Consider the following 57,009-nt stretch of genomic DNA (forward strand, 5'->3'; position numbering starts at 1 on the left):
ATGCCGTTCGGTTCGGGGACGAACTGCCCGCAGATGTGCCTACCTCAACACAGGAGCGCGCTTACACTTCGCCAATCTGGTATACTCCAGAAGGCTGAGATGTCCGGCAACCGATGTTGCCCAGGACCAATGTCCGTTGGCAAATGGGCTAGCGATACCAGACGAACGCCTGGGCGATCACCTGGAATGAACGTCATTGCCAGCTTGCGAAGACCTCGCGGGCCAGTTCGCTTTCCGGGCGCAGGTTTTCAATTCCCTCATAGGGAACGCCTTTGCCGAGTGGCAGGTGCGGGTATTTTGCGATCATTTTCTGATGGCGCTTGACCATGTCCTGAAAGGACGCACCAGACCAAAGCGAGCCTCCAATGTCCGGCATCTCTTCCCGTGGGTCGCGCAGGAGATTGAAGACCGGTGCTGCCGCGCCGGGAACACCGGGCGGTGGCATGTGCATCTTGAATTCCTGCTTCACAACAGAGCGAAGAACCGGGCCCTCGTAGATGTAGACATAATCCCTGCGCGAGTTTCCTTCTCCCTCCAGGAACAACGCAGTTTGATCGATGCCGTCAATAATGCGGTCGCGCGGAATGAAGGCGCTGGCGCCACCAATTCTGGCCAAGGTGGTGAAAAGGTCTGATACGTGCACGATATCGCCCGCATAACTGCCTTCCTCAATCGCACCGGGCCAGCGGACAAAGGCGTCGACCCGAACGCCGCCCTCCAGATGTTCGGCTTTTCCGCCGCGATAGATCAATTGCTGCATTCCTGAATTCGGAGAGTATTGTTTGAAAATCCCATTGTCGGCCATGAAGACGATCAGGGTGTTTTCAGCGATACCGAGTTCATCCACCTTGGCGATCACCTCGCCAAACCAATCATCGATGACCTCCATCTTGTCGGCCATGAATCCGCCGTTTCTGGTCCGTTGTTGGTCTGAGTAGACAAAGTTCAGGGGATACAGCGGCCAGTATTGCAGGAAGAACGGCGCATCCTGGCCAGCCAATCGTTCCAGTTGTTCAAGTATTTGCTGCTGGTAGCGTTCGTTCATCCGCTCGTAATGTGCCTGGGTCCATTCCTCGCCGGCCTCGATGTCGACCTCACGCGCCAATCCACCCGCCTCGGCCTCCAGACCGGTCACCAGACCGTACGGCTTGAAACGCTCATCGATCGCAAACTGATTGGACTGCCCCGAGGAATGGAAGCCCAGCATATTGTTGGCCACCATAGCCTCGCGTGTCATCAAACTGAGTTGCACTTGCTGGTGGACGGGAAAGAAGGCGACATCAAATCCCTGATTATGAGGGAAGGATTGCTCGATATCGCCCTGATGCCATTTCCCGACATGTGCGGTATTGTAACCAGCTTGTTTGAGCACCTCGGGGAGCGTCACTTCCTCGGACGAAAGGCCTTCTCCGACAAGAGCAACCTTCACCTCTTCCTGACCGGCACGCACGGGGTGACGTCCGGTCAGGAAAGCTGTGCGCGTGGGTGTGCATGAAGGCTCGGTGTACATTCGCATCAAAGAAAGGCTTTCTTCAGCGAATTGGTTGATGTTGGGCGTGTCGAAACCCGCAACATAATTCATGGCCCGATTGCCCATTAGGCCAAAGCTCACATCGTCTATCAGGACGTAGAGGATGTTAGGAGGTGCATCGCCGTTTGCCTCGCGCAACTCCTCGAGGCGGGCGTCGATCTCAACGTCCTGCGCGTCCCACTGCTCGCCAAATTGGGCACGCAGATATGCGAACTCACCATCGTGGACTATCCGGTTGTCTTGCGCACTTACGCTACCCGCAGCTAACACGAACGCTACGACTTTTACTCCCACTGACATCAGAACTCACTCCTCCAGATCGTTTTGCCGCCGTACCGCCTGATCACACAAGTAATTTTCATTTGTGTCAAAGGGGGCCAAGACCACGGCAGTTGTTGCTTCGAAGTGGCTGCAATGTAGAACGTAAATGGAATGCTTTTGGTTTGCGGCGGCCATCAATCAAAAAAGTGTGGAAACCGCAAGTTGCAGGCACAGCAGCCTTTCATTTCCAAAGATGTGTTTTCCGCTATTGTCACAAACTTTGGGGCTCGGTTACTGGATGCAATCCACATCGCAGCTTTACGGGATTTCCTTCCGACCAGCATCAGCAGGATTTCATGTACACTGGACTTTCAAGGGCCCGACCGTAGATTTGTGACATTCTTCGAAAGAGGTACCCGCGTGTTGGTCAGGACCGGTTCACTCGTTTTCGCGGCATTGAGTTTGCTTTGTTTCGGCGCTGCGTCTTCTGTCGCTGATGTTGTGCATCATTGGGTCCAGCTTGGGCCCGATGACGAAGTTGTTGTACGCGCAACCTCTACATCGCCTGACTGCCCTATTTTGCAAATCGACGGCCATTCTGTCGCCATGAAAAAAAGGGCGCTGCCAGTTAGCCAGTTCCCGGAAACCGTTTGCGAGCATCGCGCGCCAAAAAGGGCGCAACAGATAATGCTTGAGGGAAACGCGCTGCCAATTCTAAATCCAAGCGTCCTGCGGATTGTCGTGATTGGAGATACCGGCTGCCGCATTCGGGGCGGCAGCGCTCAGGCCTGCAATGACCCGGTTGCCTGGCCATTGGAATCGATTGCGGCAGAAATTGCATCCAGATCACCGGATCTGATCATCCACGTTGGCGATTACCTGTACCGATCAAGCGATTGCCCAGACCCGGAAAAGTGCGGTGGTTCCCCTTTTGGTGACAATTTCCGGGCCTGGTCTGCAGATTGGTTGGACCCGGCCGAAACCCTTTTCGCTCTTGCCCCCTTCATATTTGTCAGAGGCAATCACGAAAGTTGCGGACGCGGCGACAAAGGGTGGTTCCGGTATTTTGCACCTGGTTTCGTTCCGGATGATTGTCCGGCTGTGACTGAACCCTGGGTAGCCTCTGTCGACGGGTTTGATCTGATCGCATTCGACTCGTCCACCGGTCCCGCACCACAAAGCAGCCCCGATCTGTTGCCCGAATATGGTCGAATGGCCGGGGATTTGTTTGCAAACATCAGTGGCGAAACCTGGTTTCTCACTCATCGCCCACTTTGGGTAAACATGTGTGCCTTCGGTGAACTGATCGATGGCGACGACACGCAGCGCGCGGCATTTGGCGAGGCCATGCCAGAAACATTGAACCTTGTCCTGTCTGGCCATATTCACGCGTTTCAGGCAATCGATTTGGCAGATGGGCCGGTGCAGGGGATAAGCGGCAACGGCGGGACACAGCTGGATCCAATGCCAACAGGGGCTTTGACCAATGTTGAAGTCGCCGGAAGCCTGGCAAGTCTTGTGGTCAACAACAGTGATTTCGGCTTCCTGATGTTGACCAGAGAGGTTGGAGACAGTTGGTCGATGGAGGCGATTGACGCAAAAGGAAACGCACTAAATCGATGCCGCCTGAGCAACCGGACGCTTTCCTGCGAGTGACATATAGTCCGGTAATGTCACCGTTCATTTGTTCAGGTGTCCGTCGAGCGTCCGCTCAAGTACCGACAGCGGGTCCAAATTTACAAAAAGCCAAGGTCTGGTTTGCGGACGAAACCGATGGTTCGTTCTGGCGTTCCGCCGTTGTATGATAACTAAAGTCAAAACAGGGTGGTAACGGCAATGGAAAAGAGCGACGAACTGCGAAAAATCCAAACCCAGGGAGTTCACCATATCACGCTTGTCGGAGCGGATCGGCAAACCTCGATCGACTTTTGGGAAGGTGTGTTGGGTATGCCGTTTGTATTCGATCAACCGAACCTCGACAATCCGAATGAGGGGCATCTTTACTTCGATCCCGGTGACGGTCGATTGATTACCGTCTTCACAAATGAGGACCGCAAGCGTGACCCAACCATTGTTCCCGAAGACACCGGGTCACTGCACCACCTTGCCCTGAATGTAAGCCAAGCGACATTCTGGCAGGTTCCGGCCAGGCTTGATGCGCGCGGCGTCGCGCATACCGGTCCTGTCGATCGCGGATTCATGGATTCGATTTACTTTCGTGATCCGCTCGGGCTGCGGATCGAATTGGCCTCGTACCGATTTGAGCCACCCGAAGGCTGCCGACACGCCGACGTTATGATAGAAGCGCACCGCATCCGGGTGGCTCGCGGAGATCACCATATCGATAAGGAACATCTCGCTGACGCCATTGAGCTTCTGGTGCGAAGGGATCAGCAGAGCCTGTCCGCGGACCGCTCAGTCAGAAATCCTTACTCCTGATCGGCGTAAAGAACTATGCGAGAGCGCTTGGCTCATATTGACCGTGTTCCAACAGACTTAGGTGGGTAAGCTGAAACAATGGAAGTCTTGATACGAATGGCATCGACTGAGGCCGAATTCGAACAAGTCCGCGACTTGTGCCAACAGTGGTTGGACTGGCATTGGAAAAACTACCCAACCGACTGGCCAACCAAAGGAAACCCGATGGACCCGGCCCGGTTTCAGGCAATACTGGACGATCTCCCCTCTCTACATGCCAGACCACATGGCGGCATTCTTCTCGCGTTGCTCGATGATCAACCGGTTGGATGCGTGATGTACAACGAGGCGCGTCCCGGAGTTGCCGAGTTTAACCGCATGTTCGTGAACGACAATGGTCGTGGCTTTGGATTTGGTCGCCAGCTCTTGGATCACATGTTCGAGCAATTGATCGAAGACGGTTATCAACGTGTGCGTTTTTCGTCGGCGAAGTTTCTCACACACGCCCGGTCAATGTATGAAGCTGCAGGCTTTGTGGACGCACCACATCCCGACGAATTTCCCAACGAATGGCAGCCGTATGTCTATTTCATGGAACGTCCTCTGACGAGCTAGTCTATTAGTTTTTTAGAACAGAAGGGCCGTGGTACCTTAACACCCACCAAATCTCGCGACCGAGATGGATGCTTGGTTGATTGCTGCTCGATATCAGGATGCCGCTTCACAGGATCGACTGACCGACCGATTTCCATTCATTGAAGTATTTTTAAACGGTCCATCGGCAGGGGTTTTGGGGCCGTTGGGGGCGTGATCTAAGAGAGGATCTGGCGCATCTTTTTGGTTTGACTACTCGGCGGTTCAGAACGCGTAGCGCACGCCGAATTCGGTATAGTTCTGATTTAGGACCAGATCGGCCTTCCGACTTTTTCCAAGAACCAGTTCGGCGTTGGGCAGGTCGTTCCCGGTTGCGCGTTGCAGTGCCGTTACCGGGTCGAGGCCGTGTTTGATCCACCGTTGTTGCAGTCTGCTTTCGAGTTCTTCCAATGTCGGGCTGACAAAAACCGTCAGGGCAAAGACATCCGCCAATGCATTCCAGGGATCACTGTCCATCAGAAGGTAGTTCCCCTCAACGACGACAATCGGAGTTTCTGGATGAACGGCAATCGCGTTTGCAATCGCCAGATCCATCTGCCTGTCGAATTTTGGGTGAAAGACCTCATGCTGCGCGGACTGCAAGTCCTTGATCGCCTTGCAAAATCCAACCGCATCGAAGGTTTCCGAGGCCCCTTTTTTTGCCAGTAGTCCCCGTGCTTCAAGGACGCGGTTGTCCAGATGATAACCGTCCATGGGCACCAGCGTTGCGTGTGGAACCCCCGAGCCCTGATCAGTATTGAGCGATTGAACGACGGCCTCCGCCAGGGTCGATTTTCCGGATGCAGGGGGGCCGGCGATTGCGACAATCATCCGGACACCGGCCTGCCGTCGGGCGGCGATCAGGTCGCAAACGTGTTTTACGTCCTGCTCGATCACGCGGCGTCCTCTTTCGGGGGTTCCTTGGCGCCGGTCATGAAAGCCACGGCGTCGGACATCGTGTAGTCCTTGGGATCGATTGTGCAAAGCCGTTTGCCCAACCTGTGTACGTGAATACGATCGGCGACTTCGAAGACATGGGGCATGTTGTGGCTGATTAGGATGATCGGAATGCCCCGCGCCCGAACATCCTGGATGAGTTCAAGCACCTTGCGGCTTTCTTTCACGCCCAGTGCGGCTGTTGGCTCGTCCATGATGATGAACTTGGTCGCAAACGCAGCGGCACGGGCAACGGCCACGCCCTGGCGCTGGCCTCCGGACAGGGTTTCGATTGCCTGATTGATCGATTGAACGGTCATCAAACCAAGCTCGGTCAGTTTGTCACGCGCGAACTTCTCCATGGCTGGCCGGTCGAGCTGACGCAGGTATTTTCCCATGAAGCCCTGTTTGCGGATCTCGCGGCCCATGAACATGTTATCCGCAATCGAAAGGGCAGGGGACATCGCAAGTTGTTGGTAGACGATCTCGATCCCCATGTTCCTCGCATCAATCGGAGAGGTGAAGTTGACCTTCTTCCCCTCTATCAGGATATCGCCCTCATCCGGGATCGTTGCGCCGCAGATTGCCTTGACGATGGATGATTTGCCCGCGCCGTTATCCCCGATGACCGCCAGGATTTCGCCCTGACGCAGCTCAAAATCGGAATGGTCGATGGCGGTTACGTGGCCATAGCGTTTTACGATCCCGCGGCCCTGGACGACTGGAGTTGTGTCTGACATCAGCCCGATACCTTTCTGATCCATTGGTCAACCGCGACCGCCGCGATGATGAGAAGTCCGATAAGCAGGAAGGTCCACTGCGCGTCCGCGCCCAGTAGCCTGAGGCCAAGCGTGAAGACGCCGACGATCAGGGCACCAAACAGGGACCCCAGAATTGAACCGCGCCCCCCAAACAGCGAGATACCCCCGATCACAACCGCGGTGATGCTTTCGATGTTGGCCAATTGCCCGGATGTCGGCGAGACCGATCCGATGCGCCCGATCAGAGCCCAGCCAGCGAATGCACAGATCAGACCGGACAACATGTAGACCGACATCAAAGTTCTGTGGACATTGACCCCTGATAGTTCTGCGGCTTCTGGATCGTCCCCCACTGCGTAGACATGTCGGCCCCAGGCCGTGTGTTTGAGCGCGTAGGCCAACACAAAGATCAGCACGAGCATGAATATGACGCCAACGGTGAAGGTTGCTCCACCGATGCTGAACTTGGTGCCGAAGAACTGAAGGAAGGGGGCGTTTGCCTCGATGTCCTGACTGCGAATGGTTTCGTTCGCGGAATACAGGAAATTTGTGGCCAGAACGATCTGCCACATTCCAAGCGTGACGATGAAGGGGGGAAGCTTGACGCGACTGACAAGCCAGCCATTGAGCGCTCCGATCATGGTTCCGGCGGCCAGTCCGCACATAACGGCAATTGGCACCGGAATGCCGTATCGGAAGGAAAACTGCCCCATGATGACAGAAGAAAACACCATGATCGCGCCAACGCTCAGATCGATGCCAGCGGTCAGAATGACCAGGCTTTGCGCTGCGGCCACGATGCCGACGATCTGCACCTGCTGAAGGATCAGGGTCATCGCGAAGGGCGAAAAGAACTTTGAGCCCAAAAGCAGTCCGAAAATCAAAATCGCACCGACCAGGACGATTAGCGGCACAAAGGACGGGTTAACATGCAGAAGATGCTGCAACTTCCCCAGAACGCCGTGGCGATGATCCTCAAAAGTCGCAACAGTTTCTGTTTTGCTGGCTGCGGATTCAAATCCCTGGGCGCTTTGGTTTGCTTCGGACATATCTCCCCCTTTTCGTGGGCGTCATGCCGCCCACGAGATTAGTGTACAGGAAGTTTCGGTTTGCTGGCGAAAGGAATGATGAGGCGCTTCGGCGCGCCTCATCCAACAGGCCTGCGCTTAGCCCCAGCAGAGCTCCAAGCCTTCAGCGACCGAAATCGATTCCACACCATCAACGGGCTGATCGGTAATCAGCGCAACGCCGGTATCGTAGAAGTCTTTACCGGGTGTGTTTTCTGGCTTCACGCCCTCGTCGGCCCATTTCTTCACGGCCTCAACACCAAGCGACGCCATCAGCAAGGGGTATTGCTGGCTTGTGGCACCAATCACTCCGGCCTCAACGTTTTGTACGCCGGGGCAGCCGCCATCGACCGAAACGATCAACACGTCGTTTTCACGCCCGATGGATTTCAGAGCCTCATAGGCACCCGCCGCCGCCGGTTCATTGATCGTGTGAACCACGTTGATCGTTGAATCCTTGGCCAGAAGGTTTTCCATGGCACGGCGTCCACCTTCTTCGTTTCCGTCGGTCACGTCGCTGCCGACCAGCCGTGCGTCTGTTTCATCGCCGATAACATTTGGATCCGCCAATTCCACTCCGAACCCGTCGAGGAAGCCCTGATTGCGCAGAACGTCCACGGTCGGCTGGCTGACATTCAGATCAAGCGTCGCGATTTTGGCGTCCGCTGCTGCATCACCCATTTTGGCCTTCGCCCATTGCCCGATCAGCAGGCCTGCCTTGTAGTTATCTGTCGCAAATGTCGCGTCCGCCGAGTCAATCGGGCTGAGCGGCGTATCCAATGCGATCACAAGAACACCAGCGTCCCGAGCCTGCTGAACCGCGGGGACAATCGAACTTGTGTCAGACGCTGTCAGCAGAATTCCCTTGGCGCCATCGAGGATGCAGGTTTCAATCGCCTGGACCTGAGTTTCGTGGTCGCCGTCGATTTTGCCGGCAAAAGCCTTCAGGGTCATGCCAAGCTCTTCCGCCTTCGCGGTCGCACCCTCCTTCATTTTTACAAAAAATGGATTGGTATCAGTCTTGGTGATCAGGCAGACGGTCTCACCGGCCGCTTGCGCAGATGCGGCAGCCAGTGTGAGTGCAGTCGCCGATACGGCAAGCTTGAGTAAATTTCTCATGTTGTCCTCCCATAAAATCATCGTCGTCCCGCATGGCGCACCAGCGAGACCTACCTCCATCCTCCAATGCAGGTCGTATTCAACAAACCGCGATTCGAGCCTCGATGTCAATAAGTAAATAAAGTTTATTTATTAATTCGATCAGATATCTTTTCATAAGAAAACAAGGTGGTTATGTTCGGGATTATGGAGAAAGAAGCACTTAAAATGCTGACCGGCGGGGTAAGTCAAAGCGGTGTTCGCGATCATAACGAACGCCTGATTTTGACGGTTTTACAACGTCATGGACCGGCAGCGGGTGCGGATGTTGCCCGGTTGACCGGCCTTTCTCCTCAGACCGTTTCAATCATCCTTCGCAAACTTGAAAAGGATGAGATTCTCAAACGTGGAACCCCTTTACGTGGGAAAGTTGGCAAGCCTTCGGTCCCGATGGAGTTGAACCCGGAAGGCATCCTTTCGGTCGGCATGAAGATTGGGCGGCGCAGTGCAGACCTGCTTTTGATCGACTTTACAGGCAAGCCGCGCCGCCAGCTTTCCACCACTTATGACTACCCGCTGCCAGAAGCCGTATTCGGGTTTCTGGAGGCTGGCCTGGAAACGCTTTTGGTGCATGAGCCCCGGAAACTGCGGGACCGCGTTTGCGGGATTGGAATTGGCACCCCGTTCGAGCTTTGGAAGTGGCATGACCTGACGGGGCTGGCGGCCAAACAGTTCCGGTCCTGGAAGAACGTAAACTTCTTTACCGAGGTGGCCAGGTTCAGCAGTTTGCCTGTTTTTGTCGTCAACGATGCGACAGCAGCGTGTCACGCCGAACATCTCTACGGTCGCGGCGCGGAATACCGCGACTATTTCTACTTTTTCATCGGCTCGATGATCGGCGGCGGGGTCGCTTTGAATGGCACGGTGTTCGAGGGCAACCAGGGCAACGCCGGGGCCCTGGGCGCGATGCGCACCACCGGCCCCCTGGGCGAAAGCCAGCAGTTGATCGACACCGCCTCGCTGTTTTTGCTTGAGGACAGGCTGGTCGAAGCGGGTGTCGATCCGGGCATTCTCTGGAAGAAGCCGCAGGATTGGAGCAGCATTTCCCGGTATGTTGAGCCGTGGATTGGCACGACAGCTCAGGAATTGGCCAAAGCCGCGCTCTCGATCTGTGCTGTCATTGATTTCGAGGCAATCTTCATAGATGGGGCATTCCCGCCGGAGGTCAGGGAAGAACTGGTTTCAAGGGTGCGTCGCTATCTGGCCAACCAGGACAAGCGGGGGCTGATCCCGCCGGTCGTTGAAAGTGCAGCGGTCGGGGAAAACGCGCGCGGCATTGGCGCGGCGAGCAGTCCGATCTTTCGCCAGTTTCTGTTGAACACAAATGCGGGGCTTTCCGGAATGTAGCGGAAGCGCATTACAGGCATATTGGATCAGAAGCCCGCAAAACCCATTCGAAACAAAATTCCCCCGAGCATCTGCACCCGGGGGAATTTCAGTTTTGTATCTTTGACCTGTCAGATCGGCTGATCGGCCAATCTCAATGGACGAAAGCCTAAATGTCGAACTTGACGCCCTGCGCCAGCGGCAGTTCGGCCGAGTAGTTCACGGTGTTGGTCTGGCGGCGCATGTATGCCTTCCAGGCATCCGAGCCACTTTCGCGCCCGCCGCCGGTTTCTTTTTCACCGCCAAACGCGCCACCGATCTCGGCGCCGGACGGTCCGATGTTGACATTGGCGATGCCACAATCCGATCCTGCCGCAGTCAGGAATTGCTCGGCCTCGCGCATGTTCAGGGTGAACACGCAGGATGACAGGCCCTGCGGCACATCATTCTGAATGTCCAGCGCTTCGGCAAAGTCGTCATATCCCATGACATAAAGGATCGGCGCAAAGGTTTCGGTCTTCACCACCGCGCTTTGACCGGGCATTTCGACGATAGCGGGCTCCATGTAGACGCCGGCCGGCACGTTTTCGGTCACCCGGTTGCCGCCAAAGACAGTTCCACCCTCGGCTTTTGCGGCCTCCAGCGCTACGGTCATGGCCGCGCCCGAGGCTTCATCTACCAGCGGGCCGACCAGGGTGCCTTCAGCCAGCGGATTGCCGATGGGCAGACCGGCATAGGCCTTCTTCAGACGGCTCACCAGTTCCTCGCGGATCGAGTTGTGCGCGATCAGGCGACGCAGGGTGGTGCAGCGCTGACCGGCGGTGCCAACAGCCGAGAACACGATGGCACGAACCGCCATTTCCAGATCGGCCGAAGGGCCAACGATCATTGCGTTGTTTCCGCCCAGCTCCAGAATGCACTTGCCGAAACGTTGCGCCACGATGGGGGCCACCGCGCGGCCCATGCGGGTCGAACCTGTGGCCGAGATCACCGGAACATCCTCGCTGGCCACCAGCGCTTCACCCAGCGCGGCGCCCCCGATCAGGGTTTGCAGCAGGCCGTCAGGCGCATCGCCGAACCGGGCCAGCGCGCGCTCAAAAATCTTCTGGCAGGCCATGGCGGTCAACGGCGTCTTCTCGGACGGCTTCCAGATCACCGGATCGCCACAGACCAGGGCCAGCGCCGCGTTCCAGGACCAGACCGCGACCGGGAAGTTGAAGGCCGAGATCACGCCGACCGGACCTGCCGGATGCCATGTCTCCATCATCCGGTGACCGGGGCGTTCCGAGGCGATGGTCAGACCGTAAAGCTGACGCGACAGACCGACAGCGAAGTCGCAGATATCGATCATCTCCTGCACTTCGCCCAGACCTTCCGAGGTGATCTTGCCAGCTTCCCAGCTGACCAGAGCGCCCAGATCATCCTTGGCGGCCCGCAGCTCCTCGCCCAGCAGGCGGATAAGCTCGCCGCGGCGCGGTGCAGGAACAACACGCCAGGCTTTGAATGCCGATTGCGCGCGGGCAAAAACAGCGTCCATCTCCGCAACCGGTGGCTCGTGTATTTGGGCCAGCAGGCTGCCATCGATCGGAGACGTCACCTTGAGCGTGCCGCCGTTCAGTTCGGCCTCGGTCAGATCCAAATTCGCAAGCGTGGTTTGGGCTGTCATCACAATGTCTTTCATATCTCAGGCTGCCTTGTTCTGTTTGGTGACGTCACCAGCGCGATAAAGCTGGCCGAATTCGGTGTTGAGGAAGTCATCAAGTTTGACCTGTTCCTGCCGGACAAACCCCTTCGCGGACAGTGCGCCGATGCGCATCAGGTCGACTACGCCCAGAACACCTGCGGCGGTGGTGACCTGAATGGCGCTCCAGACCTGTCCGTTGATGGTGCGGGCAAAGGACTTGTTGATCAGAGACTTCTCGCGCAGCACCCCGTCAATCCTGCCCTTGGCGGTGCAGTAAACCAGAACGACGTCCTGGTCGGTGCGGGGCAATGCGGCCTCGAAAATCTCTTTCAGCAGATCGCGGCGGCGTTCCAGCCCCAGATCGTTCAGGAGCAGTTTCAGAATGTCGCAATGGCCCGGATAGCGGATCGAGCGATAGGACACGGCCCGCGCCTTGCCTTCCAGCGTTTCCGGCAAAGTGCCCAAGCCACCGGAAGTGTTGAAGCACTCGTATTCCACGCCGTCATGGCCCAGAACCTCGTAATCTTCCAGCGGTGCAGTCTTGACCAGCTTGCCGTTCACGATGGCATCGCACGGGTTGCAGTATTCGTTGATCAGCCCGTCGGTTGACCAGGTCAGATTGTATTTCAGCGCATTCGTCGGATACAGCGGCAATGCACCCACCCGCATATGCAGGCTATCGATCTCGTCAAACTCTGCCGCCAGCGAAGCGCCGGCAATCCCGACAAAGCCGGGTGCCAGGCCGCACTGCGGCATGAACGCCGTCTGGCTGCCCTCGGCAAGCTCGCGCACTGCCTGGGTTGCGGCGACATCTTCGGTCAGGTCGAAATAATGCGCGCCCGCAGCCTTGGCTGCCTTGGCAATGGTCGGGGTCAGAAAGAACGGTGCTGCCGAAATGACGGCATCAAATCCCGTTAGCTCTTTGGCCATGCCGTCCGCGTCAGTGGCGTCGATCTGTTTGGTGCCAACGCCTATTTTCGCGATATCGCCCAAGGCTTTCAGGTCATGATCCGCAACGGTAACACTGTAATTCGGCGACCCTTTCAAAAGCGTCGCGATCATCTGCCCGATCTTGCCGGCCCCGATGACACAAATATTCCAGGGCATCAGTTTCTCCATAAAAACTGTCTTGCGTGGAAAATGGCTGAAAGGGGTTACGCTTCATAGGGGCCAATCTGACGAATCGCACCCAGAAGCCGTCAAAATGACGGAATTTTTGTCAGTTCGGTAGGTCGATTGCAAAGCACCGTGGCACGTAACGAGGGTTGCAAATTGGCATGACGTTGAAATCACGAACGGCTCAAACAGCCGAAGGCCTTCTGGGCGCGGTGACAAGACGCCGGGCACCCGTCTCTTTTTCCGAAGACTTCATGATTTGGCGACCGTTCGCGGTGTATCAGGGGCGATCCGGGGGCGTGGCGCAGTTGCTTTCGATCGCGCCCTCCAGCTCGAGCCGCAATTGAAAGCAATGAGACCAAAATTTCCAGCGAAATTCTGTGAGCTGGACTACGCCGCGCCCGAAAACTCGGCCCACTTCTGACGAAGTGTCGCCGTCAGGCCGGTTGGCTGAGGTTCAGCCTGCTCCGAAAACTCTTCAGCCGAAGCCAGCACCGGAAACTCGGAACGTACTGTTTGAAGCGACGGAGTGCTTTGCGAGAGTTCCTCACACATGACCGCGGCAATTGCGGCCTCCAATTCGGCCTCGTCCAATTCCTGTGCCGGGGACTCCATCGTCCTTAGACGCAGATACGGGTAATACGGCCTTTCATATTCGTCATGCATTGTAACACCAAACCGTTAACTCAGACATTCGCAGATCAATGCGTCACACTTGAATCCAACACATCGCCTGAAATCTTGTTCTGCCAGGAATGCGTCACACTCGCCCCACATGCGGCGGCATTGCAGCTTAAATGTGGCAAAACATTGTCAATCGGACAAGCCTGCAGCGGCAACGGACGGCAAAAAACCGTTCAAACTGACCAGCTTAGCAAACAAAGGAGTGGGTTTTGACCGGACTGTTTCCCGTTGCTCCATTATGGGAACGTTTTCTACCCATAAACGCGACGGTCAGTTCCGATACTCAATCGGTGTCACGCCACCGATTCACGATGGGATACCGGCGATCCAACCAGAAGGCGCGTTTGGTCAGCCTTGTTCCCGGCGCAGACTGAAACCGCTTGTACTCGCTGATGTAGATCAGATGTTCGACCCGACGGGCCTCGGCCTCGTCAAAACCTGCCGCCACGCAATCGGCGATCGAGCCGTCCTGGTCGACCAGGATCTCCAGGATGGCATCCAGAACCGGATAGTCGGGCAGGCTGTCACTGTCTTTTTGGTCCTCGCGCAGTTCAGCGGTTGGGGGCTTGTCGATAACTGATGGGCGGATGACCTCACCCGCCGGTCCCATCATCCAGTCGCGATGATTGGCATTGCGCCAGCGGCAGGTCTCGAACACGCGGGTCTTGTACAGATCCTTGATCGGATTGTAACCGCCGTTCATGTCGCCATAAATGGTGGCATATCCCACCGCGACCTCGGATTTGTTGCCGGTTGTCAGCAGCATCTCGCCAAACTTGTTGGAAATTGCCATCAGCAGAAGTCCACGCAGGCGGGATTGAACATTCTCTTCGGTCAGGTCTTCGTTTCGACCTTCAAACAACGGGGCGAGCGAATTGGTGACAGCGGCGCGGCTTTCCGAGATCGGAACAAAATCGTAGTGCACGCCTAACGCCCTTGCGACGGCCTCGGCGTCGTCCAGCGAGGCCTGGCTGGTATATTCCGACGGCAACATCACGCAGCGCACGTTTTCCGACCCGAGCGCATCCACCGCTATTGCCGCCACCAGAGCGGAATCGATGCCGCCTGACAGACCAAGCAGGGCTTTGCCGAACCCGGTTTTCCCCATGTAATCGCACAAGGACTGAACCATTGCGCGATAATCCTGTTCCCATTCATCCGGTTGCGGCACGATTTCTGCCGGTGCAATGCGCCAGCCATCTTCGCTACGTTCCAGATCAATATGTGTGATCGCTTCATCAAACACGGGCATCCGGAACGCCAGCTCTCCACCCGGATTCAGGCCGAATGTTCCGCCGTCAAAAACCTGGTCGTCCTGACCGCCCACCATGTTGAGGTAGATCAGCGGCAGTCCGGTTTCGATAACGCGCGCCACCATGTGGTTCAGGCGTATGTCGTATTTGTCGCGGAAATACGGTGATCCGTTGGGGATCAGCAGAAACTCGGCGCCGGTTTCTGCCAGCGTTTCGGTTACATCCTCGTGCCAGCTGTCTTCGCAAATCGGGCTGCCGATGCGGGTGTTGCCCACCGAATAGGGGCCACCCAGCGGTCCGGCGTCATAAAGGCGGACTTCGTCGAAAACCGTTTCATTGGGCAGGTGATGTTTCAGGACTTTGCTGGAAATCCGCCCACCCTTGAGGATCAAATAGGCGTTGAACAGTTTGCCATCCTCAACCCACGGGCCGCCAATTGCCAGCGCCGGCCCATCGGCGCAGCGTTCAGCAAGCGAATCGACCGCAGCCATGGCCGCTTGGTGAAACACCGGCTTCAGGATCAGATCCTGCGTGTTGTACCCGGTGATGAACATTTCGGGCAACGCCACCAGATCGGCCTTGGCATCGCGCCCCTGTGCCCAGGCGGCAAGGGCTTTGTCAGCATTGCCGTCGATATCCCCGACAACGGGGTTGAGTTGCGCCAGAGTGATGCGGAAACGGTCGGCCATACTGCCCTCTTGCCCTCGACTGTCCTATTGCCATTTACCAGATCGCACCGTGAGGAAAAGACAAATGCGGCAAAAGCCGTTGCCCTGCCCTGAGTGGTGCCTTAGTTTTGCGCAACAGAACGCATTCAAAGCATGACCGGCCAGGCGTGAAAACCCATGAACTTGTTTCGCATATCTATAGCCGTTTCACTTTTGGCCCTGACGGCGGTCAACGTGGCCGCGCAGGGTGACGAAGTTATCATCGCCGATGACGAGGTTGGCGGCGTCTACGAGGGCACGTTTGAAAACGGGCTACGTCATGGGACCGGCACGTATCGCCTGCCGGACGGTTTCGAGTATTCCGGTGAATGGTTCGAAGGCGAGATCAAGGGCAAGGGCATCGCGCGCTACGCCAATGGCTCGGTCTATGAAGGGATGTTTGCAAAAGGCCAGCCCGAGGGGCGCGGCAAGATCGTTTTTGCCGATGGCGGCAGCTACGAAGGCGATTGGGCCGGCGGATCCATCAACGGGACAGGTATCGCCGAATACGCAAACGGAATGCGGTATGAAGGCGAGTTCAAGGATGACCGCCATCACGGCAAGGGCATGATCAAGGATCCTGCCGGCTATGTCTATGACGGTGATTGGGTCGACGGCGTGAAGCAGGGCAAAGGCCGGATAACTTACGCCGAAGGCGGCGTCTATGAAGGCGATATCGAAAACGGGCTGCGTCATGGCCAGGGTACGCTGACGCTTTCTGACGGGATGATCTACACGGGGGACTGGTCACAGGATCTGATCACCGGCAAGGGCCGTCTCACCCAGGCCAACGGCGATGTCTACGAAGGGGACATGGTCGAAGGTCGGCGCGAAGGAAAAGGCAAGGCGACCTACAAGAATGGCGCGACATATGAAGGCGACTATGTGGATGATCGCCGCCACGGCAAAGGCCGGTTTCTCGGCGCGGACGGGTTCGACTATAACGGCGAGTGGTCCGAAGGCCAGATTGAGGGATTTGGTGAGTTGATCTATCCGGATGGATCAACCTATGTCGGGGACTTTCAGGCTGACCTGCCGCACGGCAAGGGTATGAACACTTTTGCGGACGGTACGATCTACGAAGGCGACTGGATCGCCGGTGTGTTCGAAGGCAACGGCAAGGCGACCTATCCCAGCGGTGTCGTCTACAACGGACAATTCAAGAATGCCCGCAGCCATGGCCAGGGCGTTCTGACATTTGCCAACGGCTACAGATACGAGGGCGAATGGGTTGACGGCGAACGGCACGGCAAGGGCAAGGCCAGTTTCGCCGACGGCACCGTTTACGAGGGTGATTTCCGGAACGGTGAGCGCCACGGCGAAGGAACGATCACAGCGCCAAACGGGTTCAGCTACACGGGCGGCTGGATTGACGGCAAGATCAGTGGTGATGGTATTGCCACCTACGCAACCGGCGACGTTTATGAAGGCAGCTTTGTTGACAACAAACGGCAAGGCAACGGCACCATGAAATATGCCAACGGGCTGGAAGAAACCGGTGTCTGGGAAAATGGTGCGCTGGCGGAAAAGGCTGACGAATCCCAGGACGCCACAGATGCGGATGAACCTCCGCAGGAAAACGCTGAGGAACCGGCCGCTTCGGATGGGTGACCCTTACCTACCAGGGTATCCGCTCGCCGGCCCAGTCAAAAAAGCCGCCGCTATCCGCAGGCATTAATCCTTCGATGACGGACAGCAGATTGCGGGCAGCTTCATCCGGTTCGACTGCCGGGTGCCGCCCCAGATATTTCCGCGTAAACTCGGTTTTGACCGTACCGGGGTGCAGCGCCACGTAAATCGCCTGTTTATGCGTGCGTTCCAGTTCAATTGCAGCGGTGCGCGTGATCTGATTGACCGCTGCCTTTGCGGCGCGGTAGCTGATCCATCCCCCAAGCCGGTTGTCCCCGATGGAACCGACGCGCGCGGAAAGGATGGCAAAAACCGAACGCCGATCCCGAGGCAGCAACCGATTTGCGTGGCTAAGCACAAGGGCTGGCCCAACCGCGTTCAACGCGAACTGGTCCATCATCGCCGTTGAAGACAGCGACCGGATGGTCTTTTCCGGCCCGTGGCCATCGATCTCAAGCGCGCCAGTGGCGACCAGAACCAGATCAAACGGGCCCTGAAGCTTGTCCAGCGCGGAGTGAACCGCGTCGGGTTTCGTCATGTCAAATCCATCGGCCGAGCGGGACAACCCGGTCACGCTGACCTGTTGCAGGTCCAGCTGCCTGCAAATGGCGCGTCCAATTCCTCCGCTTGAGCCGATGATCAATGCTGATTTCATGTGCGCCAACCTAGAAGGATACCCGTCTGAATCAATGCCCGGCTGAAAAGGCCGGGTCCGGTCAGAGGATCGCAAATTGGTTCTTTTCATTCCTTGCGGGCTCTGTATAACCTCACAGTCATGATCAACCGCGCAGATATCCCTTATGCCGACACCGCTTTTTGCGGTGCGTCGCTGCGTGGCCTACTGATCCTAATCCGCCTCTGAGCGTGCCATTCGGCGCGCCCGCTCAGAGGAGGACGCCCGCGCGCCGTAGGCTTTAGGACAGAAGAAGAAAGAGAATCCCATGACCAACGTGACCGACCAAGACCGCGTCTTGATCTTTGACACCACTTTGCGCGACGGCGAGCAAAGCCCCGGCGCCACCATGACCCATGACGAAAAGCTTGAGATCGCCGAGCTGCTGGACGACATGGGCGTCGACATCATCGAGGCCGGTTTCCCAATCGCCTCTGAGGGTGACTTCAAAGCGGTTTCCGAAATCGCCCAACGTTCAAAAAACAGTCGCATCTGCGGTCTGGCCCGCGCAAATTTCGCGGATATCGACCGCTGCTGGGAGGCGATCAAACACGCCGAACAGAACCGCATTCATACATTCATCGGCACCTCTCCGCTGCATCGCGCCATTCCGAACCTCACGCAGGACGAAATGGCGGAAAAGATCCATGAAACGGTCAGCCATGCCCGCAACCTGTGCGAGAATGTGCAGTGGTCGCCAATGGACGCGACCCGGACGGAATGGGATTACCTGTGCCGCGTTATCGAGATCGCGATCAAGGCAGGCGCGACCACGATCAACATACCCGACACTGTCGGTTATACGGCACCACTGGAATCCGCCGATCTGATCAAGCGCCTGATCGAAACCGTTCCCGGCGCAGATGAAGTCGTGTTCGCGACCCACTGTCACAACGACCTGGGGATGGCGACCGCGAACTCTCTGGCGGCCGTGATCGGCGGGGCGCGTCAGATCGAGTGCACCATCAACGGCCTTGGCGAACGTGCGGGCAATACCGCGCTGGAAGAAGTTGTGATGGCCATGCGGACCCGCAATGACATCATGCCGTTCCGCACCGGGATCGACACCACCAAGATCATGCATATCTCGCGCCGGGTCGCCACAGTGTCGGGCTTCAACGTGCAGTTCAACAAGGCCATTGTCGGCAAGAACGCCTTTGCCCATGAAAGCGGTATCCATCAGGACGGGATGCTGAAAAACCGCGACAATTTTGAGATCATGCGCCCCGAGGATGTGGGATTGTCCGGCACTTCGCTGCCCTTGGGCAAGCACTCGGGCCGCGCGGCATTGCGGGACAAGCTGAACACGCTGGGCTATGAGGTCGGTGACAACCAGCTCAAGGACATCTTTGTTCGGTTCAAGGATCTGGCTGACCGCAAGAAAGAGGTCTTTGACGACGACATCATCGCGCTGATGACGCTGGACGATGACGAAGCTAACGATTTTCTGCAACTGGTGTCGATGAAAGTCACCTGCGGCACCGGAGGTCAGGCAGAATCGACGGTTGAGCTTGAGGTTGACGGAAAGGATGTCATCGCCACGGAATACGGTGACGGCCCGGTTGATGCGACGTTCAGGGCAATCCGCGCGATTTTCCCGAACGAGGCTCATCTGCAGCTCTATCAGGTGCATGCCGTCACCGAAGGGACGGACGCCCAGGCCACAGTATCGGTGCGGCTGGAAGAGGATGGCATGATTGCAACCGGCCAGTCGGCGAATACCGACACTGTTGTGGCCTCGGCCAAGGCTTATATCCATGCTCTCAACCGTCTGGTCGTGCGCCGTGCAAAAGCCGGGCCCGGGGCGGACACGCGTGAGATCAGCTACAAGGACCTGACCTGAAGGGCGCGAATGCTCCCGCACCCGCGGCGGTTCGGCTGCGCAGAACCACCTTGCGGCTTTGGGCCCGGCGCCGCGCTTTGGCGCGGTGCCGGGCCCAAACCAATTGACTGCATCTTTGATGCCGGCAAACGGGGCGGGGGTTCCCCCGTTGTTTGCGCGAACGTCTCTCAGATCCTGTCGAACAGGGCCGTAAGCCGCGCGGTTTCATCTTCGAAACCGTACGGAGCGTTGATTATGAACATCCCTGAACCGATCATGTTGTGCCCTTCCCGGGCAGGCGGGAAGATCACTTCGTGGCGCATCACCTTTGGCAATGCCTGATTGGTCAGGGCTGCCAGCATAGGCTTATGACGGTCATCGGCCAGAATCGGGTACCACAGCGCGATCACCCCGACATTCCACTTGCGGTGCAGTTTGGCGACGATCCCCGGTAAACGACCATATTCGGCCTTCACCTCGTAGCTGGGATCGATCAGCAACATTCCACGACGCGGCGTGGGCGGCAGCAGGGATTGCGCCAGTTCGTAGCCATCCTGCCGATACACCCGTGCGTTTCGGGCCGTTAGCGCGCCTGAAAGGGCCGCGTATTCCTTTGGGTGCAGTTCCGCGAAATGCAAATTGTCCTGTGGGCGTAACAGGCTGGCTGCGATCATGGGAGAACCCGGGTAACAGGCCGGTCCATACCGGGCCTGTATGTCCGAGATTGCCCGGGCCAGCGGGTGTTCCGGATCGAACCAGGCCTCTCGCCGCGCCCTTTCGATGCCCGCGTCCGCTTCGCCGGTTTTGCGGGCCTCCTCCGAGTCCAGATGGTATAGCCCGCGTCCGGCGTGGGTTTCGATGTAGCTCAGCGGTTTGTCTTTTTGCGTCAGATAACGCAGCGTCCAGGCCAGCAAAGCGTGCTTTTGCACGTCCGCCAGATTCCCGGCGTGGTAAATATGTTGATATGAAAGCATTTTGCCTTCTAAAGTCCCTATCAATGAGGCGAAAAGGCGCTGATTGTCACGGAATCAGGCCTTTAATCGGGCGTGTTGGCACCCTATAAGTCATCCGTCCCGGAACCGTCGAGTCGCGGGCAGTAGAAAATTCTGACAGACAGGATCAGGGGAAACATGGGGATCTTTGGCAATCTGGGCGGCCTGTTCACAGCGGACATGGCCATTGACCTTGGGACGGCGAACACGCTGGTTTATGTCAAAGGGCGCGGCGTCATTCTGTCCGAACCCTCTGTGGTCGCCTATCACGTCAAGGATGGCGTGAAGAAAGTGCTGGCTGTGGGCGAAGACGCCAAGCTGATGCTGGGCCGGACCCCCGGTTCCATCGAGGCCATCCGCCCGATGCGCGAAGGGGTCATTGCCGATTTCGACACCGCCGAGGAAATGATCAAGCATTTCATCCGCAAGGTGCACAAGCGCTCGACCTTCTCGAAACCGAAAATCATAGTCTGTGTTCCGCATGGTGCGACTCCGGTCGAAAAGCGCGCAATCCGACAGTCGGTTCTGTCCGCAGGGGCCCGTCGCGCGGGTCTGATCGCTGAACCCATTGCGGCCGCCATTGGCGCGGGAATGCCGATCACCGATCCGACCGGAAACATGGTTGTCGATATCGGTGGCGGTACAACCGAAGTTGCGGTTCTGTCGCTGGGCGACATCGTTTATGCCCGCTCGGTTCGCGTCGGTGGGGACCGGATGGACGAGGCCATCATCTCGTACCTGCGCCGTCAGCAGAACCTGCTGGTAGGTGAATCGACCGCCGAGCGTATCAAAACCACCATCGGCACTGCCCGGATGCCCGATGACGGCCGTGGCCAGTCGATGCATATCCGCGGCCGTGACCTGCTGAACGGTGTCCCGAAAGAAATCGAGATCAGCCAGGCTCAGGTGGCCGAGGCGCTGTCCGAACCAGTCCAGCAGATTTGCGAGGCGGTGATGACCGCGCTGGAAACCACGCCGCCCGATCTGGCAGCGGACATTGTGGACCGGGGCGTCATGCTGACCGGCGGTGGCGCTCTGTTGGGTGATTTGGACCTGGCGCTGCGCGAACAAACCGGTCTGGCCGTGTCGATTGCCGATGAAAGCCTGAATTGTGTGGCTTTGGGCACCGGCAAGGCGCTGGAATACGAAAAACAACTGCGCCACGCGATTGACTACGAAAGCTAAGGCGCGCACCCTTCCAATACAGGGTTAACAATCGGGCGCGAGCAGCACGGGAAGGAGTCCTGTGGCAAAGGACCGATCACAGCGCGACGAATACACCACCCCCTTACGCCGTTTGTTGTTGGGGATCGTTGTTTTGTGCCTGCTGGGTATCTTTCTGGTCTGGCGCATTGACAGCCCACGGGTCGAGAGGTTTCGCGCTCAGGTCGTGGATGCCGTGGTGCCCTCGATGGAATGGGCCATGGTGCCGGTCACGGCCACGGTCAACCTGGTCCGCGATTTCCAGAGCTATCAGCGATTGAGCGAACAGAACCGGGAATTGCGCAGTGAACTGCGCCGGATGCGCGCCTGGAAAGAGGCGGCGTTGCAGCTGGAACAGGAAAACGCCCGGTTGCTGGACCTGAACAACGTCCGGCTGGATCCGCGCCTGACCTATATCACCGGTGTTGTCATGGCCGACAGCGGTTCCCCCTTCCGGCAGTCTGTCCTTCTGAACGTGGGACGACGGGACGGTATAGTCGATGGCTGGGCCGCCATGGACGGGATCGGGCTGGTTGGGCGCATCTCCGGCGTCGGCGCCGACACGGCGCGTGTCATCCTGATGACGGACGCCTCGAGCGCTATCCCTGCCACCATCCAGCCTTCCGGGCAGACCGCTTTGATCAAGGGGGACAACACAGCGGTACCATTGGTCGAGTTTCTGGAAAACCGTGAACTCGTCCGACCCGGCGACCGGGTCATTACGTCGGGCGACGGTGGCGTTTTCCCGGCAGGATTGCTGATCGGTCAGATCACCGCCGATCCGGGTGGCAGGTTGCGCGTGCGTCTGTCCGCCGATTTCGAGCGGCTCGAGTTTCTGCGCGTGCTGCGCTACCAGTCGGCGCCCGCCATTCGTGATTCCGGGGATATTGTTGGTCCGCTGCGACCCGAAGCATCCCTGACCCCCGACGAGGCCGCAGATGGATAAGGCGGTTTCCCATCTCTGGGCCATGCGCTGCCTCTATGTTTTTCTGGTGGTTCTTGTGCTGTTTCTGCACCTGTTGCCGCTGAACACCCAGCCGGACCGCTGGCCGTTTCCGGATGTTCTGATCGCCCTCACATTCGCTTGGGTGCTTCGGCGCCCCGAATACACGCCCATCGCAATTGTGGCCGTTGTCATGCTGATAGCCGACCTGCTTCTGCAACGGCCGCCGGGGTTGCTGGCGGCACTGGTCGTTGTGGCAACAAACTATTTGCGCTCGGCAGCGCCGGGAATGCGGGACATCGGATTTTTTGGCGAATGGAGCTCGGTCGCGGCGGTGATGACCGGTATCTTTGTGCTGAACCGTTTCATTCTGTCGGTTCTGTCGGTCCAGCAGACCGCTTTTTGGCCGACAGTTGTTCAACTGATTTTGACCATCGCCATCTATCCCTTGATTGTACTGATCAGTCAGAATGGTATGGGCGTCCGCCGTATTTCAGCTGCGGATGCCGGTATTGTCGGGGCGCGGGCATGAAGCAGAAACGCACCAAATCCCAGGGCCTTGCCTACAAACGTCTGCCGCGCCGGGCGTTGGTTCTGGGTGGTTTGCAGGCGGTCTTTATCGGTGGTCTGGCCGCGCGGATGCGGTTTATGCAGGTTGATCAGGCCGATCAGTACCGGCTGCTGGCCGAGGAAAACCGGATCAACATCCGCCTGATCCCGCCGACACGCGGGCGCATCTATGACCGGAACGGACAGGTCATTGGCCAGAACTCGCCGTCCTACCGGATCGTGATCGTGCGCGAAGACGCGGGTGATATCGACTCGGTCATTGCCAAGCTTTCGGAACTGATCCCCCTGAACGAGGATGAGATCGAGCGTGCCCGCACGGAAATGCGCCGGTCCGCACCCTTCCTGCCGGTCACGCTGGCAGATCAGGTTACGTGGGAGGACATCTCGAAAGTTGCGGTGAACGCGCCGGCCCTGCCCGGCGTGACGCCCGAAGTCGGTCTGACCCGCCAATATCCCCGGTATGAGGATTTCGCCCATATCGTCGGTTATGTCGGCCCGGTCAGCGACTACGACCTGAGCCAAATGGAAGACCCCGAGCCGGTTCTGCGCATCCCCCGGTTTCAGATCGGCAAGGTCGGGCTGGAGGCCAAGCAGGAGGCCACCCTGCGCGGCAAGGCCGGGGCCAAGCGGGTCGAGGTCAACGCGACCGGTCGCGTGATGCGGGAACTGGACCGCCAGGAGGGTGAAGCCGGGGCCGACCTGCAATTGTCGATCGACGCCGATCTGCAGCAATACGCACAGGCCAGATTGGCCGGGGAAAGCGCGGCGGCGGTTGTGATAGACTGCGAAACCGGCGATCTGCGTGCGATTGCCTCGGCCCCCAGCTTTGATCCCAACCTGTTTGTACGCGGTATCTCGGTCGCCGATTACAGGTCGCTGACACAGGACAAATATCGTCCGCTGGCAAACAAGACGGTACAGGGTACCTATCCACCGGGGTCGACGTTCAAAATGATCACGGCCATGGCTGCGCTTGAGGCCGGTGTGATCGGACCCGGCAACACGGTATATTGCCCCGGTCATCTGAAAGTCGGCAGCCGCAGGTTCCATTGCTGGAAACGCGGCGGGCACGGTACGGTCGATCTTGAAACCTCTCTCAAACGCAGTTGCGACGTCTACTATTATGATGTTGCCTTGCGCGTGGGCATCGACAGGATATCCGACATGGCCCGAACTTTCGGGCTGGGCATCAAGCACGATATCCCGATGTCGGCCGTGGCAGGGGGGCTGGCGCCAAATCAGGAATGGAAACAGCGGGTCCACGGGCAGGAATGGCTGGTCGGGGACACCGCTAACGCCTCGATCGGTCAGGGCTTCATGCTGGCCTCGCCCATGCAGCTTGCCGTCATGACCGCGCGGATCGCCACAGGCCGCGCCGTGACGCCGCGCCTGGTCCGGTCGGTCAACGGGGTCGAACAGCCCTCGGGCGCGGGTGAGCCACTTGCGGTCAATCAGCGGAACCTGTCACAGGTGCGCAAAGCGATGTTCTCGGTCTCCAATGACCGGCGTGGAACGGCCTACCGCAGCCGTATCATCGCAGATGAGTTTCGCATGGCGGGCAAGACGGGTACCAGTCAGGTCCGCAACATTACCAAGGCTGAACGCGCTGCTGGTGTGATCCGAAACGAAGATCTGCCTTGGGAACGGCGTGACCACGCGCTGTTCGTCAGCTTCGCCCCGTACGATAATCCGAAATACGCCATAGCCGTCGTCGTTGAACATGGCGGTGGCGGGTCCAAGGCGGCCGCCCCTGTCGCGCGGGACATCATGCTTCAGGCGCTCTACAACGGTACGCCCCCGCTTGAGGCGTATCCGGTTGCCGACCGCGAGCGCATCAAGGAACAGCAAAAAAGGTTGGAGGGCGACCGCCGCCCCAAAGCGCGTCCGGATGAAAAGGACCGCGCATGAGCTATCTTGAATATGCCGTCAAATCCACGCCGTCGGGGTTTCGCAAGTTTCTGTATATGAACTGGCCGCTGACCCTGCTGTTGATCAGCACGGCCAGTGCCGGGTTCCTGATGCTGTATTCGGTGGCGGGCGGTTCGTGGACCCCGTGGGCCGAACCGCAGATGGAGCGGTTCGGGATGGGTCTGGCGGCCATGTTCATTGTGGCGCTTGTTCCGATCTGGTTCTGGCGCAACATGTCGGTTCTGGCCTATCTCGGCTCGATCGTTCTGCTGATCTTTGTCGAGCTTTTCGGCACGGTCGGCATGGGCGCGCAGCGCTGGATCGACCTTGGGTTCATGCGGCTTCAACCGTCCGAGGTCATGAAGGTTGCCCTGGTCATGGTGCTGGCCGCCTATTACGACTGGTTGCCGTCTCACAAGACCTCGCGCCCGCTTTGGGTGCTTATCCCTGTTGCCCTGATCCTGATCCCAACCTTCATGGTGCTCAAACAGCCTGACCTGGGTACGTCGATCCTGTTGCTGGCCGCTGGCGGTGGCCTGATGTTTCTGGCTGGTGTCCACTGGGCCTATTTCGCCGCCGTAATAGCAGCAGGTGTCGGGCTGATCGCCACAGTGTTCAACAGCCGTGGGACAGACTGGCAATTGCTCAAGGACTACCAGTTCAGGCGCATCGATACGTTTCTCGATCCTTCCACCGATCCGCTTGGCGCGGGTTACCACATTACACAGTCCAAGATTGCCCTGGGATCCGGGGGCTGGAACGGACGCGGGTTTATGCAGGGCACTCAGTCGCGGTTGAACTTCCTACCCGAGAAACATACCGATTTCATCTTTACCACACTGGCCGAAGAGTTCGGGTTCGTCGGCGGCATCACGCTGTTGATCCTGTATGCTCTGATCCTGATTTTCTGCATGGTTACCGCGCTGACGACCAAAGACCGTTTCTCATCGCTTGTGACTTTGGGCATTGCACTGAACTTCTTCCTGTTCTTTGCCGTCAACATGTCCATGGTCATGGGTCTTGCCCCGGTTGTCGGCGTTCCGCTGCCCATGGTCAGCTATGGCGGCTCGGCCATGCTGGTTCTGATGGCCGCGTTCGGCATCGTTCAAAGCGCGCATATCCATCGTCCTCGTTAATCTGAAAGGCAATCCATGACAGTGAATGTCCTGTTTTCCGCACGTCCCGGGCTTTGGCCGGTTTATGAGCCGTTGCTGCGCCAGGGCCTGTCCGAAGCCGGGCTGGAGTTTGAGTTGTCGCCAGAGATTTCACCGGAACAGGTCGACTACGTGGTTTACGGACCGACGGGCGGATTGCGGGATTTCGGGCCCTTCAGTCGGCTCAAGGCTGTACTCAGCCTGTGGGCCGGGATCGAGAGTATCGCGGACAATGAAACCCTGACCGTGCCGCTGGCCCGGATGGTCGATCACGGGCTGACGCAAGGCATGACAGAATGGGTCGTCGGGCATGTGCTGCGCTACCATCTGGGGATGGATCGTCACATCACCGTCCAGGACGGCGTCTGGACGCCCGAAGCACCGCCGCTCGCGCAGCAACGGCATGTAACGGTTTTGGGTCTGGGCGCTTTGGGGCTGGCCTGCGCCAAGGCACTGGCCGCGCTGAATTTCAATGTTACCGGTTGGAGCCGCACGCCCAAGGACGTCGACGGCGTGACTTGTCTGCATGGGCAGAAGGGATTGAAAAGGGCGCTGTCTCAGGCAGAAATTGTGGTTCTGCTGCTGCCCGATACGGCAGCGACGGAAAACACGCTGAACGCGGAAACGCTGGCCCTGTTGCCCAAAGGTGCACGGATCCTCAACCCGGGTCGCGGGCCGTTGATCGACGATGATGCCCTGCTGGATGCGTTGAATTCAGGGCAAGTGGGTCATGCCACGCTGGACGTGTTCCGGACCGAACCACTGCCGCCCGAGCATCCGTACTGGGCACATCCCAACGTGACTGTGACACCTCATATCGCGTCCGAAACCCGCGAGATCACTGCCGCGCAGGTCATTTGCGAAAACATCCGGCGCGGTGAGGCAGGTGAGCCCTTCCTGCATCTGGTGGATCGCCAGTTGGGGTACTGACGACCCATCCAGTTCAGGCGGCGATCAGGCCCCGCCCTTTCAGCAGTGCCTCGACACCCGGTAGGCGGCCACGGAAGGCGAGATACAGGTCTTCGGCCTCGCGTGAGCCTCCGGTGGACAGGATGTTGTCCTCAAGCGCCTGGGCGCGATCGGGATCGAAGGCGCTGCCCGCCTCCTCAAATGCCGCAAAAGCGTCGGCATCCATAACTTCGGACCACATATAGCTGTAGTAGCCGGAACTGTATCCGTCCCCGGAAAAGACATGCGCGAAATGCGGAGTGGCGTGGCGCATTCCGATGGCGCGCGGCATTCCGATTTCGGCCAGAACTTCGGCCTGTTTCGCCATCGGGTCGGCTGGGGCCGCGCCGTCGTGGAATGCCAGGTCGACCAGAGCCGAGGCGACATATTCCACGGTTTGAAAGCCCTGATCGAAATTGGCCGCTTTCAGTACCTTCTCCAACATGTCCTGCGGCATCGGTTCGCCGGTTTCTGCATGCGTTGCGTATTCTGCCAGTACCTCGGGCACTTCCAGCCAGTGTTCGTAAAGCTGGCTGGGCAGTTCCACAAAGTCCCGCGCAACGCTTGTGCCCGAGATGCTTTCATAGGTCACATTCGACAGCATCTGATGAAGGGCATGGCCAAATTCGTGAAACAGGGTGCGCGCGTCGTCGTAGGACAGCAGCGCCGGGTCGCCTTTGGCGAAGTTGCAGACATTAATGACAACTGGCGCCTGTTCCTTGGGGAATTTCGCCTGCGCGCGCATTGCGCTGCACCAGGCACCGGACCGTTTGGAACCGCGCGCGAAGTAGTCCCCGATGAACACCGCGATATGCTTGCCATCGCGCGTCACCTCCCATGCGCGGCAATCGGGGTGATAGAGCGGGACATCCAGCGGCTTGAATTCCAGCCCGAACAGCCGATTGGCGCAGGCAAAGGACGCCTCGATCATACGCTCCAACTGCAGATACGGCTTGAGCGCGGCCTCATCCAGATCATGCTCGGCCTTGCGCCGTTTTTCCGCGTAATACCGCCAGTCCCAGGCTTCCAGCGGCCCGTTGACCCCGTCCTCCTGCATCATTTGCGTCAGGGTTTTGGCATCGGCATCTGCGCGCGCCTTAGCAGGCTTCCAAACCTGCATCAGCAGGTCCCGCACCCTATCCGGCGTCCGGGCCATTTCCGTTTCCAGTTTGTAATCGGCAAAGCTGCCATAACCCAGCAGCGTAGCGCGTTCTCCGCGCAACGAAAGGATTTCAGCGGCAATCTCGCGGTTGTCGGTTTCCCCGCCTTTCGCACCACGCGCCGCCCACGCGAGATACGCCTTTTCGCGCAGATCGCGGCGGGGCGAGAATTGCAGAAACGGCACGATCAAGGACCGTGACAGGGTCACAACCGGGCCATCCAGCCCTTTCTCCTTGCCGGCCGCACGGGCGGCATCGGTGACAAAACCGGGCAGACTGGCCAGATCACCCTCGGTCAACTCCATGAACCAGTCCCTTTCATCCGCCAGCAGGTTCTGGGTGAAGGATGTGCCCAGCGTGGCCAGGCGGGATTTGATTTCCTGCATGCGGGTATCGTCATCACCCTGCAACGCCGCACCCGCGCGCACAAAACCGCGATGGGTCAGCATCAGGACACGCGCCTGTTCGTCGGTCAGGCCCAATTCACCGCGCCACGCCCAAAGATCGGCGACCCGCTGAAACAGAGGTTTGTTGGATGAGATCGCGGAAAAATGGGCCGCCAGTTTGGGTGAGAAATCGCGCTGCAGGGCTTCGCGCGCCGGGTTGCTGTCCGCACCTGCGACGGTAAAAAAGACCGCCAGAACTTTGTCCAGCTGTTCCCCGGCGGCTTCGAGTGCCTCGATTGTATTGGCGAATGTCGGGGCGTCCGGATTCGTCGCGATGGTATCGATCTGGGCGGTGTGCGCGGCCAATGCCTGATCCAGCGCCGGGGCAAAATCATCGTCCGAAATCTCGGCAAATGGGGCGATTGCAAAGGGGGTGTTCCAGTCGGACAGGATCGGGTTGGTCATTCAGATCTCCTTTGTCTGACAAGGTAGGCAGCCTGCCTGTGATGGTCCAGAGGGCGGGCGCGCAAGTCGCCTGAAAAAGTCGCAATCCGGCTTGCATCGGCAGCGTGGCGCACGCAGGGTCGTCGGCAAAGGGAGACAGGATATGACCAAGCCGAACCGTCCCGCCGGGATCATGACCAGGGCCATCCACGCAGGCGATCCGCCGGATGCTTCGACCAACGCGTCTGCTCCGCCGATCCACATGAGCTCGACCTATGTGACCGAGGATCTGGCGGGTTTTTCGGCCCATGACCTGACGCCGGACAGCCCGTTTGTCTATTCGCGCTGGGCGAACCCGACGGTCGCGGGTCTGGAGGCCAAGATTGCCGCGTTGCAGGGGACTGAAGCCTGTCTGGCAAGCGCGTCCGGGATGGCTTCTGCGTCAGCGATCTTTTTCACCTTTCTGTCCGCCGGAGATCATCTGATCGTGTCGGATGTTTCTTATGCAGGGGTCGCGGAACTGGCACGCGAGACTTTGCCGCGTATGGGGATCGAAGTCTCGGCGGTCAACATGTCCGATCCGGCCTCGGTGGCGGCCGCAATTCGCCCCAACACCCGCCTGATCCACACGGAAACGCCGGTGAACCCGATCGGTCGCCTGACCGATCTGGCCGCCGTCTCGAAACTGGCGCGTGACGCCGGGGCGTTGCTCAGCTGTGATGCGACCTTTGCATCGCCGTTGGGCATGGACACGGTGGGTCTTGGCGTTGATCTGACGATGCATTCGATTACCAAATATATCGGCGGCCATGGTGATGCGATTGGCGGCGCCGTTGCCGGGTCCGCCGAGCTGATCGCGAAAATGCGGATCGAGGCAGGTATTCATCATGGAGGCGTTTTGTCCCCCTTCAACGCCTGGCTGATCGCGCGCGGGGCTACGACCCTGCCGTTGCGGATGAAAGCGCATGAGGCGGGTGCAATGGCTGTGGCGCAATGGCTGGAAGACGACCCACGTGTCACGAAAGTCATCTATCCGGGTCTGGCCTCGCATCCGCAATCGGATCTGGCGGCACGGCAGATGTCGAACAAATCCGGCATGATCTCGTTTCAGGTCGGCCGCGCCGCTGATGGTGAACGTATCGCGCAGCAGATGATCGAGCGGCTTGAGGTGATTCACTACGCGGTGTCGCTGGGGCATCATCGCAGCCTGATTTTCTGGATGGGAACCGATGGCCTGATGGAAACGTCCTTCCGGCTGAGTGGTGCGCAGCTTGAGGACTACCGCGCCTATGCCGGCGACGGGATTTTCCGCCTGTCTGTCGGGCTGGAAGACGCCGAAGACCTGATCGCCGATCTGGATCGGGCATTGGGCCAGCATTAGGCTCCCGCCCCCGCGGGACACATCAAAGACGTGCCCCGGCGGGGTTGGGCCGGGCCGCGCGCCGCTGGCGCGCGGCGGATTGGGTTAAACCGCTGCGCTTGCGCAGATCGGGCAATCGTCGCGTTTGAACAGGGTGATCTTGCGGCTTTCGCCGTAAAGCGCGTCATAGATCAGCATCTCGCCGCGCAAGGCCTGCCCCGCGCTAGTGATGACCTTGATGGCTTCCACCGCCATCATGGATCCGACCACACCGGGTAGGGGGCCAACGACACCCGCTTCGGCACAGGAAGGAGCCAGCCCGGGGGCGGGGGCTTCGGGGAAAATGCATTGATAGCAGGGGCCATCCGTGGCCGGATCAAAGACGCTCAGTTGCCCCTCCCATTGCGACAGCGCGCCCGAGATCAGTGGCTTGCCAAGCGCGACTGCCGTTCGGTTGGCCAGATAGCGAGTGTCGAAATTGTCGGTACCGTCCAGGATCAGGTCAAAGTCGCGGAACAGTTCTTCGGCGATGTCGTTTGTCAGGCGGCGATGATAGGGCAGGACCACCACATTCGGGTTCTGCGCCTCCATCGCCTGTTGGGCGGAAAACACTTTGGGCATGCCGATATCCGCGTCCCGATGGATTACCTGCCGCTGCAGGTTGGCGTTTTCGACCTCATCATCGTCGATCACGCCGATTGTGCCGACACCTGCCGCTGCCAGATATTGCAGGGCCGGGGCGCCAAGCCCGCCGGCACCAATGACCAGAACCCGCGCCTTTTTCAGCCGTTTCTGTCCGGGTCCGCCCAGTTCGCGCAGAACGATGTGGCGTGCGTAGCGGTCAAGTTCGGTTTCGCTAAATTGATCGGATGGCATGGCAGGCTCCTTGGCAGGCGCTGCGCGAGCGCGCAGCATCCTCAACAACCTGCCATAAATCAGAGCAAGACCGGCCGCGCCACCCAGGATCAGCCAGACGGCCGCCGATCCGCCGGTCGCCTGCCTTAGCGGGTTTCCATCCGGCAGCACCAGTTGGGCAATGATGACCCCGGCCAACAATACGGCAACGGATACATTCCGCGCCCCGCGTGAAACTCCGGCAAAATACCCGATGCCCCAAAGCCCGGCGGCAAGCCCCAGAACCAGTATCATCAGCCGCGCCCGGTCGAACCGAAGCCACTTGCCCCGCGTTCGGTGTCGGACAGGGCAACCGCGGCCTCGAACACGGCCTGCACAACCGGGGCCACCACAAGTTGCGCAATGCGTTCGCCATGCGTGATCTCGAACACATCCTGCCCAGCATTCAGAACGATCACACCCAACGGGCCGCGATAGTCGCTGTCGATGGTGCCGGGCGTGTTTGGCAAGGTAATTCCGTGTTTCAGCGCAAGCCCGGAACGGGGGCGCACCTGCACCTCATACCCGTTGGGAATTTCGATCCGCAGCCCGGTCGGCACCAGTGCCCGCTGACCCGGTTCAAGCCGGATCGGCGCGCCACCCGGCAGATTGGCCCGCACGTCCGCGCCCGCCGCGCCCGATGTTTCATACGAGGGCAGGGGAACCGAAGGGTCCGCTCCATCTTCACGGATTACACGAATTGCTACCATTGCTGCACCTCTTGCCGTGCCACGCGGGGCCGGTATCTTATTCTGTCAAAGCGTCGGCGATTTTGGCGGCCAGTTTCCGGGCCACTTCATCCTTGCCCATGCGAGGCCAGCTTTCGGCCCCATCTTGCGAGATGAGGGTCACGGCATTTTCCGAACCGCCCATAATGCCCGTCGCGGGGCTGACATCGTTCGCGACGATCCAGTCGCATCCTTTGCGCGTGCGTTTGGCCGTCGCATTTTCGACTACGTCATTGGTTTCGGCGGCAAAGCCGACAACCAGTCTGGGCCGCCCTTCCGTCATGTGCGACACACGTTTCAGGATGTCAGGGTTTTCGGCAAACTCCAGCGCCGGCAGGCCGTCGCGGCTTTTCTTCAGCTTCCGATCGGACGCGCTGGCCACGCGCCAGTCAGCCACGGCTGCGGCAAACACGCCGGCATCGACAGGCAGGGCTGCATCGACCGCATCGGACATCTGGCGCGCGGTTTCCACTGGGATGACCTGCACGTTATCGGGCGGGGGAACATCTGCGGGGCCGGTCACAAAGATCACTTCGGCCCCCAGGGATGCCAGCGCGCGGGCCACGGCCGTGCCTTGCGCGCCAGACGACCGGTTGGCGATATAGCGCACCGGGTCGATGGGTTCGTGGGTCGGTCCCGACGTAACCAGAATACGCTTGCCGGACAGGGGGCCATTGCCCAATGCGGCCTCGATCGCGGCCACGATCTCCAGAGGTTCCGACATGCGGCCCGGTCCGAACTCGCCGCAAGCCATATCGCCTTCGTTCGGACCGACGAACCGGACGCCATCGGCCTGCAATTGCCTTAGGTTGCGTTGCGTCGCGGGATGATCCCACATACGCACATTCATGCCGGGTGCGCACAGCACGGGCGTATCCGTTGCCATCAACAGGGTCGAGGCCAGATCATTAGCGAGCCCAGCAGCCATCTTGCCCATCAGATCCGCCGTTGCCGGAGCCACTACGATCAGGTCAGCAGAACGGGACAACTGGATATGGCCCATCTCGGCCTCATCCGTCAGATCGAACAGATCTCGGTAGAGTTTGTCTCCGGCCAGAGCGGACACGGACAAGGGCGTCACGAATTCTTCTGCTGCGCCCGTCAGGACCGGAGTCACCGCCGCACCGCGTTCTTTCAGCCGCCGGATCAGGTCCAGCGACTTGTAAGCCGCAATCCCGCCGCCAATGATCAGCAATATGCGTTTGGATGCCAGCATCATCTGCCCTTCCCGTCCCGGTCGGCCCCGACATTAGGCAACGCAGGCAGGTTGTTCCAGTTGTTAATTCTGCACACCAAAGGCTTCGCACGGATCTTCCCGCTCGGCAGCGGGGCTGTCGATTACGGCGTCAAACGTGCCATCGATAACGCCATCTTCGGACTGGCCCAGTACATAAACCTTCAGACCGGGGCTCAGGCGCGACAGGAAGGTCGGGATACCGCGGTCTTTGCGAGCGTGGCCGTTGCCGGTGATAACCGCGACCGGCCCGCCGGTTTCATCCTTTGCGCGCAGGATCGCGCGTGTCAGGACCGCATCCCGCAACCGTTGAATCGCAACCATCTGGGGCAACATCTCGGTCGGAACCGCGTTGCAATGTGCGGCAAGCTGATCGGCCTCGCGCGCGGCCTGATCATCGGCTGACAGGGGTACCGTCAGGCCATAGCGCGCGGCATCGGCGCCGAACGTCGTGGCGGCACCTCGTTCCATGGCAGTTCGGGCGGCTTTTCGTGGAACCATCGCCCCGTAAACTGGCGCATCCGTTGCCTCGAAGACGGGGTAATACATACTGAGCGGTGGCCAGCCTGACTCGGCCCATTGCAGAATACGTGACAATTCCTCGGGGTCGGAGGCTGCCGTCTGAGCCAGACGTTTGGCACCCTCTTCCGTCACCATTTCCCAAACAACGGCAGAGGGCGAAACCGCCTCAAGCGCCTGAGTCTGAACCAGGTGATGGCGCGGGTTGTCGTGAATTTCACCCAGTATGACCACATCCGCCGCCTGCATGGCGGACGTCACATCATCGCGGATCAGGCCGTCGGCCTGCCCGGGTCGCGCCAACCCGTAGGTAAGGGTCAGGGCCCAAACAAGAATCGCAAACTGTTTCATGCGATGAAGTGTTGCACCTCGCGCGATTGGCCTTCAAGGTTCTTGCGCATTTTCACAAAGGCGGCGGCTTCAAGCTGACGTACACGTTCCTTAGACAATCCCAACTCCTGCCCGAGGCTTTCCAGTGTCCGGGAAGGTTCACGCAGTTTGCGCTCGCGCACGATGAAACGCTCGCGCTCATTCAGCGATTGCATCGCTTTCAGCAGCCATTCACGCAGCTGTTCGGTGTCGTGACGGCTTTCCACGGTTTCAGCGGCCTGTTCGCGATCGTCTTCAAGCGCGTCGATCCATTCTCGCCCGTCTTCATCGGCCGACTGCACCGCATTGAGCGAGAAATCTGAACCGGACAGACGCCCCTCCATCATTTCGACGTCGCGCAGCGGGACCCCGATTTCGGCCGCGATCATCTGGTGAAGCTGATGGCGATCCAGTTCCATACCCTCGGTCGCTGCTTCACGTTCCAACCGGGCCTGAACCCGCCGCATGTTGAAGAACAGAGATTTCTGCGAAGAGGTCGATCCGGTTCGCACCATCGACCAGTTTCGCATCACGTAATCCTGTACGCTGGCCTTGATCCACCAAACCGCATAGGTCGAAAAGCGCACGCCGCGGTCCGGATCAAACTTGTCGGCGGCTTTCATCAGGCCCAGCCCGGCCTCTTGAATCAGATCATTCATTGGCGCGCCATAGCGCTTGAACTTGGCGGCCATTGAAATCGCCAACCGCATATAGGCGGTGATCAGGCGATGCAGCGCCTGCTCATCTCGTTCATCCCGCCATGCATAAGCCAGCCGAAGTTCGGTTTCAGCGTCCAGCAGCTCGGCTTTCATTGCCTGCCGGGACATCGAAAAGTCTTTTGCGTTATCCAGTGCCATGCAAATCTCCCCTTTCACAGGCGCGGGCCGGGCTTGCCATGCCGACCTGGTGTCGATACGCACAGAAAGACCAGATGGATCATTTGAAAGGTAGGGATCGTGAGCTCCGATTTAACCTTTGTACTGGGCGGGGCGGCCTCGGGGAAATCGGCCTTTGCGGAACAACTGGTTGTTTCAACTGCAAAAAGCCGGGTTTATCTTGCAACTTCACAAGTGCTTGATGGCGAGATGCACGCCAAGGTTCAGCGCCATCTGGATCAGCGCGGGGAAGGCTGGACCACGATTGAGGCGCCCATGGATCTGGCCCCGGTTCTGGCCGAACTGGCAGCGGATCAGATCTGTCTGATCGATTGCGCCACCATGTGGCTGACCAACCATTTGCTTGCAGAATCCGATCTGCAATCTGCGCAGGAGGATTTGCTGAACGCACTGCGCGATTGCCCGGCCCGGCTGGTTGTCGTGTCCAACGAAGTCGGTCATGGCATCGTGCCCGAAAACGCGCTGGCCCGCCGGTTCCGCGAGGCGCAGGGGCGTCTGAACATTGCGCTGGCCGCGCAGGCCAATCTGGTCGTGCAGGTGACAGCCGGGTTGCCGCTGGTCTTAAAGGGGCAATTGCCATGACGCGTTTGTTTCTTGTCAGGCACGGGCCCACACATGCCAAAACCATGGTCGGCTGGTCCGATCTGCCTGCTGACCTGAGCGATCAGGCCGCGATTGACCGGTTGCACGAGCACCTGCCATCAGATGCTCTGATCGTGTCATCCGACCTGTCCCGTGCGGCGGATACGGCAACGGCCATTCAGGGCACGCGGAGACGGTTGCCGCATCACCGTGATTTGCGGGAAATCAACTTTGGCCGCTGGGAGATGCGCGCCTTTGCCGAGATCGAGGCGGAAGATCCCGAACTTGCATTTGCCTATTGGGACAATCCCGGCGACATACGCCCGCCCGGTGGCGAAAGCTGGAACGACGTGCGCCTGAGGGTGGACCGGGCCATTGATCGGCTGATCGCAGCGCACACGGGCGCGGATCTGGTCATTGTCGCCCATTTCGGCGTTATCCTGACACAGGTGCAACGCGCGCTTGATCTGGATGCGCAACAGGCATTTTCACACCGGATCGACAATCTGTCGGTGACGCGGATTTCGCTGGACGGCAGCACATGGTCGGTTGGGTCTATTAATCATCTTCCGTGATAAGAGTGCCCACAATTCTCTGATTTACTGATGCAAAGCCCTGCGGCATCGTTGCCGCATGACTTATGACCTGTATATCGGGGACCGCCTGTTTTCCAGCTGGTCCATGCGTGGATGGCTGATGCTGGAAAAATTCGGCCTGCCTTATCGAAGCCATTTGATTGGTCTGTATTCCGGCACAATGGACGAAGACATGAAATCTCTGGCTCCGGCACGGCTTGTGCCGGCCTTGCGTTTGCCGGACGGAACTGTGGTTGGTGAAAGCCTGGCCATGGCCGAGACGCTGGTTGAACGGCACCCCGAGGCAGGCTTGTGGCCCAACGAACCGGCGGCCCGCGCAACCGCGCGCTGGCTTTGCACAGAAATGGTGTCGGGTTTTTCGGCGTTACGCAGCCAATGCCCGATGCAACTGCTTCACTGCTGGGTGGGTTTTGACCCTTCGCCCGAGACCCTGTCAGACCTGAAGCGCATCGACACATTGTGGGATCACGCCCGTTCGGTGTCCGGTGCGGCTTCGGGTCCGTTGTTCGGCGCATATTCTCTGGCAGATGTTTTCTATACACCAGTTGCGGCCCGCATCATTGGCTATGGGCTGCCGGTGTCATCGGCGAGCCGCGACTATTGTCTGGAGCTGCTCTCGGACCCTTGCGTAAGGCAATGGCGGGCCATGGGGTTGACCGTGCAGTACGATCCTTTTCCTTACGCGCAGAACCTTTCTTCAATCCCGTGGCCCATCGGCGGGTTTTCACAGGCGAGGCCAGTTGCAAGCGGCCCCTCCGCCAATGAAAACTGTCCCTATTCCGGCAAAGTAGCCACCCACTTCCTGGAGCTTGACGGCGCAAGTTGGGGGTTCTGCAACGCGTTTTGTCGGGACAAGACGGTCGCCGACCCCGAAGCATGGCCGAAATTCAAGGCGATGGTCGGGAAATGAACACCGCCGTTAACCATTCCTAAACCGCAACCATGGCAGCAACGTCCTGTTAACCAAAAACAGGAAGACAATGGTTGCCCGCGCCCACACTGTCGCATTTCAAGGGGTTGATGCCCGTCCGGTCGAAGTTCAGTGCGCCGTTTCACCGGGGTTGCCAGCCTTTTCGATCGTAGGCCTGCCGGACAAAGCCGTGTCCGAAGCGCGCGATCGTGTGCGCAGCGCCCTCAGTTCCATGGCCATCGCCCTGCCGTCCAAACGGATCACCATCAACCTGTCGCCCGCCGATTTACCGAAAGAGGGCAGCCATTTCGACCTGCCCATTGCCGTGGCCCTGCTGTCGGCGCTGGAGATCATTCCTGCCGATGCCGCGGAAGGCACAGTTGCGCTGGGCGAGCTGTCCCTGGATGGATCGCTGGTCCCCGTCGTCGGCGCCTTGCCTGCGGCCATGACCGCCGCTGCCGAGGATCGTTCCCTGTTGTGCCCCAAAGCCTCAAGCGCCGAAGCGGCCTGGGTTGATGCTACGCAAGTGATCGGCGCCGAATCTCTGGGCGATGTGGTCCGGCATTTCTCGGGTCAGTCGCCATTGCCGGTCGCGCAGCCCGGCGAAGTGACACTTGCGCCCATTACGCGAGACCTGCGCGATGTGAAGGGGCAGGAACGCGCCAAACGGGCGCTGGAAATTGCTGCGGCGGGGCGACACCACCTGATCATGATCGGCACACCGGGATCGGGCAAATCAATGCTGGCCGCCCGGTTGCCCGGTATCCTGCCACCGCTGACAGCGGTCGAAGCACTGGAAACCTCGATGATCCAGTCCCTGTGCGGCTTGCTGGACGAAGGCGGCATCAACCGCAGCCGCCCCTTTCGCGAACCGCACCACACCGCTTCGATGGCGGCCATCGTCGGCGGCGGAAAGGGTGCCAAACCCGGTGAGATTTCGCTGGCCCATAACGGGGTGCTGTTCATGGATGAGTTCCTCGAGTTTCCGCGCACCGTGCTGGAAACTTTGCGCCAGCCAATCGAAACCGGCGAGGTCATGGTCGCCCGCGCGAATGCGCATGTGAAATACCCTTGCCGGTTCATGCTGGTTGCGGCCGCAAACCCATGCAAATGCGGCTATCTGAGCGATCCTGCGCGTGCCTGTTCGCGGGTTCCGATGTGTGGCGAGGATTACCTGGGGCGCATTTCCGGTCCTTTGATGGATCGTTTTGACCTGCGAATCGAAGTTCCTCCGGTCGGGTTTACCGATCTGGATCTGCCGCCGTCAGGTGACAGTTCGGCTGTGGTTGCAGCGCGCGTGGAACGGGCGCGTGGCATTCAGGCAGCGCGATTTCAGGGAAACCCGTCGGTGCGTCAAAACGCTGATATCGAGGGGGCGCTGCTGGAGGAAGTTGCCGCGCCGGACGCCGAAGGCAGGGAGTTGCTGTTGAAAGCGGCCGAACGGTTTGGACTGTCAGCCCGCGCGTTCCACCGTATCCTGCGCGTTGCGCGCACGATTGCGGATCTCGACGGCGCGCCTGACATCCGCAAACCCCATGTGGCCGAAGCGCTGAGCTTTCGCATCAGCGCCCGGACGATGGCCTAGAGCTTTGCCTCAATTGCGTCCCAGATTTTGCCTGCGACGTTGACCCCGTCGAACCGTTCCAGTTCCTGAATACCGGTGGGCGAGGTGACGTTGATCTCAGTCAGGTAGTCGCCGATCACGTCGATGCCGACAAACACCTGGCCTTTTTCCTTCAGCAGCGGACCGATTTTGGCGCAGATTTCAAGATCCCGGTCGGACAAGCCGATCTTTTCTGGCCGGCCGCCAACATGCATGTTGGACCGTGTCTCGCCCTTTGCTGGAACGCGGTTGATGGCACCAACCGGTTCCCCGTCCACCAGAATCACGCGTTTGTCGCCGTTTTGGACATCGGGCAGGAATTTCTGCACGATCAGAGGTTCACGCGAAAAGCCCGTGAAAAGTTCATGCAGCGAGGTCAGGTTGCGGTCATTGGTATCCAGGCGGAACACACCGGCGCCGCCGTTGCCGTAGAGCGGCTTCAGGATGATGTCGCCATGTTTTTCCTTGAAGGTTTTGATTGTCTCCAGATCCCGCGCAATTGTGGTTGGCGGGGTCAGGTCAGGAAAATCCAGAACCAGCAGTTTTTCCGGGTAGTTGCGCACCCAGAAGGGATCATTCACCACAAGGGCGTGCCCGTTCAGGCGGTCCAACAGGTGCGTGGACGTGATATAGTGCATGTCGAACGGTGGGTCCTGACGCAGCCAGATCACGTCGAAATCGGCCAGATCCACTTCGCGTTCTGGCCCCAGAACCGCGGGATCGCCGGGAACGCGCTGTACCGTCATGTCCCGGCCAAGCGCTGTAATGCGACCTTCCTGATAAGCAAGCTGATCGGGTCCGTAGAAAAACAACTGATGTCCGCGGGCCTGTGCCTCTTCCGCCAGCCTGAACGAACTGTCTGCATTGATGTCCACGGTCCCGATTGGGTCCATCTGAAAGGCGATTTTCATGGCGTATCCCTCGTTTTCTCGCCTGATACATGGCGCAGAGGGGCAGGGGGTTCAATGGCGATCAAACCTGACCGAAGGCGTTTTCGATGATTTGAACCGCTCCGCTCGCGTCGACCAGAGCCGCGTCAATTCGGACATTCGTCAGCTGCCCATTGGGTTCATGCTCCAGAAACTGGGCTGCGGAGGTGTAGATTCGGCTGATCTGGCGGCGGCTGATCCGCGCTGCGGCCTTTTCAAAACTGCTGCTTTTCTTGACTTCGATGAACACGACGCCGTCCGCATCGCGTGCAATCAGGTCGATCTCACCACCGGCCCCGCGCCAACGACGGTGAGTGATTGTGAAACCACGTCGTTCATAATCAGCTGCAACGCACAGTTCCGCAGACTGACCCGCGTGGTAGGAAACTGACCCCCTGACCGAACGACTGGCCATTTCACTCCTTCCCGAGTTTCAGAGCCTTCTGATAGAGGGGGCGGCGCGGCAGTTTGAACATCTGCGAGACAAGATCAGCCGCGTCCCGAACCGAATGGGTTTCCAAGGCTCTTTTCAGAGCCTCTTCTACGTCAGAGTCCTTAACGTTTTGCGAATGGCCGCGATCAACCAGCAAGACAACTTCGCCCTTTACGGTTTCGCCGCGATAGGCTTCGGCCAGATCGCCAAGCGTGCCGCGCCGGACCTCTTCAAATTTCTTGGTCAGTTCGCGGCACAGCGCGGCCTGACGGTCGGGTCCAAGACCCTCGGCCAGATCGGACAGGCTGGCGGCGACGCGCTTTGGTGATTCGTAGAACACCAGCGTACCGGGTATGTCGCGCAGCGCCTCTATCCGGCTGCGGCGCGCGCCCGAGGCATTGGGAAGAAAGCCTGCAAAAAAGAACGCATCCGTGGGCAAACCGGCAAGCGTCAAGGCCATCAGGGCCGCAGAAGGTCCCGGGGCACAGGTCACGGAATGCCCGGCCTCGGCCGCCTGTCGTCCAAGATCGTAGCCGGGGTCGGCAATCAGCGGCATCCCGGCTTCGGATGCGTAGGCCACCGACAATCCCTGCGCCAGGGCGTCCAGGATTTTCTGGCGCGCGCCTGCACTGCTGTGGTCGTGGTAGGCCTGGATACGCCGCCCTTCCAAGGGGATTCCATGAATCTCCATCAGGCGCCGCAGGCTGCGGGTGTCTTCGGCGGCGATCATGTCAACCGAGGCCAGTACATCCAGCGCCCTGAGCGTGATGTCGCGCGCCGTTCCGATCGGAGTGGCAACAAAATACAATCCCGCGCCTAATCTGACCTTCTGGAAATTCAAAGCTGGACCCTCACTGCATGACGTTTATTATCGCGGCTCAATAGAATAGCAGCGTTCCAAGCCGCCGGATCAGGGAGTTTTCATTTAGATGTTTACCGTTTGCAAGCCCGTTCGCAAGTTGGCGAAATCCGCCGTTGTCCTCGCCACTGCCGCGCTTCTGGCCGCTTGTGAGCCCGGCGGTCTGGGTGGGGGTCCTTCGATCAACGCATCCAAACCGGTGCCTGTCGCCCTGCTGGTTCCACGCGGATCGGCGCAATCGGGGGATGCGGCATTGGCCCAAAGCCTTGAAAACGCCGCCCGTCTGGCCATGGCTGATCTTCAGAATGTGCAGATTGATCTTCGGGTTTATGACACTGCAGGAAACGCGGGTATCGCCGGCACGGTGGCCAAACAGGCCGTGGATGACGGTGCGAAGATCATCATCGGCCCGGTTTACGCGCAGGCAGCCAATGCCGCCGGTTTGGCCGTTCTGGACAAAAGCATAAATGTTCTGTCCTTTTCCAACAACACCAGCGTCGCCGGTGGAAACGTGTTTGTGCTAGGACCGACCTTTGAAAACACGGCTGGTCGGCTGGTGAATTACGCGGCCCAGCAGGGCAAAACCGGAATGGTCGTCGTTCACAGTAACGATGGGGCAGGTCAGCAGGGCCAAACCGCAATTATTTCAGCCCTCAGCACAAGCCGGGTCAACAATGCGGGTTCGGTTGGATTTGACCGCTCGCAGCAGGGCGTCATCGGCTCGGTTCCCACGATTAAGGCGACGGTCGACGCAACCGGGGCCGATTCGATCTTTCTGACGGCGACCACCGCCGGTGCCTTGCCGCTGTTCAGCCAGTTGCTGCCCGAGGCCGGCATTTCCCCGGCCACGACGCAATTCATCGGGCTGACACGTTGGGATATTCCGCCGCAAACACTGGAATTGCCGGGTGTGCAGGGCGGCTGGTTTGCCTTGCCGGATCCGGCAAAGGCACAAGCCTATCGCCAGCGGTACAATGCGACCTATGGCGAGGCACCGCACCCGATCAGCGGTTTGGCCTATGATGGCATCGCGGCCATCGGCGCATTGGTCGGGCAGGGAAAATCGGACGCGCTGACAGGTGCCGCGCTTACTCAGAATGCTGGGTTTCAGGGCGTTGGCGGCATCTTCCGTCTGCGATCGAACGGAACAAATGAACGTGGTCTGGCGGTTGCCACGATCCAGAACAAACAGGTGGTTGTGATTGACCCTGCTCCACAAAGCTTTGCAGGCGCCGGTCTCTGAGCCCGAAGGCAGCCTGATCTGCCCGGCAAACGAGATTTTTGACAGTGAGGGCGTCAGTGCCCGTTTGTCCGAAGCCTTCGATAACTGCAATGACAATGCTGAAATGCGCGCGGAAACCGTGCGCGTTTTGCGTGATGCGCAGAAGGCCGGACGCACGGCCATCGCCAATGCGTTTGCGGAGCAACCCTTTGCCGCGCGACCACTGACGCGATCGTACACCTACCTGACGGACCAGTTGGTCGGAACCGCGATGCTGGTCTCCGGCCGGTATCTTCACCCGTTGGCAAATCCGACCCAGGGTGAAAAGATCGCAGTTCTGGCGGTCGGAGGGTATGGCCGCGGTGAAATGGCCCCGTCATCCGACGTCGATCTGCTGTTTCTGACCCCCTACAAGATCACCGCCTGGGCCGAGAGCGTGATCGAATCCATGCTCTACATCCTTTGGGATCTGCGATTGAAGGTCGGGCATTCATCGCGCACGATCCGGGATTGCCTGCGTTTGGGCGCGGATGATTTCACGATCCGCACTTCGATGCTCGAGCAGCGGTACCTTGCCGGGGACAGGGAATTGGCGACGGGGCTGGAAGAGCGCCTGAAAGCCGACCTGTTCAAGGGCAGCGAGCGTGAATTCATCGAAGCCAAGTTGCAGGAGCGGGACGCACGACACCTCAAGCAAGGGCAGCGATATATGGTCGAGCCCAATGTGAAAGAGGGTAAAGGCGGTCTGCGCGATTTGCAGTCATTGTACTGGATCGCCAAGTACATCTATGGTGTTCACGACGTGGCCGAGCTTGTTCCGCTTGGCTTGTTTACACCTGATGAATTCAAGGGCTTTGTCGAGGCCGAGGAGTTCCTTTGGGCTGTCCGGTCGCATCTGCATCTGATCACGGGTCGCGCGACCGAGCAGCTGACCTTTGATCTGCAGGTCGAGGTTGCCGACCGCATGGGCTATCAGGACCGCGCCGGTCGGCGAGCGGTCGAGGTGTTCATGCAGCGCTATTTCCGCGAAGCAACGCGGGTCGGAGAACTGACGCGGATCTTTCTGACCAAGCTGGAGGCCGCGCATGTAAAAGGTGCGCCGCTGCTGGAACGCATCTTTCGCCGCCGCCGCCGTGTCAAATCAGGCTACACGGTGGTGCATGGCCGTCTGGATGTTGGTGACCCGGACAAGTTTCTGTCCGACAAACTGAACCTGCTGCGTCTGTTTGAGGAGGGGTTGCGGACCGGGATGCTGATCCACCCGGATGCAATGCGCCTGGTCACGGCCAACCTGCATCTGATCGACGATGAAATGCGCAATGACAAAGAGGCGCAGCGCATCTTCCTCGACCTGATGCTGAAACACGGCAACCCGGAACGCGCCCTGCGCCGGATGAACGAGCTTGGTGTGTTGTCGGCCTTCCTGCCCGAGTTCGAGCCTATCGTGGCGATGATGCAGTTCAATATGTATCACAGCTATACGGTGGACGAGCACACCATACAGTGCATCGTCAACCTGGCGCAGATCGAACGCGGAGAGTTGGTTGAATCGCTGCCGCTGGCCTCGTCGATCCTGAAAGGGGGCGTCAATCGCAAGGTTCTGTATGTGGCGCTGCTGTTGCATGACATTGCCAAGGGGCGGCCTGAAGATCACTCGATTCTCGGCGCCCAGATGGCCCGCAAGATTGCGCCGCGTCTCGGGTTGAACAAGTCAGACACCGAAACGGTCGAATGGCTTGTGCGTTATCACCTGCTGATGTCGGACATGGCACAAAAACGCGATATCTCCGACCCGCGCACGGTGCGCGATTTTGCCAAGGCGGTGCAGACAGTCAAACGGCTGGACCTTCTGACGGTGCTGACGGTTTGTGACATTCGCGGCGTCGGCCCAGATACATGGAACAACTGGAAGGCCACCCTGTTGCGCGCGCTGCATGCCGAAACAAAACGCGCGCTGGAAACGGGGATGGAGGATCTGAACCGGGCCAACCGCGGGGCCGAGGCCAAGAAGGCGCTGCGAGTTGCGCTGGACGACTGGTCCAAGGCCGACCTAAAAACCGAAACCGGACGGCACTACGATCCTTACTGGCAAGGTCTCAATCTTTCGACCCACATCGAATTTGCCGAGATGCTTCAGGCCTTGGAAACCAGCGGCGACCCCGGAGCGATGGAAATCCGCCTGCACCCGGACGAAGACCGCGATGCCACCCGCGCCTGTTTCGCCATGGGCGATCACCCCGGAATTTTCGCGCGGATTGCCGGCGCGCTGGCGCTGGTCGGGGCCAACGTCGTGGATGCACGCAGTTATACGACCAAGGACGGCTATGTGACCGATGCGTTCTGGATACAGGATGCCGAAGGCCACCCGTTTGAAGCCAGCCGCCTGCCGCGCCTGACCCAGATGATCCACAAAACCCTCAAGGGTGAGGTGGTGGCGCGCGATGCGCTGAAATCGCGGGACAAGATCAAAAAACGCGAACGCGCCTTCAACGTTCCGACTCACATCATGTTCGACAATGACGGGTCTGAAATTTACACGATCATCGAGGTCGATACCCGCGACCGCCCCGGTTTGCTGTTCGACCTGACCCGAACCCTAGCGGCATCCAACGTGTATATCGCCAATGCTGTGATCGCGACCTACGGCGAACAGGTGGTCGACACCTTCTATGTCAAGGATATGTTCGGGTTGAAATACTATTCGGAAAGCAAACAGCGCGGGCTGGAAGCCAAGCTGCGCAAAGCGATCACCGAAGGCGCCGAGCGCGCGGCCTCATGAAGCAGATCCGCCTGTTTTCGGGCCTGTTCACGGTCGGCTTCTGGACGCTTGCCAGCCGCATCCTTGGATTTCTGCGCGAAATCCTTCTGGCGGCCTATATTGGTCCGGGACCGGTCATGGATGCATTTGTCGCTGCCTTCCGCCTGCCCAACATGTTCCGCCGCTTCTTCGCCGAAGGCGCGTTCAACGCAGCGTTTGTTCCGATGTTCTCAAAGCGCCTTGAGGGCGGCGAGAACGCACAAGAGTTTGCGCAGGACGCCTTCAACCTGCTGGCGTTGGCTGTGTTGGCGCTGGTCGGCCTCGCCATGGTCTTCATGCCCGCGCTGGTCTGGGTCACGGCCGAGGGCTTCTATGGCGACGAACGTTTCGATCTGGCGGTGGACTATGGGTATATCGTCTTTCCCTACATCCTATTCATGTCGCTGGCCGCCTTGTTTTCGGGTGTCCTGAACGCGACGGGCCGGTTTGCCGCCGCTGCGGCCGCGCCGGTGTTGCTGAACATCTTTGCCTGTTCGGCCCTTATTCTTGGTGCTGTATCCGGTGGCGAAGTCATCCGCTGGCTGCTGGCGGTCATTCCGGCGGCCGGTGTCGCACAGTTGGCGCTGGTCTGGGTCGCAACCGAGCGCGCAGGTATCCGTATTCGTCCCGGGCTTCCCAAGCTCAGCCCTGAGATGCGCAATCTGGTTCGTGTCGCGGTTCCTGCTGCTTTGGCGATGGGCGTGACGCAGGTCAACCTGGTGGTGGGCCAGTTGGTGGCGTCGAAAACCGAAAAAGCCGTCAGCTGGCTGTTTGCGGCAGACCGGTTGTACCAATTGCCATTGGGTGTGGTGGGCATCGCTGTGGGCATCGTGCTGCTGCCCGATCTTTCGCGCCGCATGCGCGCGGACGACAAGGACGGTGCGCGCAACGCCTTCTCCCGTGCGGGCGAATTCACGCTGCTTCTGACCATCCCATCGACCGTGGCGTTTGTGATCATTCCCACGCCACTGGTGTCGGTGCTGTTCGAGCGGGGCCAGTTCGGCCCCGAAGACACAGCCGCCACGGCGCTGGCCGTTGCGATTTACGGGGTCGGTCTGCCGGCCTTCATGCTGCAAAAGCTGCTGCAACCGCTGTTCTTCGCCCGGGAAAACACCCGCACGCCGTTTCACTACGCGGTGGTGGCCATGATCGTGAATGCTGCCCTGGCCTTTGGCCTGTATCCGGTGGTGGGCTGGATCGCGCCCGCCATTGCGGCTTCGGCTGCCGGGTGGGCGATGGTGGCGCTACTGGCCATCGGCGCACGCCGGATGGGGGAAGAGGCCCGCTTTGACGCCCGCTTCAAGCGCCGTGCATGGCGGATCGTCGCGGCCTCGGTTGGAATGGGCGTTGTGTTGTTTGTTGCGCTGCACCTGTTCGGCTGGGTCTTTGCCCTGCCCGGATGGCGTTATCCGGCCCTGTTCCTGCTGATTGCGATTGCCGCGATCACCTATTTCGCGCTGGGCCACCTGTTGCGGGCTTTTGAAGTATCGGAATTCAGGCGCGCCTTGCGCCGGTCCTGATCCGTCAGTCGCGCCGGATGCGCCCGACAATCCGGGCCCATCCGCCCGGGGCCAAAAAGAATGACAGGCCAAAGCCGGTGGCAAACCCGCCCAGATCGGCGACCCAGTCGGACGTGCCGCCAAACAGCAGGCCGAACAGCAGTTGGATGCCCATCAGCACGGCAATCAGGCTGAAAGCGCGTGACTGGTTTTCGCCGACCAGCGACAGTTTGCGCCACAGCAGCCAGGTGAACGCGCCGATCAGACCGTAGACCGGTGGGAACCCGCCGACCAACGGGTAGCGGGGATCCAGGATCAGCGCATAGGCCAGTGCACCGCCGACACCTGACAGCACAAAGATCAACAGCATGGGAAAGCCGCCAAACACCTCGGCCACCATTTTGCCCATGGCCAGCACGAACACGCAGACAAAAATGGCCTGCGTGAAATTGGCCGAGACAAAGGGATAGGTCACGAACCGGATAACATGTTCGAAGGGCCACCGCCCGTTTTGAACCATCCAGTCGAATATGTCCGGCGAGAAGGCATAGCTTTGCAGCGCGTCCAGCCGCCATCCGACAGCCGAAGGTCCGCCGACGATCCCGCGCGTACCAAGGGAAAACGCCAGTTCGATACCCATGATGAACAACACCAGCGCCACAACGACAGGCGGCAGAGGGTTCACGGCAGGTGTATATTGTTCGCTGCTCATTGGGCGGGCCTTTCGCGGCTGTTGACGTCCCTTGACCTCATGGGTAAGCGACGGGGGCTGATTTTTCCAGACGGGAGTTCCCTTCGATGACCGAAACTCAATTCACGCCGCGCGTGTTTTCCGGCATCCAGCCTTCGGGAAACCTGCACCTTGGCAACTACCTGGGTGCGCTCAAGCGTTTTGTGGATATGCAGGGCCCTGAGTTCGAAACCATCTATTGCATGGTCGACCTGCACGCGATCACCGTCTGGCAAGACCCGGAGCGTCTGCGCGAAAAGACCCGCGAAGTCTGCGCGGGTTTCATCGCCGCCGGTCTTGATCCGGAAAAGTCGATCCTTTTCAACCAGAGCCAAGTGGCCGAACACACGCAGCTTGCGTGGATCTTCAACTGTATCGCCCGGATGGGTTGGATGCAGCGGATGACGCAATTCAAGGACAAGGCGGGCAAGAATGCGCAAAACGCTTCGCTGGGTCTGTTTGCCTATCCTGCGCTGATGGCGGCGGACATTCTGACCTATCACGCAACCCATGTGCCTGTGGGAGAGGATCAGAAACAGCATCTGGAACTGACCCGTGACATCGCGATCAAGTTCAATCACGACTATGGGGTGGATTTCTTTCCTGTGACCAAACCGGTCATCGGTGGTGCTGCGCCGCGCGTGATGAACCTGCGCGACGGAACGCGCAAGATGTCGTCTTCGGATCCGTCCGACATGACCCGGATCAACATGACCGATGACGCCGACGCGATCGCCAAGAAGATTCGCAAGGCCAAGACAGACCCGGATGCGCTGCCGTCCGAGATCGACGGGCTGGCAGAACGCCCGGAGGCGCGCAATCTGGTGAACATCTATGCCGCCCTCAGCGACCAGACTGCCGAGCAGGTTCTGGCCGAAGCAGGCGGCAAGCAGTTTGGCGAGTTCAAACCGATGCTGGCCGAACTGGCGGTGTCGAAGCTGGCGCCGATCTCGTCCGAGATGGCCCGACTGATGGGCGAAGAGGCCGAGATCGACCAGATTTTGGCACGGGGCGCAGAGAAGGCGCGCGCGATTGCAGCTCCGATCCTGCAGCAGACCTACGAAATCGTGGGCATGGTCGGCGCCAAACAGGGCTGATTACGCTGGACGTTGCCTCAACGCCTTCCTAGGTTTGCCATAAGCTAGGGAGGGCGCCATGGCAGTCGGCAAGAATATCCGTACCTATTTCGAGGGTCAGTGGCATGACGGGGATGCCCCGATCATGCGCGCGGCCGATCACGGTGCTTGGCTGGGATCGGCCGTCTTTGATGGGGCGCGGTATTTTGATGGCATGGCCCCGGATCTTGAGGCGCATTGTGCCCGCGTGAATCGCTCGGCCGAGGCGCTTATGCTGACGCCATTCGTAACCACTGATCAAATGATCGGGATTGTCCTCGAGGGGTTGGAAGGCTATAGCCCCGATGCCGCTGTCTATATCCGTCCGATGTACTGGGGTATTGATGGCGACGCGACCGCGATCGTTCCGCAGGAAAACAGCACCGGTTTCGCGGTCTGCCTGGAAGAAATTCCGATGGCGCCCGAGACTGCCTCGGCAACGCTGGGCACCACACGATTCCGTCGCCCGGTATTGGAATCCGCAGTCGTGAATGCCAAGGCCGGCTGTCTTTACCCCAACAACGCCCGGATGTTGCAGGAGGTGCGCGGAAAAGGGTTTTCAAATGCGCTTGTCACCGACGCCCTTGGACATGTGGCGGAAACCGCAACGGCCAACATTTTCATGGTTCGCGACGGCGAGGTGTTCACACCCACCCCAAATGGAACCTTTTTGGCCGGGATCACGCGCGCCCGTCATATCAAGAACCTGAGGGCGGACGGCGTCACTGTGCACGAAGCCATCCTGAGCTTTGATGACTTCCACAACGCTGACGAAGTGTTCATGACCGGGAACATGAACAAGGTCACACCGGTCACGGCACTGGAAGATACCCGGTATCAGGTCGGCCCGATTTCCCGCCGCGCCCGTGAGTTGTATTGGGACTGGGCCGCCAGCAACCGCTAACACGTCAATGCGGCGCGCTTCCGAGTTGCCAGTATCCCCACTGTCGGGCATGATCCCGGAAACAAAAGAGGATACAAATGCGTAAGTTCCTGGTCATACTTGACGACAGCCGCGAATGCCTGAATGCCATGCGTTTCGCGGCAATGCGTGCGGCGCATACCGGCGGAGGGGTAACGGTTCTGTCGGTCATCCCTCCGGATGAGTTCAACCACTGGATCGGTGTGGCGGAAGTCATGCGGGAAGAAGCGCGCGAGCGCATTCACGCACATTTCGAGGTGTTTGCGAAATGGATGCGCGACAAGCAGGGTATCGAACCCGAACTGGCCATCCGCGAAGGCGATCCGGTGCCGCAGATCATTGAACATGTCCAGTCGGACCCTGAAATCGGGGTACTTGTTCTGGGTGCGGGGGTTGAAAAGAAAGGGCCCGGTCCGCTGGTGACGCAACTCACACGCAATTCCGGCAGTCTTCCGATCCCGATCACCATCGTGCCCGGGGATCTGAGCAAGGAAAAGCTGGAAGCTATTACCTGAGGCCCCAACATGACCCGCCGTATTCAATTCTGGTTCGAATTTGCTTCGACCTATTCCTATCTCAGTGCGATGCGGGTTGAACAGGTGGCGGCGCAAAAAGGGGTTGCCGTGGATTGGCAGCCCTTTCTTCTGGGTCCGATTTTCGCGGCGCAGGGATGGGACAATTCTCCGTTCAATATCTATCCCGCCAAAGGGCGCTACATGTGGCGTGATATGGAACGTCTGTGCAAAAAGCGCGGGTTGGCTTTCGTGCATCCGAACCCATTTCCCCAAAACGGAGTTCTGGCCGCCCGGCTGGTTCTGGCCATCGAGGATCAGGACCAAAAAGCGGCATTTGTGCGCGCTGTGTACCAAGCAGAATTTGCCGACGGGCGCACAATCTCGGACGAAAGCGTGCTGGCTGATTGTCTTGTCGTTGCCGGGTTGCGCAGCGATATGATTGCGCGATCAAAGGATCCGGCTATCAAGGAAGCTTTGTTCGAACAGTCCAAGCGCGCTCAGGCCCTGGACCTGTTCGGGGCGCCCAGTTTTGTAGCAGGCGACGAGCTGTTCTGGGGGGATGACCGGCTGGAGGATGCGGTCGATTTTGCCAGTATGATTTAGAATCGTTCCAAATCTTGACTTCCACGGCGCCTGCCCGCATATCAGGTACAACCCAACCGGAGCCGCGCCATGTTCATTCAAACCGAATCGACGCCCAACCCTGCAACATTGAAATTCCTGCCCGGTCAAACCGTTCTGGAAGCGGGTACGGCAGACTTCCCGACCGCCGAAGCTGCCGAGAAGTCACCTTTGGCCAAGCGGATCTTTGAGGTGAACGGCGTTACCGGAGTTTTCTTCGGCAATGATTTTGTAACAGCCACGAAGTCTGACGACGTGCAGTGGGATCACATCAAGCCCGCAATTCTGGGCGCGGTGATGGAACACTACCAGTCCGGTCAGCCGGTTATGGGCGCAGACGCCGCAACCGCTTCGGGGCACGCCGAACATACCGGCGAGGACGCGGAAATCGTCAATCAGATCAAAGACCTGCTGGACAGCCGCGTGCGTCCGGCCGTGGCACAGGATGGTGGGGACATCACCTTTCACGGCTTTGACCGCGGTGTCGTATATCTGCATATGCAAGGCGCCTGTGCGGGCTGCCCATCGTCGACCCTGACCCTGAAAATGGGGATCGAGAACCTGCTGCGTCACTACATCCCCGAAGTGACCGAGGTGCGCCCGGTTGCCGTCTGATCCGATCATACTGGCATTCGACACATCGGCCGCGCATTGCGCGGCCGCTTTGTTGCGGGACGGTGAAATCGTGACCTCCTGCGCTGAACCCATGACGCGCGGCCAGGCGGAACGCCTGATGCCTCTGCTGCACGAGGTTCTGGCCCTGGGCGGGCGTACTTGGGCGGATTTGGATGCGATCGGCGTTGGCATAGGTCCGGGCAATTTCACCGGAATCCGAATCTCGGTTTCTGCCGCACGCGGTTTGGCGCTGGGCCTGGGAATTCCGGCCGTCGGCGTGACGGGATTCGATGCCCTGGCCGAATTTGCGCCTCAGGGCAGCATCCCTGCGATTCGCGCGCCGCGAGAGCAGGTTTATGTTTCCTTGCATGATTCTGACCCGGAACTGATTGGCCAAGAGACGGCAGAAACGTTTGGAGCCCTGGTTCTGAACGACAACGCGGATTTGCAAGCCCGCGCGATTGCCCGGATTACGTCGCGTCGCTGGCAGTCTGTATCAGAGGCACCAGCGCCGCTCTATATCCGTGCGGCCGATGCGGCCCCATCGAAAGATCTGCCTCCGGTGTTGCTGGACGAATGAAACCGCAGGATCTTGCAAGGACGCATGCCGCGGCTTTTACCCGAGCCCGCCCGTGGAGCGCCCAGGAGTTTTGTGATCTTCTGGAAAACAGATTCACGCATGTTGTTGGAAATGAAAGATCATTTGCCGTCATTCAGGTTATTGCCGATCAGGCGGAGCTTTTGACGATTGCAACTCACCCGGCCTATCAAAGGCAGGGTCTTGCAAGGCAATGCATGAAAGACTGGCACAACAAGGCAAAAAAACTGGGTGCCACTCATACTTTTCTAGACGTAGCGGCCGACAATTTGCCGGCAATTTCCCTCTATCAGAGCTGTGGTTACAAGGTCTGCGGTCTGCGTAAGGGGTATTACCTTCATGAAAACAATCAGAAGCTCGATGCAATCCAAATGGAATGCCGCCTGATCTGAAGGCAGGCAAGTTTTTTACCGATTGGTCAAATTAGTGGTTGACCATGGCTGTTGCAAACGGCCTTAATTCCCGCCATCACAACAGTTATGCTCGCTCTGAGTGGGTAAAGGGGGCTATCTTGGCTCCAGCCGACAAAAAAACAAAACGGGAGTAACCAATGACCCTGATGAAATCCTTGATGGGTGCCGCAGCCGCAGTCGCGATGACAGCGGGTGCCGCAATTGCAGAACCGGCCCTGATCTTTGACCTGGGTGGTAAGTTCGACAAATCGTTCAACGAAGCGGCCCATAACGGCGCGTCACGTTGGGCCAATCAGACCGGCGGTACCTACCGCGAGATCGAGCTTCAGTCCGAAGCCCAGCGCGAGCAGGCCCTGCGCCGCTTTGCCGAAGCCGGTGCCAACCCGATCATCACCATGGGTTTTGCAATGGCCGATCCGCTGTCTGCTGTTGCAGGCGACTATCCGGACACCAAGTTCGTCGCGGTTGACGTAACCTGGCTGGACGCGCCGAACATCCGTCAGATCGGCTTTGCCGAGCATGAAGGCTCGTATTTGGTCGGCATGATGGCCGCGATGGCGTCCAAGTCCGGCACCGTCGGCTTTATCGGCGGCATGGACATTCCGCTGATCCGCCACTTCGGTTGCGGCTATGCACAGGGCGCCAAGGCCGTGAACCCGGACATCAACGTGGTAGCCAACATGACCGGCACCACCCCGGCCGCATGGAACGACCCTGTAAAGGGTTCGGAACTGACCAAAGCCCAGATCAGCCAGGGCGCTGATGTAATCTATGCGGCTGCCGGCGGCACCGGTGTTGGCGTTCTGCAAACTGCGGCGGACGAAGGCATCCTGTCGATCGGCGTGGACAGCAATCAGAACCACCTGCACCCGGGCAAGGTCCTGACATCGATGCTGAAACGTGTGGACGTTGCTGTTTATGAAGCGATGAAAGCGGGTGAAGACCTTGAAACCGGCGTATTCGCCATGGGTCTGGCCGAAGACGGAGTTGGCGTCGCAATCGACGATAACAACCGCGAGCTGGTTCACCCCCAGATGGCTGATGCCGTAGAAGCTGCACGTCGTGGCATCATCGACGGGGACATCTCTGTTGTCAGCTACTACGAGAACGACAGCTGCCCGGCACTGCAGTTCTGATATCGCATGGGACGGGGGATTTTATCTCCCGTCCCAACTCACTCTGCCGCTGTTTGACTACGCGGCCCTTCGGCAATTGAGGGCAAGACATGACCGTCCCCGCCATTGAGCTCAAAGGGATTTCCAAAGCCTTTGGGCCGGTTCAGGCCAACAAAGACATTTCCATCAGCGTCGCCCCCGGCACGATCCACGGGATCATCGGTGAAAACGGTGCGGGCAAATCCACGCTGATGAGCATCCTCTACGGGTTTTACAAAGCCGACAAAGGCGAGATCTGGATCAACGGGACAAAGACCGAAATCCCTGACAGCCAGGCCGCGATTGCCTCGGGGATCGGGATGGTGTTCCAGCACTTCAAACTGGTCGAGAATTTCACCGTTCTGGAGAACATTGTTCTGGGCGCTGAAGACGGCGGGCTGCTGGCCCCGTCTTTGTCCAAGGCGCGCAAGGAACTGAAAGCGTTGGAAGAAGAGTACGAACTTTTCGTGGATCCGGACAAACGCATCGACGAGATCGGCGTGGGCATGCAACAGCGTGTCGAAATCCTGAAAGCCCTGTATCGCAAGGCCGAGATTTTGATTCTGGACGAGCCGACCGGCGTTCTGACCCCGGCCGAGGCTGATCAGCTGTTCCGCATCCTTGACCGTCTGCGGGCCGAGGGGAAGACCATCATCGTGATCACGCACAAGCTGCGTGAGATCATGGAGAACACCGATACGGTCTCTGTCATGCGCCGCGGGCAGATGACTGCGACGGTCAAGACCGCCGACACCAGCCCCGAGGAACTGGCCGAGCTGATGGTTGGCCGGAAGGTCCTGCTGCAAGTCGATAAAGTGCCCGCCCAGCCCGGCAAACCTGTGCTGGAGATCGAGAATCTGCGGGTGAGCGATCAGGCGGGTGTAGAGCGCGTCAAAGGTATCGACCTGACGATCCGTGCCGGTGAGATCGTCGGCATCGCCGGTGTTGCGGGCAATGGTCAGTCCGAATTGCTGGAAGTTCTCGGCGGAATGCGACCGGGGCAGGGGTCCATCAAGCTGAACGGCACCCCACTGGCGCTGAGCGGACCGGGTTCGGACGGGCGCGCGCGCCGCGATCAGCACATCGCGCATGTCCCCGAAGATCGGCAGCGCGAAGGTCTGATCATGAATTTCCACGCTTGGGAAAACGTCGCCTTCGGCTATCACCGTGACCCTGCCTACAAGCGCGGCATTTTCATGGACAACGCTGCCCTTCGGGCCGATACCGAGGCCAAGATCGAGAAATTCGACGTCCGCCCGCCCAACCCGTGGCTGACAGCCAAAAGCTTCTCTGGCGGAAACCAGCAGAAAATCGTCGTTGCCCGCGAGATCGAGCGCAACCCCGACCTGCTGCTGGTCGGCCAGCCCACACGCGGTGTGGACATTGGTGCGATCGAGTTCATTCACAAACAGATCGTCGCACTGCGTGATCAGGGCAAGGCAATCCTGCTGGTCTCGGTCGAGCTGGAAGAGATCTTCTCGTTGTCCGACCGGATTGCGGTGATGTTTGACGGACATATCATGGGCGAACGTCTGCCCCATGAGACAGATGAAAAAGAACTGGGCCTGTTGATGGCCGGTGTGGCGGGAGAGGCCGCGTAATATGGAAAAAATGCCCAAATGGGCCGATGTTGTCCTGATCCCGCTGATCAGTCTGATATTGGCCGCAATCCTCTCGGCACTGGTCATCCTGGCCATCGGTGAAAACCCAGTCGAGGCCGTGAAGCTCATGGTTTCCGGCGCGCTTGGGTCGACCTATGGCTGGGGGTACACCCTGTATTACGCGACGAACTTCATGTTCACGGGGCTGGCGGTGGCCGTCGCCTTTCATGCGCGCATGTTCAACATCGGCGGCGAAGGACAGGCCATGCTGGGCGGCCTTGGGGTTGCCATCGTCTGCCTTTATGTCCCCTGGCCACACTGGAGCATTGCCCTTCTGGCCGCCTGCGCCGCGTCAATGGTTTTCGGTGCGGCATGGGCTGCGATCCCGGCCTATCTGCAGGCCAAGCGCGGCAGCCATATCGTGATTACCACGATAATGTTCAATTTTATCGCAGCGGCGGTTCTGAACTATGTTCTGGTCAATGTGATGCGCCCCCCGGGGGCGCAGGATCCGGCGACCGCCCGGTTCCCCGAAGCCGTTCATCTGCCTACGTTCCAGTCCATGTTCTCGACGGCCGAAAACGTTCTGTTCAAAGGTGCCCCGGCCAATATCACCTTCTTTGTCGCCGTTCTGGCCTGTTTCGTGGTTTGGGCGCTGATCTGGCGCACCCGGCTTGGCTATGAAATCCGGGCCTATGGTCATTCGGAAACCGGGGCCGTCTACGCAGGCATCTCACCCGTGCGCATTACCATCATCGCCATGCTGATCTCGGGCGCGCTGGCTGGTCTTATGGCCATCAACAACGTCATGGGCGAGGCGGAGCGACTGGTTCTGAACTCGACCGAGGGTGCGGGTTTCATCGGTATCGCGGTGGCGCTCATGGGGCGGTCTCATCCGTTCGGGGTGTTTCTGGCGGCAATTCTTTTTGGCTTCCTGTACCAGGGCGGCGCCGAGTTGGCGTTCTGGACCAGTATTCCGCGCGAGTTGATCGTGGTGATTCAGGCCCTGGTGATCCTGTTCACCGGCGCGCTGGACAACATGGTTCGTATGCCGCTTGAAAAACTGTTCCTGGGCATGCGGAAAGGAGCTGAGTGATGGAAACATTCCTGATCATCATCCAGGTCCTGGACTCAACCATTCGCCTGGCAACACCGCTGCTGCTGGCCTGTCTGGCCGGGCTCTATTCCGAACGGGCGGGCGTCTTCGACATCGGACTAGAAGGCAAGATGCTGATGGCGGCTTTCTTTTCCGCCGCCGTGGCAGCAGTGACCGGGTCGGTCTGGCTGGGCTTGTTGGCAGGTGTTGCCGCATCTTTGGTTTTGTCCGCCCTGCACGGCGTTGCGTCGATCACATTCCGGGGCAATCAGTTGATCTCGGGCGTGGCGATCAATTTTCTGGCGGCGGGGATGACCGTTCTTGTGGCGCAAAGCTGGTTCCAGCAGGGGGGGCGAACACCTTCACTGATCGGCGGCGGACGGTTTGGGCCGATCGAATTTCCCTTTGCGGAAGCATTAAGCGGTGTTCCGTTCATTGGCCCGATTTATTCCGAGTTGCTGTCTGGGCACTCGATTCTCGTCTACGTCGCCTTTCTGATGGTGCCTGCCACTTGGTGGATCCTGTTCCGCACCCGGTTCGGCCTGCGACTGCGCGCCGTGGGTGAAAACCCCGCCGCGGTGGATACGGCCGGTGTTTCCGTTGTGGGGCTTCGCTATGCCGCTGTTGCCATCTGCGGCCTGCTTTGCGGGATCGCCGGTGCCTATCTGGCCACCGCGCTTCAGGCCGGGTTCGTCAAGGACATGACAGCCGGGCGTGGCTTTATCGCGCTGGCGGCCCTGATCTTTGCGAAATGGAGACCCTGGCACGCGATGGGGGCCTGCCTTCTGTTCGGTCTGCTTCAGGCCATCGCTCTGCGATTCCAGAACATCGA

53 protein-coding genes (1 of these 53 only partly in view) are annotated in these 57,009 nt (G+C 59.2%); 32 read left to right on the forward strand and 21 right to left on the reverse strand.

The window, feature by feature from the left end:
* On the forward strand, positions 1-98 hold a 98-nt coding region (locus ACR0J8_RS20130), incomplete at its 5' end, for a DUF3604 domain-containing protein (protein ID WP_480523828.1).
* Between the two features lie 95 nt (positions 99-193).
* On the opposite strand, the gene ACR0J8_RS20135 is transcribed toward ACR0J8_RS20130, so the two are convergent.
* Positions 194-1,831: a sulfatase-like hydrolase/transferase gene (locus tag ACR0J8_RS20135; protein WP_480527666.1), complete on the reverse strand. Its 1,638-nt coding sequence runs from the start codon at positions 1,829-1,831 to the stop codon at positions 194-196.
* A gap of 567 nt (positions 1,832-2,398) precedes the next feature.
* Between ACR0J8_RS20135 and ACR0J8_RS20140 the strand changes: the two genes are divergently transcribed.
* The 3 genes from ACR0J8_RS20140 (at position 2,399) to ACR0J8_RS20150 (ending at position 4,825) form a co-directional block, all read left to right on the forward strand.
* Entirely contained in the window at positions 2,399-3,448 is a 1,050-nt protein-coding gene (locus tag ACR0J8_RS20140; protein WP_480891965.1) for a metallophosphoesterase, read from the forward strand.
* Positions 3,449-3,646: 198 nt separating this feature from the next.
* Positions 3,647-4,231, forward strand: a complete 585-nt coding sequence (locus ACR0J8_RS20145; protein ID WP_480527670.1) for a VOC family protein — start codon at positions 3,647-3,649, stop codon at positions 4,229-4,231.
* A gap of 96 nt (positions 4,232-4,327) precedes the next feature.
* Positions 4,328-4,825, forward strand: a complete 498-nt coding sequence (locus ACR0J8_RS20150) for a GNAT family N-acetyltransferase (protein WP_480527662.1) — start codon at positions 4,328-4,330, stop codon at positions 4,823-4,825.
* A gap of 243 nt (positions 4,826-5,068) precedes the next feature.
* Here the strand turns inward: ACR0J8_RS20150 and ACR0J8_RS20155 are convergent, their stop codons facing one another.
* The 4 genes from ACR0J8_RS20155 to ACR0J8_RS20170 form a co-directional block, all read right to left on the reverse strand.
* The gene (locus tag ACR0J8_RS20155) at positions 5,069-5,740 is read right to left on the reverse strand and encodes a nucleoside triphosphate hydrolase (protein WP_480527660.1); all 672 of its coding nucleotides are present in this window, start codon (positions 5,738-5,740) and stop codon (positions 5,069-5,071) included.
* A complete protein-coding gene (locus tag ACR0J8_RS20160) occupies positions 5,737-6,543 on the reverse strand; it encodes an ATP-binding cassette domain-containing protein (RefSeq protein ID WP_480527658.1) in 807 nt (268 codons plus the stop codon). The genes ACR0J8_RS20155 and ACR0J8_RS20160 overlap by 4 nt, the downstream gene beginning before the upstream one ends.
* Positions 6,519-7,589 carry an ABC transporter permease gene (locus ACR0J8_RS20165; RefSeq protein WP_170615753.1) on the reverse strand — a complete coding sequence of 357 codons (1,071 nt, stop codon included), beginning with the start codon at positions 7,587-7,589 and terminating at the stop codon, positions 6,519-6,521. The genes ACR0J8_RS20160 and ACR0J8_RS20165 overlap by 25 nt, the downstream gene beginning before the upstream one ends.
* Before the next feature lie 117 nt (positions 7,590-7,706).
* Positions 7,707-8,726, reverse strand: a complete 1,020-nt coding sequence (locus tag ACR0J8_RS20170) for a substrate-binding domain-containing protein (protein ID WP_480527656.1) — start codon at positions 8,724-8,726, stop codon at positions 7,707-7,709.
* Positions 8,727-8,912: 186 nt separating this feature from the next.
* On the opposite strand from ACR0J8_RS20170, the gene ACR0J8_RS20175 reads away from it, so the two are divergent.
* A complete protein-coding gene (locus tag ACR0J8_RS20175) occupies positions 8,913-10,112 on the forward strand; it encodes an ROK family transcriptional regulator (RefSeq protein WP_480527668.1) in 1,200 nt (399 codons plus the stop codon).
* Between the two features lie 148 nt (positions 10,113-10,260).
* Here the strand turns inward: ACR0J8_RS20175 and amaB are convergent, their stop codons facing one another.
* From amaB to ACR0J8_RS20195, 4 genes are all read right to left on the reverse strand, one after another.
* Positions 10,261-11,757 (reverse strand): L-piperidine-6-carboxylate dehydrogenase, encoded by a 1,497-nt coding sequence (gene amaB / locus ACR0J8_RS20180; protein WP_480527654.1) that lies wholly within the window; start codon positions 11,755-11,757, stop codon positions 10,261-10,263.
* An 18-nt stretch (positions 11,758-11,775) separates the two neighbouring features.
* A complete protein-coding gene (locus ACR0J8_RS20185) occupies positions 11,776-12,882 on the reverse strand; it encodes a saccharopine dehydrogenase family protein (RefSeq protein ID WP_480527652.1) in 1,107 nt (368 codons plus the stop codon).
* 399 nt (positions 12,883-13,281) lie between these two features.
* On the reverse strand, positions 13,282-13,557 hold the full coding sequence (locus ACR0J8_RS20190) for a hypothetical protein (RefSeq protein ID WP_480527650.1): 276 nt from the start codon (positions 13,555-13,557) through the stop codon (positions 13,282-13,284).
* Positions 13,558-13,858: 301 nt separating this feature from the next.
* Positions 13,859-15,517 carry an NAD+ synthase gene (locus ACR0J8_RS20195; protein ID WP_480527648.1) on the reverse strand — a complete coding sequence of 553 codons (1,659 nt, stop codon included), beginning with the start codon at positions 15,515-15,517 and terminating at the stop codon, positions 13,859-13,861.
* Between the two features lie 156 nt (positions 15,518-15,673).
* Here ACR0J8_RS20195 and ACR0J8_RS20200 point away from each other — a divergent pair, with 156 nt between their 5' ends.
* Positions 15,674-17,146 carry an MORN repeat-containing protein gene (locus ACR0J8_RS20200; protein ID WP_480527646.1) on the forward strand — a complete coding sequence of 491 codons (1,473 nt, stop codon included), beginning with the start codon at positions 15,674-15,676 and terminating at the stop codon, positions 17,144-17,146.
* A 7-nt stretch (positions 17,147-17,153) separates the two neighbouring features.
* Here the strand turns inward: ACR0J8_RS20200 and ACR0J8_RS20205 are convergent, their stop codons facing one another.
* Positions 17,154-17,819, reverse strand: a complete 666-nt coding sequence (locus tag ACR0J8_RS20205) for an SDR family NAD(P)-dependent oxidoreductase (protein WP_480891972.1) — start codon at positions 17,817-17,819, stop codon at positions 17,154-17,156.
* Between the two features lie 286 nt (positions 17,820-18,105).
* On the opposite strand from ACR0J8_RS20205, the gene ACR0J8_RS20210 reads away from it, so the two are divergent.
* Positions 18,106-19,680, forward strand: coding sequence for a 2-isopropylmalate synthase (locus ACR0J8_RS20210; RefSeq protein ID WP_170615737.1), 1,575 nt, complete (start codon positions 18,106-18,108; stop codon positions 19,678-19,680).
* A gap of 167 nt (positions 19,681-19,847) precedes the next feature.
* Here ACR0J8_RS20210 and ACR0J8_RS20215 read toward each other — a convergent pair whose 3' ends face one another.
* Positions 19,848-20,633, reverse strand: coding sequence for a 23S rRNA (adenine(2030)-N(6))-methyltransferase RlmJ (locus ACR0J8_RS20215; RefSeq protein ID WP_480891974.1), 786 nt, complete (start codon positions 20,631-20,633; stop codon positions 19,848-19,850).
* 156 nt (positions 20,634-20,789) lie between these two features.
* Between ACR0J8_RS20215 and ACR0J8_RS20220 the strand changes: the two genes are divergently transcribed.
* The 6 genes from ACR0J8_RS20220 to ACR0J8_RS20245 all read left to right on the forward strand — a co-directional run bounded on the left by ACR0J8_RS20220 (position 20,790) and on the right by ACR0J8_RS20245 (position 27,359).
* The gene (locus tag ACR0J8_RS20220; protein WP_039523195.1) at positions 20,790-21,836 is read left to right on the forward strand and encodes a rod shape-determining protein; all 1,047 of its coding nucleotides are present in this window, start codon (positions 20,790-20,792) and stop codon (positions 21,834-21,836) included.
* Positions 21,837-21,897: 61 nt separating this feature from the next.
* Positions 21,898-22,800: a rod shape-determining protein MreC gene (mreC, locus tag ACR0J8_RS20225; protein ID WP_170681826.1), complete on the forward strand. Its 903-nt coding sequence runs from the start codon at positions 21,898-21,900 to the stop codon at positions 22,798-22,800.
* Positions 22,793-23,329, forward strand: coding sequence for a rod shape-determining protein MreD (locus ACR0J8_RS20230; protein WP_480526981.1), 537 nt, complete (start codon positions 22,793-22,795; stop codon positions 23,327-23,329). Before mreC ends, ACR0J8_RS20230 begins: the two co-directional genes overlap by 8 nt.
* Positions 23,326-25,275, forward strand: coding sequence for a penicillin-binding protein 2 (mrdA, locus tag ACR0J8_RS20235; RefSeq protein ID WP_170615729.1), 1,950 nt, complete (start codon positions 23,326-23,328; stop codon positions 25,273-25,275). The genes ACR0J8_RS20230 and mrdA overlap by 4 nt, the downstream gene beginning before the upstream one ends.
* Positions 25,272-26,411: a rod shape-determining protein RodA gene (gene rodA, locus ACR0J8_RS20240; RefSeq protein ID WP_170615727.1), complete on the forward strand. Its 1,140-nt coding sequence runs from the start codon at positions 25,272-25,274 to the stop codon at positions 26,409-26,411. Before mrdA ends, rodA begins: the two co-directional genes overlap by 4 nt.
* 15 nt (positions 26,412-26,426) lie before the next feature.
* Positions 26,427-27,359 (forward strand): 2-hydroxyacid dehydrogenase, encoded by a 933-nt coding sequence (locus tag ACR0J8_RS20245; RefSeq protein ID WP_480526983.1) that lies wholly within the window; start codon positions 26,427-26,429, stop codon positions 27,357-27,359.
* Between the two features lie 13 nt (positions 27,360-27,372).
* On the opposite strand, the gene ACR0J8_RS20250 is transcribed toward ACR0J8_RS20245, so the two are convergent.
* Positions 27,373-29,388: a M3 family metallopeptidase gene (locus ACR0J8_RS20250; protein WP_480526984.1), complete on the reverse strand. Its 2,016-nt coding sequence runs from the start codon at positions 29,386-29,388 to the stop codon at positions 27,373-27,375.
* A 142-nt stretch (positions 29,389-29,530) separates the two neighbouring features.
* Here ACR0J8_RS20250 and ACR0J8_RS20255 point away from each other — a divergent pair, with 142 nt between their 5' ends.
* Entirely contained in the window at positions 29,531-30,748 is a 1,218-nt protein-coding gene (locus tag ACR0J8_RS20255) for a trans-sulfuration enzyme family protein (protein WP_480526986.1), read from the forward strand.
* 84 nt (positions 30,749-30,832) lie between these two features.
* On the opposite strand, the gene ACR0J8_RS20260 is transcribed toward ACR0J8_RS20255, so the two are convergent.
* From ACR0J8_RS20260 to ACR0J8_RS20280, 5 genes are all read right to left on the reverse strand, one after another.
* A complete protein-coding gene (locus tag ACR0J8_RS20260; RefSeq protein WP_480526988.1) occupies positions 30,833-31,876 on the reverse strand; it encodes a HesA/MoeB/ThiF family protein in 1,044 nt (347 codons plus the stop codon).
* Positions 31,876-32,331: a dUTP diphosphatase gene (gene dut / locus ACR0J8_RS20265; protein ID WP_170615717.1), complete on the reverse strand. Its 456-nt coding sequence runs from the start codon at positions 32,329-32,331 to the stop codon at positions 31,876-31,878. The genes ACR0J8_RS20260 and dut overlap by 1 nt, the downstream gene beginning before the upstream one ends.
* Before the next feature lie 37 nt (positions 32,332-32,368).
* Positions 32,369-33,565 (reverse strand): bifunctional phosphopantothenoylcysteine decarboxylase/phosphopantothenate--cysteine ligase CoaBC, encoded by a 1,197-nt coding sequence (gene coaBC / locus ACR0J8_RS20270; protein WP_480527051.1) that lies wholly within the window; start codon positions 33,563-33,565, stop codon positions 32,369-32,371.
* A gap of 63 nt (positions 33,566-33,628) precedes the next feature.
* Positions 33,629-34,453, reverse strand: a complete 825-nt coding sequence (locus ACR0J8_RS20275; protein WP_480526990.1) for a ChaN family lipoprotein — start codon at positions 34,451-34,453, stop codon at positions 33,629-33,631.
* On the reverse strand, positions 34,450-35,328 hold the full coding sequence (locus tag ACR0J8_RS20280; protein WP_170615711.1) for an RNA polymerase factor sigma-32: 879 nt from the start codon (positions 35,326-35,328) through the stop codon (positions 34,450-34,452). The genes ACR0J8_RS20275 and ACR0J8_RS20280 overlap by 4 nt, the downstream gene beginning before the upstream one ends.
* A 99-nt stretch (positions 35,329-35,427) precedes the next feature.
* Between ACR0J8_RS20280 and cobU the strand changes: the two genes are divergently transcribed.
* The 4 genes from cobU (at position 35,428) to ACR0J8_RS20300 (ending at position 39,040) form a co-directional block, all read left to right on the forward strand.
* Positions 35,428-35,949 (forward strand): bifunctional adenosylcobinamide kinase/adenosylcobinamide-phosphate guanylyltransferase, encoded by a 522-nt coding sequence (gene cobU / locus ACR0J8_RS20285; protein ID WP_480526992.1) that lies wholly within the window; start codon positions 35,428-35,430, stop codon positions 35,947-35,949.
* A complete protein-coding gene (locus tag ACR0J8_RS20290; protein ID WP_480526994.1) occupies positions 35,946-36,524 on the forward strand; it encodes a histidine phosphatase family protein in 579 nt (192 codons plus the stop codon). Before cobU ends, ACR0J8_RS20290 begins: the two co-directional genes overlap by 4 nt.
* Positions 36,525-36,582: 58 nt before the next feature.
* On the forward strand, positions 36,583-37,455 hold the full coding sequence (locus ACR0J8_RS20295; RefSeq protein WP_480526996.1) for a glutathione S-transferase N-terminal domain-containing protein: 873 nt from the start codon (positions 36,583-36,585) through the stop codon (positions 37,453-37,455).
* Positions 37,456-37,525: 70 nt separating this feature from the next.
* Positions 37,526-39,040, forward strand: a complete 1,515-nt coding sequence (locus ACR0J8_RS20300) for a YifB family Mg chelatase-like AAA ATPase (protein ID WP_480891984.1) — start codon at positions 37,526-37,528, stop codon at positions 39,038-39,040.
* Here ACR0J8_RS20300 and gshB read toward each other — a convergent pair.
* From gshB to rsmI, 3 genes are all read right to left on the reverse strand, one after another.
* Positions 39,037-39,969 (reverse strand): glutathione synthase, encoded by a 933-nt coding sequence (gshB, locus tag ACR0J8_RS20305; RefSeq protein WP_170805755.1) that lies wholly within the window; start codon positions 39,967-39,969, stop codon positions 39,037-39,039. The two genes, ACR0J8_RS20300 and gshB, sit on opposite strands and share 4 nt — an antisense overlap.
* 61 nt (positions 39,970-40,030) lie before the next feature.
* Positions 40,031-40,402: a YraN family protein gene (locus ACR0J8_RS20310; RefSeq protein ID WP_480891986.1), complete on the reverse strand. Its 372-nt coding sequence runs from the start codon at positions 40,400-40,402 to the stop codon at positions 40,031-40,033.
* A 1-nt stretch (position 40,403) separates the two neighbouring features.
* Positions 40,404-41,261 carry a 16S rRNA (cytidine(1402)-2'-O)-methyltransferase gene (gene rsmI / locus ACR0J8_RS20315; protein ID WP_480527001.1) on the reverse strand — a complete coding sequence of 286 codons (858 nt, stop codon included), beginning with the start codon at positions 41,259-41,261 and terminating at the stop codon, positions 40,404-40,406.
* 88 nt (positions 41,262-41,349) lie between these two features.
* Here rsmI and ACR0J8_RS20320 point away from each other — a divergent pair, with 88 nt between their 5' ends.
* From ACR0J8_RS20320 to murJ, 3 genes are read left to right on the forward strand one after another with little or no spacing between them, the layout of a single operon-like run.
* Positions 41,350-42,522: a penicillin-binding protein activator gene (locus ACR0J8_RS20320; RefSeq protein ID WP_170681842.1), complete on the forward strand. Its 1,173-nt coding sequence runs from the start codon at positions 41,350-41,352 to the stop codon at positions 42,520-42,522.
* Positions 42,482-45,280, forward strand: coding sequence for a [protein-PII] uridylyltransferase (locus ACR0J8_RS20325; RefSeq protein ID WP_480891990.1), 2,799 nt, complete (start codon positions 42,482-42,484; stop codon positions 45,278-45,280). The genes ACR0J8_RS20320 and ACR0J8_RS20325 overlap by 41 nt, the downstream gene beginning before the upstream one ends.
* Complete coding sequence (gene murJ / locus ACR0J8_RS20330; protein WP_480527002.1) at positions 45,277-46,818, forward strand: murein biosynthesis integral membrane protein MurJ; 1,542 nt, start codon at positions 45,277-45,279, stop codon at positions 46,816-46,818. The genes ACR0J8_RS20325 and murJ overlap by 4 nt, the downstream gene beginning before the upstream one ends.
* A 4-nt stretch (positions 46,819-46,822) precedes the next feature.
* Here the strand turns inward: murJ and ACR0J8_RS20335 are convergent, their stop codons facing one another.
* On the reverse strand, positions 46,823-47,509 hold the full coding sequence (locus tag ACR0J8_RS20335; RefSeq protein ID WP_480891992.1) for a rhomboid family intramembrane serine protease: 687 nt from the start codon (positions 47,507-47,509) through the stop codon (positions 46,823-46,825).
* A gap of 86 nt (positions 47,510-47,595) precedes the next feature.
* Here ACR0J8_RS20335 and trpS point away from each other — a divergent pair, with 86 nt between their 5' ends.
* From trpS to ACR0J8_RS20390, 11 genes are all read left to right on the forward strand, one after another.
* Positions 47,596-48,624, forward strand: coding sequence for a tryptophan--tRNA ligase (gene trpS, locus ACR0J8_RS20340; protein ID WP_480527005.1), 1,029 nt, complete (start codon positions 47,596-47,598; stop codon positions 48,622-48,624).
* Between the two features lie 58 nt (positions 48,625-48,682).
* Entirely contained in the window at positions 48,683-49,546 is an 864-nt protein-coding gene (locus tag ACR0J8_RS20345) for a branched-chain amino acid aminotransferase (protein WP_480527007.1), read from the forward strand.
* Positions 49,547-49,623: 77 nt separating this feature from the next.
* Complete coding sequence (locus ACR0J8_RS20350; protein ID WP_170615682.1) at positions 49,624-50,079, forward strand: universal stress protein; 456 nt, start codon at positions 49,624-49,626, stop codon at positions 50,077-50,079.
* Positions 50,080-50,088: 9 nt separating this feature from the next.
* A complete protein-coding gene (locus tag ACR0J8_RS20355) occupies positions 50,089-50,682 on the forward strand; it encodes a DsbA family protein (RefSeq protein WP_480527009.1) in 594 nt (197 codons plus the stop codon).
* A 69-nt stretch (positions 50,683-50,751) separates the two neighbouring features.
* Entirely contained in the window at positions 50,752-51,315 is a 564-nt protein-coding gene (locus tag ACR0J8_RS20360) for a NifU family protein (RefSeq protein WP_480527011.1), read from the forward strand.
* Positions 51,305-51,895, forward strand: a complete 591-nt coding sequence (tsaB, locus tag ACR0J8_RS20365; RefSeq protein WP_480527013.1) for a tRNA (adenosine(37)-N6)-threonylcarbamoyltransferase complex dimerization subunit type 1 TsaB — start codon at positions 51,305-51,307, stop codon at positions 51,893-51,895. The genes ACR0J8_RS20360 and tsaB overlap by 11 nt, the downstream gene beginning before the upstream one ends.
* Positions 51,892-52,305 carry a GNAT family N-acetyltransferase gene (locus ACR0J8_RS20370; RefSeq protein WP_170681849.1) on the forward strand — a complete coding sequence of 138 codons (414 nt, stop codon included), beginning with the start codon at positions 51,892-51,894 and terminating at the stop codon, positions 52,303-52,305. Before tsaB ends, ACR0J8_RS20370 begins: the two co-directional genes overlap by 4 nt.
* A gap of 158 nt (positions 52,306-52,463) precedes the next feature.
* A complete protein-coding gene (locus ACR0J8_RS20375; protein ID WP_170615671.1) occupies positions 52,464-53,462 on the forward strand; it encodes a BMP family lipoprotein in 999 nt (332 codons plus the stop codon).
* Between the two features lie 89 nt (positions 53,463-53,551).
* The gene (locus tag ACR0J8_RS20380) at positions 53,552-55,081 is read left to right on the forward strand and encodes an ABC transporter ATP-binding protein (RefSeq protein WP_170615669.1); all 1,530 of its coding nucleotides are present in this window, start codon (positions 53,552-53,554) and stop codon (positions 55,079-55,081) included.
* Position 55,082: 1 nt separating this feature from the next.
* Positions 55,083-56,177 (forward strand): ABC transporter permease, encoded by a 1,095-nt coding sequence (locus ACR0J8_RS20385; protein WP_170615667.1) that lies wholly within the window; start codon positions 55,083-55,085, stop codon positions 56,175-56,177.
* Positions 56,177-57,009, forward strand: partial view of an ABC transporter permease gene (locus tag ACR0J8_RS20390; RefSeq protein ID WP_170681850.1) — the 5' portion only. The gene runs 136 nt beyond the window's last position; 833 of the gene's 969 nt are visible here — the first part of the coding sequence; it begins with the start codon at positions 56,177-56,179; its stop codon lies off the right edge, out of view. The genes ACR0J8_RS20385 and ACR0J8_RS20390 overlap by 1 nt, the downstream gene beginning before the upstream one ends.

Source organism: Ruegeria sp. N11 (assembly GCF_056531525.1).

Bases quoted from the DNA above. Each gene is read 5' to 3' on its own strand.
- ACR0J8_RS20135 (WP_480527666.1), bottom strand. From the start codon at position 1,831: ATGTCAGTGGGAGTAAAAGTCGTAGCGTTCGTGTTAGCTGCGGGTAGC.
- ACR0J8_RS20140 (WP_480891965.1), top strand. From the start codon at position 2,399: ATGAAAAAAAGGGCGCTGCCAGTTAGCCAGTTCCCGGAAACCGTTTGC.
- ACR0J8_RS20150 (WP_480527662.1), top strand. From the start codon at position 4,328: ATGGCATCGACTGAGGCCGAATTCGAACAAGTCCGCGACTTGTGCCAA.
- ACR0J8_RS20160 (WP_480527658.1), bottom strand. From the start codon at position 6,543: ATGGATCAGAAAGGTATCGGGCTGATGTCAGACACAACTCCAGTCGTC.
- ACR0J8_RS20165 (WP_170615753.1), bottom strand. From the start codon at position 7,589: ATGTCCGAAGCAAACCAAAGCGCCCAGGGATTTGAATCCGCAGCCAGC.
- ACR0J8_RS20170 (WP_480527656.1), bottom strand. From the start codon at position 8,726: ATGAGAAATTTACTCAAGCTTGCCGTATCGGCGACTGCACTCACACTG.
- ACR0J8_RS20175 (WP_480527668.1), top strand. From the start codon at position 8,913: ATGGAGAAAGAAGCACTTAAAATGCTGACCGGCGGGGTAAGTCAAAGC.
- amaB (WP_480527654.1), bottom strand. From the start codon at position 11,757: ATGACAGCCCAAACCACGCTTGCGAATTTGGATCTGACCGAGGCCGAA.
- ACR0J8_RS20185 (WP_480527652.1), bottom strand. From the start codon at position 12,882: ATGCCCTGGAATATTTGTGTCATCGGGGCCGGCAAGATCGGGCAGATG.
- ACR0J8_RS20190 (WP_480527650.1), bottom strand. From the start codon at position 13,557: ATGCATGACGAATATGAAAGGCCGTATTACCCGTATCTGCGTCTAAGG.
- ACR0J8_RS20195 (WP_480527648.1), bottom strand. From the start codon at position 15,517: ATGGCCGACCGTTTCCGCATCACTCTGGCGCAACTCAACCCCGTTGTC.
- ACR0J8_RS20200 (WP_480527646.1), top strand. From the start codon at position 15,674: ATGAACTTGTTTCGCATATCTATAGCCGTTTCACTTTTGGCCCTGACG.
- ACR0J8_RS20205 (WP_480891972.1), bottom strand. From the start codon at position 17,819: ATGAAATCAGCATTGATCATCGGCTCAAGCGGAGGAATTGGACGCGCC.
- ACR0J8_RS20210 (WP_170615737.1), top strand. From the start codon at position 18,106: ATGACCAACGTGACCGACCAAGACCGCGTCTTGATCTTTGACACCACT.
- ACR0J8_RS20215 (WP_480891974.1), bottom strand. From the start codon at position 20,633: ATGCTTTCATATCAACATATTTACCACGCCGGGAATCTGGCGGACGTG.
- ACR0J8_RS20220 (WP_039523195.1), top strand. From the start codon at position 20,790: ATGGGGATCTTTGGCAATCTGGGCGGCCTGTTCACAGCGGACATGGCC.
- ACR0J8_RS20230 (WP_480526981.1), top strand. From the start codon at position 22,793: ATGGATAAGGCGGTTTCCCATCTCTGGGCCATGCGCTGCCTCTATGTT.
- mrdA (WP_170615729.1), top strand. From the start codon at position 23,326: ATGAAGCAGAAACGCACCAAATCCCAGGGCCTTGCCTACAAACGTCTG.
- rodA (WP_170615727.1), top strand. From the start codon at position 25,272: ATGAGCTATCTTGAATATGCCGTCAAATCCACGCCGTCGGGGTTTCGC.
- ACR0J8_RS20245 (WP_480526983.1), top strand. From the start codon at position 26,427: ATGACAGTGAATGTCCTGTTTTCCGCACGTCCCGGGCTTTGGCCGGTT.
- ACR0J8_RS20250 (WP_480526984.1), bottom strand. From the start codon at position 29,388: ATGACCAACCCGATCCTGTCCGACTGGAACACCCCCTTTGCAATCGCC.
- ACR0J8_RS20255 (WP_480526986.1), top strand. From the start codon at position 29,531: ATGACCAAGCCGAACCGTCCCGCCGGGATCATGACCAGGGCCATCCAC.
- ACR0J8_RS20260 (WP_480526988.1), bottom strand. From the start codon at position 31,876: ATGATACTGGTTCTGGGGCTTGCCGCCGGGCTTTGGGGCATCGGGTAT.
- dut (WP_170615717.1), bottom strand. From the start codon at position 32,331: ATGGTAGCAATTCGTGTAATCCGTGAAGATGGAGCGGACCCTTCGGTT.
- coaBC (WP_480527051.1), bottom strand. From the start codon at position 33,565: ATGCTGGCATCCAAACGCATATTGCTGATCATTGGCGGCGGGATTGCG.
- ACR0J8_RS20275 (WP_480526990.1), bottom strand. From the start codon at position 34,453: ATGAAACAGTTTGCGATTCTTGTTTGGGCCCTGACCCTTACCTACGGG.
- ACR0J8_RS20280 (WP_170615711.1), bottom strand. From the start codon at position 35,328: ATGGCACTGGATAACGCAAAAGACTTTTCGATGTCCCGGCAGGCAATG.
- ACR0J8_RS20290 (WP_480526994.1), top strand. From the start codon at position 35,946: ATGACGCGTTTGTTTCTTGTCAGGCACGGGCCCACACATGCCAAAACC.
- ACR0J8_RS20295 (WP_480526996.1), top strand. From the start codon at position 36,583: ATGACTTATGACCTGTATATCGGGGACCGCCTGTTTTCCAGCTGGTCC.
- ACR0J8_RS20300 (WP_480891984.1), top strand. From the start codon at position 37,526: ATGGTTGCCCGCGCCCACACTGTCGCATTTCAAGGGGTTGATGCCCGT.
- gshB (WP_170805755.1), bottom strand. From the start codon at position 39,969: ATGAAAATCGCCTTTCAGATGGACCCAATCGGGACCGTGGACATCAAT.
- ACR0J8_RS20310 (WP_480891986.1), bottom strand. From the start codon at position 40,402: ATGGCCAGTCGTTCGGTCAGGGGGTCAGTTTCCTACCACGCGGGTCAG.
- ACR0J8_RS20320 (WP_170681842.1), top strand. From the start codon at position 41,350: ATGTTTACCGTTTGCAAGCCCGTTCGCAAGTTGGCGAAATCCGCCGTT.
- murJ (WP_480527002.1), top strand. From the start codon at position 45,277: ATGAAGCAGATCCGCCTGTTTTCGGGCCTGTTCACGGTCGGCTTCTGG.
- ACR0J8_RS20335 (WP_480891992.1), bottom strand. From the start codon at position 47,509: ATGAGCAGCGAACAATATACACCTGCCGTGAACCCTCTGCCGCCTGTC.
- trpS (WP_480527005.1), top strand. From the start codon at position 47,596: ATGACCGAAACTCAATTCACGCCGCGCGTGTTTTCCGGCATCCAGCCT.
- ACR0J8_RS20345 (WP_480527007.1), top strand. From the start codon at position 48,683: ATGGCAGTCGGCAAGAATATCCGTACCTATTTCGAGGGTCAGTGGCAT.
- ACR0J8_RS20350 (WP_170615682.1), top strand. From the start codon at position 49,624: ATGCGTAAGTTCCTGGTCATACTTGACGACAGCCGCGAATGCCTGAAT.
- ACR0J8_RS20355 (WP_480527009.1), top strand. From the start codon at position 50,089: ATGACCCGCCGTATTCAATTCTGGTTCGAATTTGCTTCGACCTATTCC.
- ACR0J8_RS20360 (WP_480527011.1), top strand. From the start codon at position 50,752: ATGTTCATTCAAACCGAATCGACGCCCAACCCTGCAACATTGAAATTC.
- ACR0J8_RS20370 (WP_170681849.1), top strand. From the start codon at position 51,892: ATGAAACCGCAGGATCTTGCAAGGACGCATGCCGCGGCTTTTACCCGA.
- ACR0J8_RS20375 (WP_170615671.1), top strand. From the start codon at position 52,464: ATGACCCTGATGAAATCCTTGATGGGTGCCGCAGCCGCAGTCGCGATG.
- ACR0J8_RS20380 (WP_170615669.1), top strand. From the start codon at position 53,552: ATGACCGTCCCCGCCATTGAGCTCAAAGGGATTTCCAAAGCCTTTGGG.
- ACR0J8_RS20385 (WP_170615667.1), top strand. From the start codon at position 55,083: ATGGAAAAAATGCCCAAATGGGCCGATGTTGTCCTGATCCCGCTGATC.